Source organism: Delftia sp. WSY_16, from assembly GCF_043104415.1.
Classification (GTDB): domain Bacteria; phylum Pseudomonadota; class Gammaproteobacteria; order Burkholderiales; family Burkholderiaceae_C; genus Comamonas; species Comamonas tsuruhatensis.
The window spans coordinates 397,379-452,665 of record NZ_JBICKS010000040.1 but is presented as its reverse complement, the minus strand read 5'-3'; the positions used below and the strand labels follow the sequence as shown (position 1 = coordinate 452,665).

The following is a 55,287-nucleotide window of genomic DNA, read 5'->3' as shown; positions in this document are numbered from 1 at the left end:
CCACGCTGCTGATGAAACTGCGCGGCGGCTGGTGGATCACCGACCCGGTGTTTGCCGAGCGCGCCTCGCCCTTTTCCTTCATCGGCCCCAAGCGCTTTCATGCGCCGCCCATCGCCCTGCATGAACTGCCCGCGCTGCGCGGCGTGGTGCTCTCGCACGACCACTACGACCATCTGGACCGTGCCACCATCCGCGCCCTGGCGCCCCGGGTCGACTTCTTCCTGTGCACGCTGGGCGTGGGCGACCGGCTCATGGCCTGGGGCGTGGCCCCCGAGAAGGTGCGCCAGTTCGACTGGTGGCAGGACGTGCAGGTGGACGGCCTGCGCTTCACGGCCACGCCGGCCCAGCATTTCTCGGGCCGGGGCCTGCGCGACGGCAACCGCACGCTGTGGGCGTCCTGGGTCATCGAGGACCTGGCAAGCGCCGACACGCTGCGTGTCTTCTTCAGCGGCGACGGCGGCTATTTCGACGGCTTTGCGGAAATCGGCCGGCGCTTCGGCCCCTTCGACCTCACGCTGATGGAGACCGGCGCCTACGACCCGCACTGGCCCTATGTCCACATGCACCCGGCCCAGACCGTGCAGGCCCACCGCGACCTGGGCGGACGCTGGCTGCTGCCCATTCACAACGGCACCTTCAGCCTGGCCATGCATGCCTGGTGGGACCCCTTCGAGCGCGTGCTGGCCCTGGGCGCCGAGCACGGCATTGCCGTGGCCACGCCCATGATGGGCGAGCGCGTGGACCTGGCCGCCCCCCATGCAGGCGAGCGCTGGTGGCGCGCCCTGGTATCTGAGGTCACGCAGGACGGAGCCGCGCCGGCACCCCGGCCCCAGCCGCGATAAACGCGTTTTTGCTGCATTGCGTCATCGGCCTACGCGGACCGGCATGCATCTGGCTAAAGTGGAACCGGCAAGTGGATCTGGCAGGTAGATCCGGCAAATGGATCCAGAGCTTCAGGAGCGCACATGGCAAACCGCAAATCTTCCAAGGCCGCTTCGGTGGCCCGTCAGGCCACCGATCTGGCCATTGCCGCGCCGCAGGTGGTGGCGCACAGGCTCACCCGCATGGCGCTGGCCGGGGCCAATCCCTCCGCACGGGACCGGCGCGAATTCACGCGCATGGTGTCCGAGAAACAGACAGCCTTCCACCAATCCTGGGCCGCCATGGGCCTGCAGTCCATGGTCGCCAGCCAGGCCCTGATGCAGGCCTGGATGCGCATGTGGTGGATGCCCTGGAGCGCCTCCACCTGGAATGGGGGCGCACTGGCATCGCAGGCCTCGCAATGGAGCAACGCCATGTGGGGCGTGGTGGGCAAGGGCATGGCCCCCGTGCACCGCACCGCAGTGGCCAACGCCCGGCGCCTGGCGCGCGGCTGATCCACCCATATCAAACCCGCTTCATTGACTGGAGCGGCACGGCGCGGCAGGGCTGATGCGGGGCGAGGTTCAGGTATCCTCGCGGCCTTCGTTCCGTTTTGCTGCGCTGCCGCATTTCCAGGCATGGACTCCATGCAGAGACTGAAAACACGGCCGCGGCAGGCGGATTTCCCCCTTTCTGCCATCGCTTTGCCAGTCTTCCCCGGAGTTCTCTGATGACACACAAGGCCCCGCCTGCCGGCCAGGGCCTGCACGGTCAAGACGACCTGCAGCGCAATCTCACCAACCGCCACATCCAGCTCATCGCCATCGGCGGTGCCATCGGCACGGGCCTGTTCATGGGCTCGGGCAAGACCATCAGCCTGGCGGGTCCGTCCATCGTCTTCGTCTACGCCATCATCGGCGTGATGCTGTTCTTCGTGATGCGGGCCATGGGCGAGCTGCTGCTGTCCAACCTGCAGTACCGATCCTTCATCGATTTCTCGGCCGATCTGCTGGGGCCCTGGGCGGGCTTCTTCACGGGCTGGACGTACTGGTTCTGCTGGATCGTCACGGGCATTGCCGACGTGATCGCCATCTCGGCCTACTCGCAGTTCTGGTTCCCCGGCCTGCCCCAGTGGGCCCCGGCCATTGCCTGCGTGGGCCTGCTGCTGGGCCTGAACCTGCTGACGGTGAAGCTGTTCGGCGAGATCGAGTTCTGGTTCGCCATGATCAAGATCGTGGCCATCGTGGCCCTGGTGGCAACGGGGCTGTACATGGTGGGTGCCGCCTTCGTCTCGCCTGCGGGGCGTGCGGCCAGCCTGTCCAACCTCTGGAACGACGGCGGCATGTTCCCCAACGGGATGATGGGCTTTTTCGCGGGCTTCCAGATCGCGGTGTTCGCCTTCGTGGGCATCGAGCTGGTGGGCACCACGGCGGCCGAGGCCAAGGACCCCGAGCGCACGCTGCCGCGCGCCATCAATTCGATTCCCGTGCGCATCATCGTGTTCTACGTGCTGGCCCTGATCGCCATCATGGCCGTCACCCCCTGGCGCGACGTGGTGCCGGGCAAGAGCCCGTTCGTGGAGCTGTTCGTGCTCGCAGGCCTGCCGGCCGCTGCGGGCGTGATCAATTTCGTGGTGCTGACCTCGGCCGCCTCGTCGGCCAACAGCGGCGTGTTCTCCACCAGCCGCATGCTCTACGGCCTGGCGCTCAAGGGCGATGCGCCCAAGTCCTTCCACCGGCTGTCGCGCAGCAGCGTGCCCTCGCGCGGGCTGCTGTTTTCCTGCACCTGCCTGCTGGCCGGCGCCTTCCTGATGTGGGTGGTGCCCGATCTGGTGGAGGCCTTCACGCTGGTGACCACGGTATCGGCCATCCTGTTCATGTTCGTGTGGTCGCTGATCCTGCTGTCCTATATCGCCTACCGGCGCCAGCGCGCGGCCCTGCATGAGGCTTCGCGCTACAAGATGCCGGGCGGCGTGGCCATGTGCTGGGCCTGCCTGGCGTTCTTTGCGGCCATCCTGGGCCTGCTCACCCTGCAGGCCGACACGCGCCAGGCGCTGGTGGTGACGCCGGCCTGGTTTGCCCTGCTGGCCATTGCCTACCAGTTCGTGCGCCGCCGGGCATCGAGCCAACCCTCGGGCAGCTGCGCTGAGCCTTCCAGCGCCCTTCCGGGCGCCGTGGCCAAGCCGCGCTGAACTGGTTTCTGGCCGCCCCCTGCGCTCCGGGGCGGCCTTTGCACGGAGGCGCTGCACCCCGTGCTCCCTCTCAGCGCCCTGCCGACCCCCTTCATTTTTGTGCACCAGACTTGTGCACATCGCCTCAGGCGTGTCCAGCGATTAGATAACGCGTGAACAAAAAACAACTGTCTTTACGTGAAGGGAAAGATGTAGATACAAATCGTTATCATTCGCACCTTGATTTTTAACCAAACCGGAACTTTACAAAGATGGTCAGAATCTCGGTGCTCCGCCCGCTTCCTCTTTGCGCCGCCCTGGCATGCACAGCCATGGCCCATGCCCAGACGGCCGACAGCAAGGCCGACACGTCCTTGTCCACGGTGGTGGTGACCGCCTCGGGCACGGCCGTGGACATCAAGGAGGCGCCGGCCAGCATCAGCGTGATCACGCGGGAAGACATCGAGCGCAAGCCCGTCACCAGCATCGGCGAGCTGCTGTCCACCATTCCCGGCGTGACCGGCGGTCTGTCGGGCACGGGCGCCCAGTCCAAGATCAAGCTGCGCGGCCTGCCCGAGAAATACACGCTGATCCTGGTGGACGGCAAGCGCCAGGGCAACTCGGCCGGCATCAACTACCGTGACGACCTGGGCTCGCAGGATCTGGACTGGATCTCGCCCGAGATGATCGAGCGCATCGAGGTCGTGCGCGGCCCCATGTCCTCGCTGTACGGCTCCGACGCCATGGGCGGCGTGATCAACATCATCACGCGCAAGATCGGCAAACGCTGGAGTGGCTCGACCACGCTGAACTACAGCAAGCCCTCCGACGGCGACCGCGGCGACACGCGCCAGCTGGGCTTCAACATCAGCGGCCCGCTGTCCGACAAGTTCGGCCTGCGCCTGGGCGGCAACTACACGGACCGCGCTGCCGACGAGGGCACGGGCGGCTTCCCGGGCACCTACCAGTCCACGGCCGGCTCGCGCAAGCAAAACCTCAACGCCCTGCTCAACTGGCAGCTCACGCCCGACCAGGTGATCGGCATCGAGGCCGCGCAAGGCATCCAGCGCGCCACGGGCTCCGATCGGTTGGTGAATGGACGCCCCGTGGTATCGCAATGGGGCCTGAGCAAGCTGGAGCAGACCAAGTTCGGCCTCAGCCACGATGGCCGCTGGGGCGACATGACCTCCAAGCTCAACCTCGTGCACAACAGGTACGAGGACAAGGGCGACACCATCGGCAACAACTCCAAGGAAACCACGCTGGACGGCCGCATCGACAAGCCGTTGAAGCTGTGGGGCCTGGACCAGGCCATGACGCTGGGCATGCAGTGGCGCCGCGAGTCGCTGGACAACCGCGACACCATCGGCCTGGCGCCCATCGACTACGCGGGACGCCCGGTCTCGGGCTCGGGCCTGAGCGCCACCACCTGGGCGCTGTTCGGCGAGGACCAGATCTTCCTGCGAGAGAACCTGGCGCTGACGCTGGGCCTGCGCATGGACCACCACCAGAAATACGGCAACAACTGGAGCCCGCGCGCCTACCTGGTCTACCACCCGGCCTCGGAGTGGACAGTGCGCGGCGGCGTCTCGCGCGGCTTCCGTGCGCCCAACCTGAAGGAAAACTCGGCCAGCGCCGCCACGCAATCCGGGGGCAACGGCTGCCGCAGCCTGGCCGGCATGGGCTGGACCAGCACCAGCGTGAATGCCGACGGCACGCGCGGCTGCTACATGGCCGGCAACCCCGACCTGCAGCCCGAGACCAGCACCAACTTCGAGCTGGGCACGAGCTGGGACCGCAATGGCTGGGCCCTGGGCGCCACGTACTTCCACACCAACTTCAAGAACAAGATCGACTACCAGCCGCTGGGCTTGTACAACGGCTTCTGGTGGACCCGCATGGCCAACGCCCAGCGTGCCCGCACGCGCGGCCTGGAAGGCTTCGTGAACGTTCCCCTGGCCAAGGGCCTGACCTGGAACACCAACATCACCAAGATGTTCGAGTCCAAGAACCTGAGCACCGGCGCCTCGCTGCTGGCCGTGCCCGAGCTGTCCATCTACTCGTCGCTGCAGTGGCAGATCCGCCAGGGCTGGTCCGCCATGTTCAGCGCCCGCCACGTGGGCAAGGAAGTCGTGACCACGGGCACGGCCACCACCTTCGCCAAGGCCTACACGACGTTCGACGTGTCCATGAACTACAACGTCACCGACTCGATGACCCTGCGCGCCGGCATCATCAACCTGACCGACAAGGAAACCCGCACCATCGGCGCCAACTACGACAACGGCGGCCGTACCTACTTCGTGGGGATGACGGCCAGGTTCTGATGGCCTGTCACCAGCCCTTGCGCTGACCCAGACAAAGCGCCCGTTGTGACGGGCGCTTTTTTCATGGCGAAGAGCAAAGCCTCACTCCCAGACACCGCCCTGCGCAGGGGGCGTGCGCGTCAGCAATTCCTCGTCTGTCAAGGGCCGGCCTGTCCAGACATTCACCTTCGAGGCCCCGGCCGCGCTGCCCAGCTCGCGCAAGGCCCTCAGCTCCACCTGAGTGAATCCGCCCTCGGGGTCGCCGAGCGGATGGATGACGATGTGCGGGGAGGCCGCCAGCCAGGCACGCCGATGCATGCGCCTGAGCTGGTACTTCAGAAGCTGCTCGGCCAGGATGAAGTCCGATATCAGCGAACGCGGGTGGGCGAAGGGATTGACGACTTCGGCAGGCTCCGATGCAGCCGCGAGCCTGGCCTGCGGGCCGGCCGCGAGAATCCGGCGCCGGGGCGGCGGACTCAGGGCCAGCTCGGGAACCTCCGACAGGGTCTGCTTGGTCTTCGGATCCTTCAGCGTCAGACGCTCGGGAGAAATCTGTACGTAGATGAGTGATACGAAGGCAGAGAGCATGGACATCCATCAATCGATTTTCTGAACCACGGTCTGGCCCGGCAGCAAGGCCCGGCCATCACCACCGCGCGGCAGCATGGGCGCGACAGGCAGGCCGGTCTGGCGATCCAGCAGCAGCGAATGCGCCTCGCCCGGCGCGAACAGATGGCCTTCGCCCCACTGCCGCAACGCCACGACCACGGGGAACAGGTCCAGGCCCTGGGCCGTGAGCACGTATTCCAGGTAGGCCGAGCCTTCTGCGGCGGGGCGGGTTTCGAAGATGCCGGCCTCCACCAGACGCCGCAGCCGGTCGGCCAGGATATTGCGGGCCGCGCCCAGGCTGCGCTGGAAATCGCCAAAGCGGCTGATGCCATCGAAGGCATCGCGCACGATGAGCAGCGACCAGCGGTCGCCGATCACATCCAGGGAGCGGGCCACCGGACAGGGCTGCGGTGTGTCAGGACGGGTGTCTTCTTTCATGGCGTCATTTTGGTTGCATTTCAAAACTGGTTCAACTAGCATCCAACCAGTTTTGTTTTGCAACTGGATTCAACCCATGAACGCCTTCCCTGCCCCGGACACGGTCCGCATGCCGCGCAGCCTGGTGCTGCTGTTCGCCGCTGCCAGCGGCCTGAGCGTGGCCAATGTCTACTACGCCCAGCCGCTGCTGGAGGCGCTGGCGGCCGACTTCGGCATCAGCCATGCAGCCGTGGGCGGCGTGGTCACCGCCACGCAGGCCGGCTGCGCGCTGGCACTGCTGCTGCTGGTGCCGCTGGGCGACCGGCTGGAGCGGCGGCGGCTCATGCTTTTGCAGTTGCTGGGCCTGGTGCTGGCCCTGGCGGCAGTCAGCACCGCGCGTTCGGCCGTTCTGCTGCTGGCGGGCATGCTGGCCGTGGGCCTGCTGGGCACGGCCATGACGCAGGGGCTGATCGCCTATGCGGCCAGCGCCAGCCAGGCGCATGAGCGCGGGCGCGTGGTGGGCGCAGCCCAGGGCGGGGTTTTCATCGGCCTGCTTTTGGCGCGCGTGTTTGCCGGTGCCGTGGGTGACGTGGCTGGCTGGCGTGGCGTCTATGCCTGCTCGGCCCTGTTGATGTTGGCCCTGGCCTGGCCCCTGTGGCGGCAACTGCCCCGGCTGGCGGTGCCCTCCCCCGTGCCCGGGTACACGCAATTGCTGTCATCCATGCTCCAGCTGCTGCGCCAGGACCGCATGCTGCGCACGCGGGGCATGCTGGCCCTGCTGATGTTTGCCACCTTCAACATCTTCTGGAGCGCCCTGGTCCTGCCGCTGAGCGCGCCGCCCTACAGCCTGTCGCTCACGGCCATCGGCGCCTTTGGCCTGGCCGGCGTGGTGGGCGCACTGGCAGCAGCCCGTGCCGGACACTGGGCAGACCAGGGTTTCGCGCAGCGCACCAGCCTGGGCGCGCTGGTGATCCTGCTGCTGGCCTGGGTGCCGATTGCGCTGCTGGAGCAGTCGCTGTGCGCGTTGGTCGCCGGTATCGTGCTGCTGGACCTGGGCGGCCAGGCCCTGCATGTGACCAACCAGAGCCTGATCTTTCGCAGCAACCCGCAGGCGCACAGCCGGCTGGTGGGCCTGTACATGCTGTTCTATGCCGTGGGCAGCGGGCTGGGGGCGCTGATTGCCACCAACGCCTACGCGCGGTTTGGCTGGCACGGCGTCTGCGTTGCGGGGGCGGCGTTCAGCCTGGCGGCCCTGGTGTTCTGGGCCATGACACGGGAAACGGCTGCCCAGGCCAGCGTTCCCGCCTAGACCCGGCTCACCAGCTCCGAAGGCACCCGCCCCAGCGCCTTGCGGAACATGGTGGAAAACGCGCTGGGGCTGTCATAGCCCAGGTCCAGCGCCACCTGCGTGACCGATGAGCCCGCAGACAGCCGCGACACCGCTGCCAGCAGGCAGGCCTGCTGGCGCCAGGCGCCAAAGGCCATGCCTGTGTGCTGCTGGAAAAACCGGCTGAAGGTGCGCAGGCTCTTGTTCAGCGCCTGTGCCCAGTCCTGGGGCGTGGCGCGGATGCTGGGCTGGGCCAGGAACTGCTTGCACAGGGCGGCCAGCTTTTCGTCGCGGGGAATGGGCGCGAACAGCGGCAGGCTGCGGGCCGAGGCCAGCTCGTGCAGCACCAGCGTGACCAGGGCGCCGTCGCGGCCCGCTTCGTCGTACAGCGCCGGCAGGTCGGCGCAGGACAGCAGCAACTGGTGCAGCAGCGGGGTGACGACCAGGGCCTCGCAATGCACACCCGGGCGGGGCGCAGCAGCCGGTTCGATGTACAGGCTGCGCGTGCTCACGCCCTGCATGCGCACGCTGTGCGGCTTGCTGGCCGGAATCCACACGCCGCTGTAGGGCGGGATGGTCCAGGCACCGTCATCGGTTTCCACCTCCATCAGCCCGCTCATCCCGTAGAGAAACTGGGCACGCCGGTGGCTGTGCGTGGGCAGCAGCGTGCCAGGCGTGTAGTCGGTGCCGATGGCCAGCACATCGCGCGCTACGGCGTCCACGGAGTGCAGCGGGATGTTGAGCATGAGGATGTCCGGAAAACAGCCAACAGGCTTTGGCAGGAATTCAAGGATTATTGACCCATCCGCGAAAGCAGGCCAAACCGCGGCATCCTAAGGTTCAGTCCTTGCTCGTTTTTTCCAAAGGACTGTCTGTGTTCCCTCTTCTGCTGCTGGCTTTCGGTGTGCTTGCCGGCGTGACCACCGTGCTCTTCGGCTTTGGCGGCGGCTTCGTGGCCGTTCCGCTGCTTTATGCGCTGCTGACCTCCATCCACGGCGCGGACTCCGCCGTTGGCCAGGCTGCCATGCACATTGCCGTGGCCACCTCCACCTGCGTGATGATTTTTGGCGCCTCCATGGCCACGCTGCGCCAGCACCGCGCGGGCGCCCTGCCCTGGGATCAGGTGCGGCCGCTGGCCGGCTTCATCGCGGCCGGCGCCGTGGCAGGCGCGGCGGCCGCCACCTGGATCAGCGGGGAATGGGTGCGCTGGGCCTTCATCGCCTACCTGGCCCTGACCATCGCCGACGCGCTGCTGCGCCCGGGCTTCGTGCACGGCACCGCCGCCCAATTGCAGCCCATGGGCCGCAGGCCCGCCGCCATCGCAGGCTTGGCGATTGGCGCGATTGCAGCCTTCCTGGGCGTGGGCGGCAGCGTGATGACCGTACCGCTGATGCGCCGGCGCGGCGCCAGCATGGCGGCCGCCACGGCCATGGCCAGCCCGCTGTCCCTGCCCATGGCCGTGGCGGGCACCGCCGCCTACATGCTGGCATCGCAGGGCGCGGGGCTGGGCCCCTGGCATGTGGGCTATGTGGACCTGCAGGCCTTTGCGCTGCTGACGGTCGGATCGTGGACCGGCATCAGGCTGGCGGCACCGCTGATCGGCCGCATTCCCGATGCCCTGCATGCCAAGGCCTACCTGGCCCTGCTGGGCCTGGTGCTGCTGGTCATGATCGTGGCCTGAGCGCTGCGCTCAACCCTCCTGGAAGATCGCCTCGATCCGGGTCTCGAACACCCGGGCAATGGCGAATGCCAGCGGCAGGCTGGGGTCGTAGCGGCCCGTCTCGATCGCGTTCACGGTCTGGCGCGACACGCCCAGCAGGTCCGCCAGCGCAGCCTGGCTCCAGCCGCGCTCGGCGCGCAGTTCACGGATGATGTTTTTCATGGGCGGGGCACTTTGGCGGAACAGCTCATCGGCTGCGCAGCCAGTGGGCCACCGAAGCCGCCACCCAGAGCGCACCCATCAAGGGCCACACCATGAACATGCTGAGCTTGGGAAAACCTGCCATTTCCAGGAATCCGTAGGTGAAGGTGAGGCCCGCCGTACCCGCCGCCGCAATCGCCAACTGCTCCAGCATGGACTTGCGCAGGAACTCGTCGGTATCGCGCACCAGGCGCACGATGGCCCGCACGGCCAGCGCAAATGCCAGCATGGGGCTGAGCAGCAGGGCCGTGCGCAGGGCCCCGGCCCGCATGTCGGCGCTGAGCAAAAGCGCCCCCACAAGCAGCGCCATGTAGAGCAGCAGCGCAAATCCCAGCTCCTTCTGGTAGCGGCGGTTGGTGACCGTTGTTTGATTCATGGAAGTCTCTCGCAATGTGTAAAGGATGCTTGACATTGTGCGATGCCACCCGCGGGCATGTCAAGCAAGCTTTACATCGGCACTGAACGCCCCGCCGTACAATCGCCGCCGTTGGTGCCAGCAGCCCCAGGGGCTGCGGTTAAACGGGAAACATGGGGCGGCCAGATAAAGCCGCCCGCATGTACTGCCCCCGCAACAGTGAGTGAAACGCCGCGTGCATGGCACCGGCCCCCGCCAAACCCGTGCCACTGGGCGTACAGCCCGGGAAGGCCTTGGCGAGTGCGTCACCAGTCTGGATACCGGCCAACAGGCGGCCGGCCGCGCATGCAGCGCAGCCGGTCTTTGTGGTTTCCGTGCCGGCGGGGTCGCTGGCGCGCAACTGGCTCGCATCCATGCACACCCTCGCCCTCGCGCGCGCCCCTGGCGCCGCCCTTCGCTCGCCCTCGGCGTTCCCCGTACTGCGCACGTTGTCCGCCCTGGCTGCGGCCTCGCTGCTGGCCTGCCAGGCCCATGCACAGGCACAACAGGCACAACAGGCACAGCGCGCACAGACCTCCCAGCTCGATACCGTGGTCGTCACCGCCTCGCGCAGCGAACAGCCCCTGCGCACCGTCACGGCCGACATGACCGTGATCGACGCCGAGACCATTGCCCGCAGCGGCGCCACGGGCGTGGCCGACCTGCTGGTGCAGGTGCCGGGCGTGCAGATCAACCGCAACGGCGGGCCGGGCCAGGTCACCTCGGTCTACCTGCGCGGCACCAGCAACCAGCACACTGCCGTGTTCATCGACGGCGTGCGCTACAGCTCGCAGGAGCTGCAGGGTGGCGCGGTCTGGTCCACCCTGCCGCTGGCGCAGATCGAGCGCATCGAAGTGCTGCGCGGCCCGGCCGCAGCCATCTATGGCTCAGACGCCATGGGCGGCGTGATCCAGATCTTCACCAAGCGGGCGGACGGCCAGACCCGCGCCTATGCCGAGGCCGGCATAGGCAACCAGGGCACCAGCAAGCTGGCCACGGGATTTCAGGGCGGTGCCAACGGCTTCACCTACGGGCTGAACCTGGCTGACGAACGCAGTGACGGCTTCGACGTCTACCCCGGCAACACCTTCTCGCCCAACCCGGACAAGGATGGCTACAGCAACACCTCACTGGGCCTGAACGCGGGCTACAAAACGGGCATCCACCAGATCGATGCCAGCCTGCTGCACAGCCGCCTGCGCACCCACTACGACCAGAGCCCGCCGCCGTTCGACGACTACGACGTGGTCAAGAACACCACCGGCAGCCTGCGCTGGCAGGCCGGCTGGAACGCCATATACAAAAGCGTGGTCCAGATCTCCCATACCGACAGCCAAAGCGACCGCCACACCCAGTCGCCCGAAAGCGCCAAGGGCCGCTCCACCAACTACCTGCTGCAGAACCTGTTCACGCTGGGCCAGCACCGTTTCAACATCGACCTGGAGCGCCGCGAGGACAAGCTGGACACCCAATACGCCTGGACGCAGAACACCGACAGCCGGCGCGTGCAGAACTCCCTGTCGGCCGGCTGGCGCCTGACCGAGGGACGCCACCAGTTCGACGCCAACCTGCGCCACGACCAGGTGCGCGACCAGCAGAACAAGACCACGGGCGGCCTGGGCTACGGCCTGCAGATCGACGAGCGCTGGCGCTGGGTGGCATCGGCCGGCACGGCTTTCAGAACTCCCACGCTGTACGAACGCTTCACGGGCCAGGCGGCGGCCGACCTCAAGCCCGAAAGCAGCACCAACGTGGAAACCGGCCTGCACTATGCGGCCGGTGCCAACCGCCTCTCGGCCGTGGTCTACCGCAACAAGTTCAAGAACCTCATCACCTACGACTGGAACAGCGCCCTTCCCTGCAACTGCTACCGCAACTGGCAAAGCGTGGAGATCACCGGCCTGACGCTGTCTGGCGGCACGCGCCTGGGCAGCGCCAATCTGGGCGCCGCGCTGGACTTCATGAACCCCGAGAACCTGGAGACCGGCAAGCTGCTGCCCTACCGCTCCAAGCGCATGCTCAAGCTCAACGCCGACACCCAGGCGGCCGGCTGGACGCTGGGCGGCGAAGCGCAGCTGTACAGCGGCCGTTACGCCGACGAGGCGAACACCTTCAAGCTGGGTGGATACGGCGTGGTCAACCTTTACGCCCAGCGCCCGCTGACCAGGCAATGGACGCTGCTGGCCCGTGTCAACAACATCGCCGACCGCGACTACGCCCCCACGCGCGGCTATGCCAACGCAGGCCGCACCGTGTTCGTCAGCGTGCGCTGGACACCTCTGCCCTGACCCCATGCATCTGCTTCTGCGCCTGCTTTCGCGCCTGCCCCGCATCCTGCTGCTGACTGCCGCCCTGGCCTGCGCAGGCGGCGCGGGCAACGCCTTTGCGCAAAAGGCGGCGGATGCGGGAACGGGCGGGGCAACCACCACCTACACCGTCACCGACATGCGCGGCCGTCAGGTGCGCCTGGAGCGCGTGCCGCAGCGCATCGTCTCGCTGCTGCCCTCGCTGACCGAATCGCTGTGCGCGCTGGAGGCCTGTGAGCGCATCGTGGGCGTGGACGAGTTCTCCAACCACCCAGCCCGCGTGGCCGCCCTGCCCAAGCTGGGCCATACTTTTGCCCCGCTGGTCGAGGCCACCGTGCGGCTCAGGCCCGACGTGGTGCTGATGGCGTATTCCGCACCCGTCATCGCACAGCTGGAGCGCTTCGGCATTCCCGTGCTGGCGCTGGACGCCAACGACATGGCGCAGCTGGAGCAGGTGCTGCACAAGCTCGAACAGCTGCTGCAGGTGCAGCGCGCCAACGCCCTGCTGGCGCGCATGCAGGCCGAGGTGGACCAGCAGGCCAAGGCGCTGGCGGCGCTCACGCCCGCCGGGCAGAAGGTGTATTTCGAGGTGGACGCCACGCCTTATGCGGCGGGGCCGGACTCCTTCATAGGCCAGCTGCTGCAGCGCCTGGGCGCGCGCAATGTGCTGCCGCCCAACCTGGGGCCCTTCCCCCGCATCACGCCCGAATACGTGCTGCGCCAGCAGCCCGAACTCATCATCCACACGCCGCAGACGCCATCGGCCAGCTTTGCCACCCGCCCCGGCTGGAGCCGCATGCCCGCCGTGCGCTCGGGCCGCATCTGCGCGCTGGACCTGGTCGAGACGGACGTGGTCTCCCGCCCCGGCCCGCGCCTGGGCGAGGCGGCGCGGGCGCTGGCCCGCTGCCTGGAGATGCGGGGCACGGCGCCGCGTTGACTTCTCTGGCCTGATTGACCCGCTTGGCCTGCTTGGCCGATGACTTGCCTACTCCAGCACCACGGCCGTGCCGCTGGCAGACACCATCAACATGCCGTTGCCCTGGCCCAGCACTTCGTAATCCAGGTCCACCCCCACCACGGCATTCGCGCCCAGTTCCTGGGCGCGTTCCTCCAGCTCCTTGAGCGCAATCTCGCGCGCCCGCTGCAACTCGCGCTCATAGGTGGCCGACCGCCCACCCACGATGTCGCGCAGCCCGGCAAACAAGTCCTTGAACACATTGGCGCCCAAAATCGCCTCGCCCGCAACCACGCCGCAGTAGCGGGTGATGCGGCGGCCTTCGATCTGGGGGGTGGTGGTGATGATCATGAGAAATCCTCGGTGAAGATGTTGAAGATGGATTTTGGCCGCCCAGCCTGCGTAAGCCCAACGCAAGGCAGGCCTGCACGCTGCAGTCTGACATAGGCCTGCGCTATCATCTTTCGCCTTCAGATCTCGGAAGGTGGTTTCAAAAAATTCAATCGCGTGCAGGAGCCATTGGGACTCATCTCCATCTAGATAGCGAAAAAATCAATGCGAGACCCACCTATTCGGCTCCACCCGCGTCGCAGCGCCCCATGGCAGTGCAAGGCGCCGCAAGCCGCAACATCTTCCCCGCGCCCCAGGCTTGCACGATCGATCCGGCACGATAGGTTCGGCAAGCGCGCGCCCCATCAGCCCCATAATCTGGCTTCAAAAATTTCGCACCCCCTATGACACAGTCCCTCAAAGAACTCCTTGCGGCCAAGGCCGCGCTGGACATGGAAATTGCCAAGGCCCGCACCTCGGCGGCCGACGCAGCCCTGTCCAAGGTCCAGAAGCTGGTGACCGATTTCGGGTTCACCCAGCAGCAAGTGTTCCCCTACATCCCAGCAAAAACCAGCGCACCGGCGAAGTATCGCGATCCGTCTACAGGAGCAACGTGGACAGGTCGCGGCAAGCCTCCGAACTGGATCAAGGACCAGGATCGCGACGACTTCCTCATCGAACGCAAACCCGAGGCGGCCCAAGGCCCGTTCCTCGCCGAAATGGCGGCAGCAGCAGCTCGCAACTGAAAGCGCTGCACAAGGCGGCAGGCAGGATGCCGTGCGGTGCGGTGGAGTTCCGATGCGAAGGATCTGTGCCTTCCGAAAAAAAGCCCTCTGAGCATTCAGCGGGCTTTTTTTACGGCCTGGCGCCGGCAGCGTAGTCACTGCCGGCATCTTTCGAGGGCGTGCATCGCGCTCCGGCAGGGGGACCAGCCGGGCCTTTGCGGCACCGCCAGCCCTCAGGCGTGGCTGACGGGGCAGCTGCCTGCCTTGCCCATGATGCTGTCCGCAGGCGCCTGCGCGCGGTCATTCAGGCCGTAGTCGCGCAGCACCTGGGTGACGCGCACGCGGTAGTCCTTGAAGATCTTGTCGCGGCCGGCGCGCTGGGCGCTGAGGTGGGCTTCCACGTTGCGCCACTGGACGACGGCTTCCTCGTCGCGCCAGGTGGTGACGGACATGACTTTCTCGGGGTTGAGCGTGCTCTGGAAGCATTCCACGGAGATGAACCCCTCCATGGGCTTGAGCATGGGGGTGAGCTTGTTGACCAGGTCCACATAGGTCTGGTTCTGGCCGGGCAAGGCCTGCAGTTCGAACAGTACGACAACCATCTTCAACTCTCCTTTTTTCGGGAACAGAGATTCCGGCGCCGCGCAGCGGCGGCTCCGGCGTGGGGGAAATGGGTGAATGGGCGGCGCCGCAGGTTCAGCGGCTGCGCTCCAGGTGGGTCAGCCAGGCGGCCAGCACATCGCGCGCGGCCAGCGCCAGCAGGCCGCCGTATTTCTGGGCATCGGCACGCAGCGTGCGCGGGTCCACCTTGGCCATGCCGAGCTCACAGGCATGGCCGACCAGCCAGCGCTCCAGCCGGGCCGCGTCGGCCTCCAGATGGAATTGCAGGCCCAGCACCTGCGAGCCGACTGCGAAGGCCTGGTTGGCGCCGATGGCGGTGCCGGCCAGGTGCACGGCGCCTTCGGGAATGTCGAACTGGTCGCCATGCCAATGGAGCACGGGCACGCCGTCCAGTTTGGCGAGGGGCGAGGCAAGGCCGGCGTCGGTAAGCGTGAGCGGCGAAAAGCCGATTTCCTTGACGCCCAGCGGATAGACCCTGGCGCCCAGCGCGCGCGCAATGAGCTGGGCGCCCAGACAGATGCCCAGCAGCGGCTTGCCGCTGTCCAGCCAGCGGCGCACGGCCGCCAGCTCCTGGACGACGAAGGGATAAAGCGCCTCGTCATAGGCACCTATGGGGCCGCCCAGCACGACCAGCAGGTCGGCACGGCCCAGGTCCAGGGTGTCAAGCTCGCCGATGCTGGGATCGACGTACTGCACTTCGTAGCCGCGGCTGGCGAACTCGGCATGCAGGGTGCCCAGGTCTTCGAAGTGGATGTGGCGCAGCGCGATGGCTTTTTTCATGGGAGGAACTCAGGTGGATACAGGAGGTTGGCTTGGAACGTGCGGAGCCCGTCAGGCGCCGGGCTTGAGATCGACGTGGATATGGCCTGCCGAGGGGAAGGTGCAGCAGGCCAAGGCATAGCCGGCTTCCTTTTCCCTGTCGCTGAGGCAAAAGTCCGCCTCCAGCCGTGAACTGCCTCCCGTGATGCGGATGCGGCAGCTGCCGCAGATGCCGGCCCGGCACTGGCTGCGGATGGCAATGCCCACGCCTTCCAGGATCTCCAGCAGGCTTTTGCCGGACGCGGCTTCGACAATCTGCCCGCTGTGCGCGATCTGCAGCTGGCATGCCTGCGCGGTCTCGCCTGGCTGGGCGGTGGATGCGGCAGGCGGCGTGAAGGCCTCGATATGCTGTATGGCACCGGGAAAGCAGGCCCGCGCATGCTCGCGAAAGGTCTGCGCAAAGGCGTGGCCGCCACAGATGACGACCGCCTGGGGCTGGCCCAGCGCCAGCAGGGACTGCTGCGAGGGGCGGCCCGGCACGAAGGGCCCGTGGGCGGCAATGTCTTCACGCGTGATGTGGATACGCAGGTCGAACCAGGGGGCCGTTTCGCACAGCTGCTGCAGCTCCTGCAGGAACGGAATGTCGGCCATGCGCGCAAAGCACAGCAGCAGCGTGGTGCGGGGCACGCGCCGGCCCTGCTGGCGCAGCCGGTCCAGTTCGCGCAGCAGCGCCAGCGGCAAGGTCAGGCCGATGCCGCCGGCCAGCATGACCAGGGAGTCCAGGCCCAGCACCAGGTCGGCCGTGATGTCGCCGGCCACGCCGCCCAGCGGCAGCGTGGAGCCTGCGCGCAGCACCGCATGCATGTGGTCGGAGACGCTGCCCCGGCCCGAGCTTTTGACGGCAATGTCGAACTGGCCGGCGCCGTCGTGCTCGCTGCAGGGCTCGTAGCGGGTGATGGAGTACAGCCGCTGCTGCATGGTGCCACTGGCGTCGGCATGCTCGATGGCCACATGCCGGCCGGGCCGCAGGCCGCCGAGGAATTGCGCCGAGGCGCCCTGCACGCGCAGGGTGTAGACCATGACGCCGCCCGCCTCTGCCCGTGCAGCGGCGCAGCGCGCGAGCATGCTGCCTGCCTGGAGGGCGGCGCTCATGCCTGCATCTCCTCGAGGACCGAGGACACCAGCGCCACGCTGCCGCCCAGGTTGCGGCCCGCCAGGCCGATGCGGTCGATCAGGCTTTGCACCGAGTCGGTGTAGACGCCGATCTCGTTGCTGTCGCCCACGTCGTGCAGGATGTCGCGCGCATGCGGCATGCCGACCATGGTGAAGACGGTGGACCAGGCGCCCAGTTCGTTGTTGGCGAACATCTGCACGGTCTTGAGGATGATGGAGCGCAGGTAGCTGCGCTCGCGGTTGCTCAGGCCCTGGACGATGTCGGTGGCCACCGAGCTGAAGACGCTGGAGTGGCTCCATTCGTCCACGGCGTGGGTGCGCGTGACCTCGTGGCAGATGGGCTGGATGCTGCGGTCCTCGGCCATGGTCTTGAGGTAGTCGGTGATCAGGGTCTCGCTGGCGCAGGCAATGGCGAAGCGGGCCAGGCGGCGCTCCCATTCCGCGCCGCACTGCGCCAGCACGCCGTTGCGCCAGCCGACGAGGTTGAAGTCCGCGTAGTCCAGCGGCGCCAGGCCGCGCATCTCGTAGATGTAGTTGCAGGCCATGATGGACATGCGGGTGTGCAGGGCCTCGTCCAGCAGGGCCTGGGACATGACGTCCTGCAGCAGCGCCCGGTTGGCGCTGGGCGGCGGGGTCTTGATGATGTCCTCGCAGGCCGGCGTGACCACGTTGCACTCGATGTAGATGGTCTTGAGGTTGTAGATGCCCCAGGCGTAGGACAGGCATTGGTCGCGCAGGTGCTGTGGCGCCTCCACCCATGCCTGGTGATCGCGAAACGGCAGCAGCGAGGCGGTGAAGTCCTGCCGGGCGGGGTCGAACGCCAAGCCGCAGTAATCAGGCAGGTCCTGATTCACGGCCGCTCTTGACTTCCAGAGCAGGGACAGCTTTTTGAGCGCATCGCGCACGGCGTCATCTGTCCGAGAGATATCGAGATTCATTTTTCAACTCCGTGTGATTGAACTTGATTGATCTGAGTCAAATCGCCTATTCCCTCCCCCCGCTTTCTCCATCTGCCGCAATCACCAATGGTGCCGCAAATGGCACTGCAATTGACGCTGCAGATGGCAGATACGTTGTCATGGATTTCTTCACTCTGTCATATTCCACCTTGAATCAATCTCCCCGACTGCAGATTGCGGATGATTCCTGGCGGTATTGGATCTCATGACTTTCAACGTCTGGCGGCGAATTCTATGGAGAGAGCGTGGATTCAAACAGACCTATTTTCGCCAATGAACCAGACCGCTTTTTTCAACGGTTTACATTGGCATGCCACCTTAATTGGTCTGCTCACCCGCTGAAACATGGTCGGAATCAAGGCAGCTGCACTTTGTAGACTGCCCATTACCGATGCGCCCTGGTTTCCAAATCCTTCCATAACCCGGGCGCTGCCGATTCCCGTGCTTCAGCGCCTCCAAGACAGCCAATGCGACATGGACGATTTATCGCTCCCCAGAATCAATTCCCTGGAACTCCAACACGCGGACAGCGAGGCCTGGGACGCCATAGCGGCCGAGCGGACACGGCAGGCGCGTTCGATTGAATTGATTGCCTCTGAAAACTTCGTGAGCCGCGCGGTGATGGAGGCACAGGGCTCGGTGCTGACCAACAAATACGCCGAGGGCTATCCCGGCGTGCGCTACTACGGCGGCTGCGCCAATGCCGATGCCGTGGAGAACCTGGCCATTGCGCGTGCCAAGGCGCTGTTCGGCTGCGCGCACGCCAACGTGCAGCCGCACTCGGGCAGCCAGGCCAACCAGGGCGTGTACCTGGCGTTCCTGGAGCCCGGCGACAAGATCATGGGGCTGGACCTGCGCTCGGGCGGGCACCTGACGCACGGCTCCAGCGTGAGCGTGTCGGGCAAGTGGTTCCAGTCCATCAGCTACGAGGTGGACGCCCGCTCCCAACTCATCGACATGGACCAGGTGCGGCGCATTGCGCTGAAGGAGCGGCCCAGGCTCATCATTGCCGGAGGCTCGGCCTATTCACGGCAGATGGACTGGGCCGAGTTCCGGCGCATTGCCGACCGGGTGGGCGCCATCTTCATGGCCGACATCGCGCACGTGGCGGGGCTGGTGGCCGCGGGCGTGTTCCCCTCGCCCGTGGAGCACGCCCATGTGACCACGACCACCACGCACAAGACGCTGCGCGGGCCGCGCGGCGGCATGATCCTCTCGGCCGACGCCGAGATCGCCAGGCGCATAGACGCCGCCGTGTTTCCGGGCCTGCAGTCCGGGCCGCTGATGCATGTGGTGGCGGCCAAGGCGGTGGCGCTGGGCGAGGCGCTCAAGCCCGCCTTCCGTACCTATGCGCGGGCCGTGGTGGACAACGCCCGCGTGCTGTGCGACCGGCTGTCGCAGGGCGGGCTGTCCGTGGTGTCCGCAGGCACGGACTGCCATCTGGGCGTGATCGACCTGCGCCCCTGGGAGCTGACGGGCAAGGCCGCCGAAACGGCGCTGGAGCAGATCGGCATCACGGTCAACAAGAACGCCGTGCCCGGCGATGGCGCGCGGCCACTGGTGACCTCGGGCATCCGCGTGGGCAGCGCGGCCTGCACCACGCGCGGCATGGGCGCCGACGAGTTCCGCGAGATCGGCGACATGATTCTTGCCACGCTGGGCGGCATACGCAGCGGCACCATGAACGCGCGCACGCTCAAGTCCATCCACGAAGGCGTGTCCGACCTGACCGGGCGCTTTCCCCTGCCCTACTGAGGCATGCAGCGCCCGGCTTCTCCCAACCTGTCAGGGTTTTCGCAGCGCGTTGGCCAGGCGCAGCACGGCGGCCTCGATCTCGTAGGCCGTGAGCGAGGCATAGCCCAGCAGCCAGCCCGGCTGCCGCTGCTCGCCCGCGTACAGGCGGCTGAGCCCCTGCAGCAGCACGCCGGCCGCGGCGGCGCGGCGGATGGTGTCCTCCTCGGACCAGCCGGGCTCCAGCAGGCAGGGCACCTGCATGCCGCCCTGGGGCCGTGGCGCGGTGACGATGCCGGCCAGGTGCCTGCCTATGGATTCGAGGATGACCTCGCGCCGCCCCGCATACAGCTTGCGCATGGCCCGCACGTGGGAGTTGTAGTGGCCGTCCTCCATGAAGCGCGCCAGCGTCAGCTGCTGGATCTGGGGCGTGTGCCCGTCCATGATGCTGCGCGCCTGGACAAAGGCGCGCACCAGCTCCTGCGGCAAGGCCATGTAGCCCATGCGCAGGCCCGGGTACAGGGTCTTGCCGAAGGTGCCGATGTAGATGGTGCGCGCGTGCTTGTCCAGGCCTTGCACGCAGGCGGTGGGCATGCCGTCGTAGTGGAATTCGCTGTCGTAGTCGTCCTCGATGATCCAGCGCCCGCGCTCGAATGCCCAGCGGATCAGGTCCAGCCGCCGCTCCAGCTGCATGGTGACGCCCGTGGGGTACTGGTGCGATGGCGTGACATAGACGCAGGTGGCGCCGCTGCGGTCGGCATGCAGCAGGTCGGTGCGAATGCCTTGCGCGTCCACGTCGATGGGCAGGACCTTGGCCTCGGCCGACTCGAAGGCCTTGCGGGCGCCGAAGTAGCCCGGATTCTCCAGCAGGATGGGCCGGCCCGCATCCACCAGCAGCTGCGCGCACAGGAACAGCGCCTGCCGCGTGCTGCTGAGCACCAAGATCTGCCCGGCGTCCACCTTGGCGCCGCGCTCCAGATTGAGGTAGGTGGCAATGGCCTTGCGCAGCGGCTCGGCGCCCTGCGGGTCGCCGTGCAGCAGGACGCTGGCCCGGTAGTCCTTGAGCGCCTGCCGCTGCAGCCGCTCCCAGACATCGGTGGGAAAAGTGCGCGTCTCGGGCAGGCCGGTGGCAAAGGCCCGAATGGTCTGCTGGTCGGCGATGCCGCCGCCATCGACGATGGCCTGGCCGCGCCGGCTCAGGCCGGCACCGGCCCTTATGGCGCCGGCAGCACCGACAGCATGGGCGCTGCGCTCGTGCTCGGGCAAGCGGCCGCGGCGCGCCGCCCGGCCCCGCAGCTCGGTGCCGATGGTCTCGGAGACATAGCTGCCCGATCCCTGGCGCCGCACGATGAAGCCGTCGCGGTGCAGCTGGGTGTAGGCGTTCTCCACCGTGTCGCGGGCAATGCCCAGCGAGTCGGCCAGCGAGCGCGTGGCCGGCAGCTTCAGGCCCGGCAGCAGCGCCCCATCCAGGATCAGCGCACGCATGGCGCGCTGCACCCGCTGGTGCAGGTCCAGCTGGCGCAGGTCGGCATCTCCCATGCGGATCTTCAGGGTCTCAAGCTCGAAGGTCTTGCTCATGCGGTCTGCCGCCTTTCATCTCATTGCACCTCTTTGGCAGGCCATTGTACTGACGCAAATGCTGCGCGCCCATTGCAAAGTGGTCTGCAACAAGAGAGCGAAGTGTATGGATCATTCAGTCCACTTCGGCGCTCAAATACCCCTTTCCCCAGACAGCCAGGAATCCAACCCCCAAGGAAAACGAGAAGACCATGCCTTCATCAGACACACACTCACCCCTTCGCTTCAGCGACCTCATCCACCCCGTGGTGGCCGGGCTGATCTCGGTCATCGTCAACTACGGCGGCACCTTCATCCTGGTGTTCCAGGCAGCCAAGGTGGCCGGCCTGAGCCCGGAACTCACGGCTTCGTGGGTGTGGTCGATTTCGATTGGCGTGGGCGTCACCGGGCTGGTGCTCAGCTGGCTCTCGCGCGAGCCCATCATCACGGCCTGGTCCACGCCGGCCGCCGCCTTCCTGGTGACGGCCCTGGGCACCACGCCGTATGCCGAGGCTGTGGGCGCCTATGTGGTGTCGGCCGCGGCCTTCGTGGTGCTGGGACTGTCGGGCTGGTTCGAGCGCGTGATCCGGCTGATTCCGCCCGGCGTGGCCTCGGGCCTGCTGGCGGGCATCCTGCTGCAGTTCGGCATCAAGGCCTTTGGCGGCATGAGCGTGGACCCGGTGCTGGCCGGCCTGCTGATCGTGGCCTACGTTCTGCTCAAGCGGCTCACGGCACGCTATGCGGTGGTCGGCATCCTGGCGCTGGGCCTGGCGTTCCTGCTGGCGCAGGACCGTGTGGACCTGTCCGGGCTGCAGCTGCAATTCGCGGCGCCCGTGTTCACGCGGCCCGAGTTCACGCTCAACGCCCTGCTGAGCGTGGCCCTGCCGCTGTTCCTTATCACGCTGACCGGGCAGTACATGCCCGGCATGCTGGTGCTGCGCAACGACGGCTTCAAGACCAGCGCCAACCCCATCGTCACGCTGACGGGCCTGGGCTCGCTGCTGATGGCGCCGTTCGGCTCGCACGCCTTCAACATCGCCGCCATCACGGCCGCCATCTGCACGGGCAAGGAGGCGCATGAAGAGCCGTCCAGGCGCTGGATCGCAGGCATCGCTGCGGGCGTGTTCTACATCCTGGTGGGTGTGTTCGGCGTCACGCTGGCGGCCGTGTTCATGGCGTTCCCGGCCACCTTCATCACCACGCTGGCGGGCCTGGCGCTGCTGGGCACCATCGGCGGCAGCCTGGCCAATGCGCTGGCCGACGCCAAAACCCGCGAGGCCTCGCTGATCACCTTCCTGGCCGCCGCCGCCAACATTTCCATGCTGGGCATAGGCGGCGCCTTCTGGGGCCTGGTCATCGGTCTGGTGGCCCATGCCGTGCTCAACGGCCAGTGGCCGCGCCGGACCGCCCGCAGCGAGGCGGGCACCGGCAACGTGCCCGCCGCCGATGCCGCCATCAAAAGGAGCTGAAACCATGCTTGCGACACAAGACACCACCGGCGGCACCGCCCAAGCCGCCGACACCCTGACGCGCCACGACCAGCACGGCCGCTACCCCCAGGCCGAGACGGTGGACGATTTCCGGCACAACCTGGCCACCGTGCAGGCGCGCATGGCCGCTGCGTGCCGCCGCGCAGGGCGCGACCCGGCCAGCGTGCGCCTGCTGCCCGTGAGCAAGACCAAGCCCGAATCCAGCCTGCGCCTGGCACACGCGGCGGGCTGCCGCATGCTGGGCGAGAACAAGGTGCAGGAAGCCTTCGGCAAGTGGGAGGCCATGCAGGACCTGGCCGATCTGCAGTGGTCCGTCATCGGCCACCTGCAGACCAACAAGGCAAAGCTCGTGGCACGCTTTGCCAGCGAGTTCCAGGCGCTGGACAACCTGCGCGTGGCCGAGGCGCTGGACCGCCGCCTGCAGGCCGACGGCCGGGCGCTGGACGTGTTCGTGCAGGTCAACACCTCGGGCGAGGCCAGCAAGTACGGCCTGCCGCCCGACGAGGTGCAGGGATTCCTCCAGGCCCTGCCCGCCTTCAGTGCGCTGCGCGTGCGCGGCCTGATGACGCTGGCCCTGTTCTCCAGCGAGGCCGAGCGCGTGCGCCAGTGCTTCGTGCTGCTGCGCCGCCTGCGCGACCAGCTGCGCCAGAGCGCGCCGGCGGGCATCTCGCTGGACGAACTGTCCATGGGCATGTCCGGCGACTTCGAGATCGCCATCGAGGAAGGCGCCACCGTGGTGCGCGTGGGCCAGGCCATCTTCGGCGCCCGCGCCCAGCCGGACAGCTTCTACTGGCCCGTCGGCGGCCCTGATCCCACCGCCCTGGCGCTGCCCTGAACGCGCCCCCTCGCCACCCTTTTCGATTCAACCCTGACCCCGCTTGAGGACCTTGACATGCAAAAAGCCATGCAACCCCTTGATTCCCGCCTGATGAAGGCCTATGCCCGCCAGCCCGTGTCCTTCGTCCGCGGCTGTGGGGCCCGGCTCTGGGACGAGCACGGCACCGAATACCTGGACGCCATTGCGGGCGTGGCCGTGACCGCCCTGGGCCACGCGCACCCGGAGATCGCCGCCGTGATCGCCGAGCAGGCCGGCCTGCTGCTGCACACCTCCAACGTGTTCCGCATCGACTGGCAGGAACGCCTGGGCCAGCGCCTGTGCGCCCTGGCCGGCATGGAGACGGCCTTTTTCTGCAACTCCGGCGCCGAGGCCAACGAGGCCGCGCTCAAGCTGGCGCGCCTGCACGGCCACCGCAGGCAGGTGGCGCGGCCGCAGATCCTGGTGATGGACAACGGCTTTCATGGCCGCACGCTGGCCACGCTGTCGGCCACGGGCAACCCGGCCAAGCAGCGCGGCTTCGAGCCGCTGATGCCGGGCTTCGTGCGCGTGCCCTATGACGACATCGCGGCCGTGCACCACGCCGCCGCCCAGCATGGCGACATCGTGGCCGTGCTGATCGAGCCCGTGCAGGGCGAAGGCGGCATCCGCCTGGCAAGCCCCGACTACCTGCGCCAGCTGCGCAGCCTGTGCGACCGGCATGGCTGGCTGCTGATGCTCGACGAGATCCAGACCGGCCTGGGACGCACCGGCGCCTGGTTCGGCCACCAGCACGCGGGCATCGCCCCCGATGTGATGACCCTGGCCAAGGCCCTGGGCAACGGCATTCCGATCGGCGCCTGCCTGGCACGCGGGCCTGCGGCCGACCTGATCTCGCCCGGCCAGCATGGCTCCACCTTTGGCGGCAACCCGCTGGCCTGCCGCGTGGGCTGCACGGTGCTGGACATCATGGAGACCGAGGACATCCCCGGCCGCGCCAGGCAACTGGGCCGGCGCCTGCTCAACGGCCTGCAGCAGGCGCTGCACGGCCACCCCGACGTGCTGGCCGTGCGCGGCCAGGGCCTGATGGTGGGCATCGAGCTGAACCGCAACTGCCAGGACCTGGTGGGCCGCGCGCTGGCCCAGCAGCGCCTGCTGATCACGGTGACGCGCGAATCCACCATCCGCCTGCTGCCGCCGCTGATCTGCGACGAGCGCCAGATCGACGACATCGTCGCCCGCCTGGCCTGCCTGCTGGAGTCGGCCAGCGCCGCGCAGGCAGGCGCACCCGCCGCAGGCCAGCTGGCGGCTGCATGACCATCCCTTCCAACAGCCCTTGCCCCCATACAGGAACCATTCACCCATGTACGACGCATCCCTGACCCTGGCCGACTTCGACCTGCAGCTGGCCAAGGCCATCCAGAGCGAGAAACGCCGCCAGGAAGACCATGTGGAACTCATCGCCTCCGAAAACTACGCCAGCCCGCTGGTGATGGCGGTGCAGAACTCGGTCTTCACCAACAAGTACGCCGAGGGCTACCCCGGCAAGCGCTACTACAGCGGCTGCGAGAACGTGGACGTGGCCGAGCGCCTGGCCGTGGAACGCGCCATGGCGCTGTTCGACTGCGACTACGCCAACGTGCAGCCCCATGCCGGCGCCCAGGCCAATGCCGCCGTGTTCCTGGCGCTGGCCCAGCCCGGCGACACCGTCATGGGCATGAACCTGGCCCAGGGCGGCCACCTGACGCATGGCAACCCGTCCAACTTCTCGGGCCGCCACTACCGCATCGTCCCCTACGGCCTGGACCCCGCCACGGGCCTGATCGACTACGACGAGATGGAGCGCATCGCCCTGGAGCACCGGCCCCGCATGCTCATCGGCGGCTTCTCTGCCTACTCGCGCCACAAGGACTGGGCCCGCATGCGCGCCATTGCCGACAAGGTGGGGGCCGTGTTCTGGGTGGACATGGCCCATGTCGCAGGCCTGGTGGCTGCGGGCGAATACCCCAGCCCACTGCCCCACGCGCATGTGGTCACCAGCACCACGCACAAGACGCTGCGCGGCCCGCGCGGCGGCCTGATCCTGTCCAAGGGACAGGACGAAACCTTCAACCGCCGCCTGAGCTCGGCCGTGTTCCCCGGCGTGCAGGGTGGGCCGCTGATGCATGTGATCGCCGCCAAGGCCGTCGCCTTCAAGGAGGCGCTGCAGCCCGGCTTCAAGGCCTACCAGCGCCAGGTGCTGGCCAACGCCCGCGCCATGGCCGCCGTGATCCAGCAGCGCGGCTACCGCATCGTCTCGGGCGGCACGGACAACCACCTGATGCTGATCGACCTGTCCGACCGCAGCTACACCGGCAAGGATGCCGACGCCGCGCTCAGCGAGGCGCACATCACCACCAACAAGAACACCGTGCCCAACGACCCGCGCTCGCCCTTCGTGACCTCGGGCCTGCGCATAGGCACGCCCGCCGTCACCACGCGCGGCTTCGGCCAGGCGCAGTGCGAACAGCTGGCCGGCTGGCTGTGCGATGTGCTCGATGCGCTGGACGCGCAGGAAGGCGCCCGCTTTGCCAAGGTGGCGGCGCAGGTGCGCGATCAGGTGACGGAGCTGTGCGCCCGCTATCCGGTGTACGGATAGCCCGCGCTCAGCCGTGGTGGATCAGGGGTTGGCGTTGAGGTTGGGGTTGGCGCAGGCGCCATCCATACCCGCCATCTCCGCCAGCTTCTGCATGCGCGAGCGCTGGTCCAGGCAGGCCTGGTGCTGGGCTTCGGCCGCCTTTTGCTGCGCCAGCTTCGCGGCCTTGGCGCGCTCGGCCTGCAGCTGGGCGATGCGCTCGCGGATCTGGGGCATGGCGGCCACGGCGGCCTTTTCGCCCTCAAGAATGGCGCTGGCGCGCTGGGTGAAGTCGGCCGGGCCGATGTCCAGCACCTTGGGGCGGATGGTGATGTCGGCGCGGGCCAGCTCGGCCTGGCCCAGCTTCTGGCCCATGATCGCAATGGACTGGCCCAGGGCGCCCAGCATGTTCTCGGGCGCCTTGCCACGGGCCTTGTTGGAGATGTCCACGGCGATCACCAGATCGGCGCCCAGCTGGCGCGCGGCGTCCACGGGCACGGGGCTGGTGATGCCGCCATCGACGAAGTGGAACTTGCCGATGGCCACGGGCTGGAACACACCCGGAATGCTGCTGGAGGCACGCACCGCCTGCCCCGTATTGCCGCGCGCGAACACGGTGCGCTCGCCGTCTTCCAGCCGCGTGGACACCGCCACGAAGGGCTTGGCCAGTTGCTCCAGCGGCTTGCGGCCCACCTGTTCGTTCACATAGTCTTCCAGCTTCTGCCCCACCAGCAGGCCGCCCGAGGACAGCTGCAGGTCGCGGATTTTGGTCTCATCCAGCGCCACGGCCTTTTCCTGCAGCTCGAAGGCGTTCATGCCGCCCGCATACAGCGCCCCCACCACGCTGCCCGCGCTGGTGCCGGACACCACCGCAGGCGCAAGGCCATTGGCTTCCAGCATCTTGATGACGCCGATATGGGCAAAGCCCTTCACGGCCCCGCCGCCCAGGGCCAGACCGATCCTGATGGGCGCCACGGGTGTGCCCGGCGCGGTGGGCGTGGACTCGGGCGTGGCCGCCGAGGGGCTGGGCGGGTTGCTGCCGCAAGCGACCAGCCCCGCCAGGCTCAGGTACACCAGTGGACGCAAAAGGGCTTTCAGGCGCATGCCAGGGATCCTGCTGTCGGATGACGAGATTCGGGGCGGGCAGTATAGCGGCAGGGGCCTGACCGCCGCAGGCCCTCAGGCTCTGGGCTTCAGCAAGCCGCCCATGCCCTGCACAGCCTCCCGCAAAAACCCCCAGACCGCCTCGATGCGCTGAACCTGCCGGGCATCCGAGGGCATGCTCATCCAGAAGGTGCGGGTGAAGCAGGCCTCGGCGGGCAGCACGCGGCTGAGCACGGGGTCGCGGTCGGCGATGAAGGCGGGCAGCACGGCCAAGCCGGCGCCGGCGCGCACGGCCTCGTACTGGGCGGTGATGCTGGTGCTGCGAAAGGCAAAGCGCTCGGGCTGGAACAGGGTTGACAGCAGCTGCAGCTCGCGCGTGAACAGCAGGTCGTCCACATAGTGGATGAAGCTGTGGTGGCGCAGGTCCTCGGTGCGCGCCACCAGCGGACGGCGCGCAAGGTATTCGCGCTGGCCGTAGAGGAACAGCCGGTAGTCCGTGAGCTTGGTGACCACGGCCGAGCCGCGCGTGGGACGCTCCAGCGAGATGACGATGTCCGCCTCGCGCCGCGACAGGTGCAGCAGGCGCGGCAGGGCCAGCAGGTCGATGCTCAGCAGCGGATGGCGCTGCGTCAGCGCGGCCAGCTGCGGGGCCAGCAGCTGGGTGCCGAAGCCCTCCGTGGCGCCCACGCGCACCAGGCCGGACGGTCCCTGGCTGGTGGATTCGGCCGCCAGCGGCATGCGCTCCAGCCCGGCTGCGGCGCGCTGCATGGCGTCTGCCACACCCAGCAGCTGTCGGCCGGCCTCCGTGGGCCGCCATTGGCCCGCTTCGCGTTCGAAGAGCACGGCCCCCAGCTGCTTTTCCAGAGCCTGGATGCGGCGCGACACCGTGGTGTGCTCCACGCCCAGTTGCCGCGCGGCGGCGGCCATGCTGCCGCTGCGCGCCAGTTCGCCAAAGAATCTCAGGTGGTCCCAGTCCATGGGTCGAGGCCGCCTCAGTCGGCTGCGGCGCGGCGCGCGGCCAGCGTGCTGGGCGCGCGCGCCAGCTCGTCGTTTTGCCGCACCAGGACGGCCATCATGTCCATGAACAGGCCCCGCTGCTCCTGCGGCAGCGGCTCCAGCATGCGCTGCTGGGCCCGCAGCACCGAGGGCTCGGCAGCGGCCAGCAGCGCAGCGCCTTCTGCGGTGACCGACAGCAGGCGCACGCGCCGGTCGGCCGGGCTGGTGTTGCGCACCATGAGGCCGCGCGCCTCCAGCCGGTCGATGACGCTGCCAATGGTCGAGGTATCGAAGCCGATCATCCGCGCCAGCGTGCGCTGGTCCACGCCGGGCTGGCGCAGCACGGCAGACAGCGCCGCGTACTGCACGGGGGTCACGCCGAATTCCTGGGTCTCTTCCATGAAGACGGCCACCGCGATCTGCTGCAGGCGGCGGATGTGGTAGCCGGGGTAGTTTTCTAGTTCTGCGGGTTGGTAGTCCATGGCCATTGCGCTCTTTTCCGGGTCCCTGCGGGCAAGCGCAGATGTTCGCATGAACTGCGCCCTCCGTTGGCGTTGGCTGGCGGACAGGTGATTCACCCGGACATGCTGTCCACCACCGTTTGGCCTGCATCCAGGGAAACCCCAGGCTGGCCTGATGCAAATCAACACTACACTCATCGTCAGCATACTGTTTAATTAGTCGCGACGCAGCTGACCCGCAGGCTGGCGACACGCACCACGAAGCACAGGACATCCATGAGCACCAGCATTTCTTCCCGGGCGCTGCCCGTTCTTGTGGCAGGCGGCGGCATTGGCGGCGTGGCGGCCGCGCTGGCCCTGGCACGCCAGGGATTCGCCGTCAAGGTGCTGGAGCAGGCGCCGCAGCTGGGCGAGATCGGCGCCGGCATACAACTGGGGCCCAACGCATTCGCGGCCTTCGACGCGCTGGGCATTGGCGAGCTGGCCCGTGGCCGCGCCGTCTATACCGACGAGATGGTGATGCACGACGCGCTCGATGAGCGGCTGGTCGGCCGCATTCCCACGGGCGAGGCGTTTCGCGCCCGCTTCGGCAACCCGTATGCGGTGATCCACCGCGCCGACATCCACACCTCGCTGCTTGAAGGCGCGCGCACCCACGGCCAAATCGAGACGCTGACGGGCACGCGCATCGAAGCCGTGCAGCAGGAGGGTGACACCGTCACCGTGCGCGACCAGCACGGCCAGGTCCATGTGGGCCAGGCGCTGATCGGCGCCGATGGCGTGAAGTCCGTGGTACGCCAGCAGTACGTGGGCGATGCGGCGCGTGTCTCCGGCCACGTGGTGTACCGCGCCGTGGTGGAGAAGAACGACTTCCCCGAGGACCTGCGCTGGAACGCGGCCAGCATCTGGGTCGGCCCCAACTACCACCTGGTGCACTACCCGCTGCGCGGCGGCGAGCAGTACAACGTGGTCGTCACCTTCCACAGCCGCGAGCAGGAGGAATGGGGCGTGCGCGAAGGCAGCCGCCAAGAGGTGCAAAGCTACTACAGCGACTGCTGCCCGCGCGCACGCCAGCTCATAGACCTGCCCAAAAGCTGGAAGCGCTGGGCCACGGCCGACCGCGAGCCCATTGGCCAGTGGAGCTTCGGCCGCGCCACGCTGCTGGGCGATGCCGCACACCCCACGCTGCAATACATCGCCCAGGGCGCCTGCATGGCACTGGAAGACGCGGTGACGCTGGGCCAGGCGCTCAGGCACTGCGGCAACGACTGGCCGCAGGCGCTGCGGCTGTACGAGCGCTCGCGCATCGCCCGCACGGCGCGCGTGGTGCTGTCCGCGCGCGAGATGGGCCGCATCTTCCACGCCAGCGGCGTGGAGCGCCTGGTGCGCAACGACCTCTGGAAGGGCCGCACGCCCCAGCGTTTCTACGACGCCATGGAATGGCTGTACGGCTGGAAGGCCGAAACCTGCCTCGCCGAAGACTGAACACAAGGAGACCGCCATGCAAGAACTTGGCCGCCTGGAAGACCTGCCCCAGGACTACCGCGACGAACTCGCGCGCAACAACCTGGTGCCGCTGTGGCCCAGCCTGCGCAACGTGATGCCGCCGCACACGCCGCGCCCGCGCACCCAGCCGATTGCCTGGCCGTACCAGTCCATCCGCCCGCTGCTCATGCAGGCGGGCGAGCTGACGCCCATCGAAAAGGCCGAGCGCCGCGTGCTGGTGCTGGCCAACCCCGGCCATGGGCTGGAGAAGATGCAGGCCAGCTCCTCCATCTACCTGGGCATGCAGCTGCTGCTGCCCGGCGAGTGGGCGCCCTCGCACCGCCACACGCCCAATGCCGTGCGCATGGTGGTGGAAGGCCAGGGCGCCTGGAGCCTGGTCGACGGCGAGAAATGCCCTATGGAGCGCGGCGACCTGATCCTCACGCCCACGGGCCTGTGGCACGAGCATGGCCATGACGGCGACGAGCCCGTGGTCTGGCTCGATGTGCTGGACCTGCCCCTGGCCTACTACCTGGAAGTCACCTACCACGTGGACGGCCCGCGCCAGCCCGCCCTGCCCGGCCGTGGCGACCGGGCATATGCGCGCGGCGGCCTGGCACCCACGCAGGTGTTCGCCCGCAGCGCCAAGGCCTACCCCATGCTGCGCTACCCATGGAAGGATGCCCGCGCCGCGCTGCTGGAGCTGGCCGCCGACCGCCCCGATCTGGACTGCGTGCAGCTGGCCTACACCAACCCCGAGACCGGGACCGACTGCGAAAACATCCTGGGCTTCTACGCACTGATGCTGCGCCCGGGCCAGACGCTACAGCTGCCCGCGCGCTCGCCGGCCTGCGTGTTCCATGTCATCGAGGGCGGTGCCAGCGTGGCCGCCGTGGACCGCCATTTCGACCTGGCCCCGGCCGACACCTGCTGCGTGCCCGGCTGGGCGCCCGCCACGCTGGCCAATGCCAGCGCCAGCGAGCCCGCCTTCCTCTTCCTGGCCGACGAGGCGCCTTTGCACCGAAAGCTGGGCCTCTACGAAGTCCGGCCTTGAATCCTCCGATGTCTCTTTCCTCCCCCATCGCCAATACCATGACCGCCCCCCAATACCTCTGGACCCCGCCCCCCGTCCAATCCCTGCCCGTGCGCGGCAGCACGCAGCGCCTGCCCGTGAACCGCCTGTTCTTCGTGGGCCGCAACTACCACGCCCATGCCGTCGAGATGGGCCGCCCGGTGGACAAGAGCGTGGAGCGCCCCTTCTACTTCACCAAGGCCCCCTCCACCCTGACCGACTCGGGTGCCACCGTGGCCTACCCGCCCGAGACGAACAACTACCACTTCGAGATGGAACTGGTGGTGGCCATCGGCAAGGCGGGCTTTCGCATTGCGGCGGACCAGGCGCATGAACACATCTACGGCTACGCCTGCGGCCTGGACATGACGCGCCGCGACCTGCAGCTGGTGGCGCGCGACAAGGGCCGGCCCTGGGACCTGGGCAAGGATGTGGAGCAGTCCTCGGTAGCCAGCGAGATCGTGCCCATGCCGGGCCAGGTGATCGAATCCGGCGCCATTGCACTGGCCGTCAATGGCGAGACCAGGCAGCAGTCCGACGTGGACAAGCTGATCTGGAACATCCGCGAAATCATTGCCGACCTCTCGCTGTTCTATCACCTGCAACCCGGCGACCTCATCTACACGGGCACGCCTGAAGGCGTGGGTGCCGTGCTGCCGGGCGACCGCATCACCGGCCATGTGCAGGGCGTGGGCGAGATCGCGCTCACCGTGGGCCAGCCTGAATAAGACCGGGGAGACCACCACCATGAAGCTCTACAGCTTTTTCCGCAGCGGCACCTCGCACCGCCTGCGCATCGCGCTCAACCTCAAGGGCCTGCGCGCTGACTACTTCCCCGTGGACCTGCGCGTGGACGAGCAGGCCCAAGCGCCGTTCAAGCAGGTCAACCCGCAGGGCCTGGTGCCGGCGCTGACGCTGGACGATGGCCGCACGCTGATCCAGTCGCCGGCCATCATCGAATGGCTGGAAGAGCGCCACCCCGAGCCGCCGCTGCTGCCCGCCGACCCCGAGGACCGCGCCCAGGTGCGCGCGCTGGCCGCCATCGTGGGCTGCGACGTGCATCCCATCAACAACCGCCGCATCCTGCAGACCCTGCGCCGCCAGTTCGGTGCGGACGAAGCCGCCATCAATGCCTGGTGCGCCACCTGGATTGCCGACGGCTTCGACGCCATCGAGGCCCTGCTGGCGCAAGACACGCGGCGCGGCGACTTCTGCTTCGGCCACGCACCCACGCTGGCCGATGTCTACCTCGTGCCCCAGATCGAAAGCGCACGCCGCTTTGGCGTGGACCTGGACCGCTGGCCGCTGATCAGCGCAGTGGACAGGGCCTGCGCGGCCCTGCCCGCCTTTGCGCAGGCCGCGCCCCTGGCCCAGCCTGACGCCGGCTGAACTTCGCCTGAACCCCGCCGCACCTTTGCCGGCAGCCCTAACCCGCCCCGAGTCCTCGCCAGAAGGACCGGGGCATTGCAAGCAGTGAAAAAAGCAGATCCAACAGGAGACAGACTGTGAAAGCATCCCCATCCAGCCGCCTCGGCACCGCCCCCTCCCGCCGCAAGGCCCTCGCAGGCGCCGCCCTGCTGCTGGCCTCCATCGCCCCGCTGCATTGCGCCTGGGCGCAGGCAGGCTCCAGCAGCGCCGCCAGCTTTCCCACGCGCCCCGTCACCGTGATCACGGCCTTTGCCGTGGGCAGCGGCCCTGACGCCGTGCTGCGCATCGTGGGAGAAAAGCTTTCCGCGCGCTGGAAGCAGGGTGTGACCGTGGACAACCGCCCAGGCGGCGGCGGCTTTGTCGCCATCGAAGCCGCACGCCGCGCCAAGCCCGACGGCTACACCCTGCTGCAGCTCGACAGCGAACATGTCTCCGCCCTGCCCTACCTCTACAAGCAGCGCAACTTCCATCCGCTGCAGCACTTCGACCCCGTGGCGCCGCTGTTCCTCACGCCCTTCTTCGTCGCCGTGCCCACGAACTCGCCCTGGAAGAGCATGGGCGACCTGATCAAGGCGGCCAAGTCGGAGCCCGGCAAGGTCAGCTACGGCTCCTGGGGCGTGGGCAGCCCCGGCCACCTGGGCGGCGAATGGCTGGACTTCCTGACCGGCAGCAAGATGACCCATGTGCCCTACCGCGAGGTCAGCCAGCTCTACACCTCGGTGGCCAATGGCGATCCGGCCTGGAGCTTTGCCAGCCTTCCTTCCAGCCAGGGCATCTACAAATCCGGCAAGATCCGCTACCTGGCCGTGGCCGCGCCCCAGCGCATCGCCCAGATGCCCGACGTGCCCACCGTGGCCGAATCGGGCGGCCCCGCCGACCTGATCGTGAACTCCTTCGTCTCCCTGCTGGCGCCCAAGGGCGTGGACGCCACCCTGCGCGACAAGATCCACGCCGACGTGGTCGCCGTGCTGCAGGACCCGCAGGTGCGCGAGAAATTCGCCACCTTCGCCTTCCAGCCCATCACCTGGGAAGTGCCGGAAATGGAGAAATTCGCCAGGACCAAGGCGGACCAGTACAAGCTGCTGATCCAGAAGGCGAACATCAGCCTGGATTGAGACCGCCGCCTGCCTCAGCCCTGCGACTGCGGATTCACGAACCCCGCCACCTGCTCGTAATGGCGGGCAATGGCGCGCAGCTCGTCCTGGCTGATCAGCTCGTCGATATGGCCGAAGGGCTGGCCGCCGCTGAGCTCGTCGGCCTTCATGATGATGAAGTCGGGCGGCGTGGAGCGGTTGGTCAGCACCACCTGGCTGGTGGCGGGCAGGCGGCTGGCCTCATAGGCGGCCAGCAGCGCCAGCGGGTCGCCTTGCGGGTCGGCGGCCAGCAGGTCGGCCAGCACGCGCGCATCGCGCATGGCCTGGGCAGAACCGTTGGAGCCGCGCGGATACATGGGGTGGGCGGCATCGCCCAGCAGGGTCACGCGGCCGAAGCTCCACTGGTCCACGGGGTCCTTGTCCACCATGGGGTACTCGAAGATGGTCTCGGCCGAGCGGATCAGGGCCGGCACATCCAGCCAGTCGAAGGTCCAGCCGCCGAAAATCTCCAGCACATCCTCCATGCGCCCGGCGCGATTCCAGTCGTTCATGCGCATCTGCGGGTCGCGGATCTCGGCCACCCAGTTGATGCGCTGCATGCCCTGGCCGTCGACGTTGTCCTCGATGGGATAGATCACCATCTTGCCGGTATCGACCGAGCCGATGCGCAGATAGCTCTTGCCCGTGAGGATGGGCTTGAAGCGCGAGACGCCGCGCCAGGTGTTGATGCCGCCGAAGGCCAGCTCCTCCTGCGGATAGAACTGGCGCCGCACGGCGGAGTTGACGCCATCGCAGGCCACGACGATGTCGGCCGTGGCCGACGGCGGCACATGGCCCTGGGCATCCGGCGCGAAATGCACGGTGGCGCCATGGGCCGACTGGTCCACACGCACGCAGCGGTGGCCCGTGTGCACTGCGCCCGGGCCCAGGCGCTGCACGGCAGCCTCGAAGAGAACGCGGTGCAGGCGGCCACGGTGGATGCCCAGTTCGGGTAGCTCATAGCCGGCATGGCGGCCGCGCGGCTCGCGGTAGACGAACTGGCCATAGCGATTGAAGAACACGCTCTCCAGGTTCTCGATCGCCAGCGCCTCCAGCTGCGGCTGCAGGCCCAGGTCGCTGAGTTCGCGCATGGCATGCGGCAGCAGGGTAATGCCCGCGCCGATCTCGCGGACCTCGGGCACGGCCTCGAAGACTTCGCAGGCAATGCCTCTTTGATGCAGGGCCAATGCCAGGCACAGGCCTGCGATGCCGCCCCCCACGATCGCTACTTTCATCCGCTGACTCTCCATGCTTTCTCCAGGGGCGCTGTTGGCGCCCGCCCCGCCTACTCGGCGGTAATCCCCCGCGCCTTGACCAGATCGGCCCAGCGCCGGGCGTCCTTTTGCACCAGGGCCTTGAACTCGGCCGGCGTGCTGCCGGCCGGATCCATGCCCTGGGGCGCGAAGGCATGCCGGACTTCCTCCGACGCCAAAATCGCGCGGATCTCGCGATTGAGGGCATCGACCTGGTCCGCCGGCATGCCGGCCGGCGCAAACACGCCGTACCACATATCCACGTTCACATCGCCCGCCTTGGCCTCCTTGAGCGTGGGCACATCGGGCAGCAGCGGGTGGCGCCGCTGGCTGCCAATGCCCAGCGCGCGCAGCTTGCCGGCCTTCACATGCGTCAATGCCACATGAATGGGCAGGAACATGCATTCCACCTGGCCGCCCAGCAGGTCCGTCAGCGCCGGCCCTGTTCCGCGATAAGGGATGTGCGTGATCGATACGCCCGCCGTGCTCTTGAAAAGCTCCATCGCCATATGGTGCGGAGTGCCCACTCCCGGAGATGCGTAATTGATGCGGCCCGGCGAGGCCTTGGCCGCCTTCACCAGATCGGCCGCCGTCTGATAGGCGGAGGCCGTGGGCGTCACCAAAATCAGCTGTCCCCAGCTGGTCAGCGTTACAGGTTCGAGGTCCGTCAGCGGATTGAATGGCAATTTGGGATACAGCGATGCGTTCATCACCAGGGTATTCACTGTCACCAAAAGCGTCTGGCCATTGGCGGGCGAGCGCACAACGGCCTCGGTTCCGATATTTCCAGAGGCGCCCGGCTTGTTCTCCACCACCACGGGCCGGCCCTGGCGCTTGGCCAGCAAAGGCCCGATCGTTCGCGCAATCGTGTCGATTCCAGTCCCCGGAGTGAAAGGCACAATCAATTTCAGAGGCACACTCTCGGTGCTGGCGATGGCGCCTGCTACGGGTAAACCCAATACTCCCAATCCGCTTGTCTTCAAAAATTGCCGTCTGCCAACAAAATTTCGCATGTAGACCTCTTTTGTAGTTAGCATGCAAACGCATGGTAATCATGCACCAGAATGGGCACAATTGGTGGAAATCGAATGAATACTGGACATCTCTGCAAGAATACTAGACGCATATGGACACGATGACGCCTGCACCACTGCCGCTATATCAGCGCCCTGGCTTTTTGCTGCGGCGCGCCCACCAGATTTCGGTCGGCATTTTTGAAGAGCAATGCCGCCCCCTGGGACTGACGCCGCCACAGTACGGCGCCCTGGTCCTGATCGACGCCTCCCCCGGCTCCGACCAAAGCTCCCTGGCGCGCGCCATGGGCTTCGACAAGGTGACCACGCTGCGCCTGGTGCGCGGGCTGGAAGAGCGCGAGTACGTGCACCGCGCGCTGAGCACGCGTGACCGCCGCCAGCACCAGCTCACGCTCACCGAAAAGGGCCGGGCCCTGCTGGCCGCCAGCGTGCCGCTGGTGGACCAGGCCTACCACCGCCTGGTCTCTCCGCTGGAAGACGAGGAACTGCAGGAGCTTTTGCGCCTGCTGACCAAGCTGGAGTCCGGCCTGGGTGCCAGCGCCCGCGTGAAGCTGGAGCCGCTGCACAAGCCCGCCGCCCGCGCCGTACACCACTCCAGCCCCGCTGCAGACGACCGCCTGCCGGCCACCGGTACGGACTGAGCCTTCAAGCCCTGAACCCGCATGGCCTGCGAACACCGCAGGCCATGTTTTTTGGCGTGGCCGAGTTGGCATGCCGATGTGCAAAAACGCACATGCATACTGCAAACATCTCCATTGCTTGCGAAAAACCGCACAGCTACCATGCGATGAACGCCCGGCGCACGGCATGCCGGGCCGACACCACCGCAACAGGAGACAAGCCATGAATGCATCCACGTCCGCCAAGGTTTTGGCGCCCACGGTCAAGCTGCTGATCAACGGCAAGCTGGTCGAATCCCAAAGCACCCAATGGCGCGATGTGGTCAACCCGGCCACGCAGGAAGTGCTGGCCCGCGTGCCCTTTGCCACGCCCGACGAGGTCAACGCCGCCGTCGCCAACGCCAAGGAAGCCTTCAAGACCTGGCGCAAGACGCCCATCGGCCAGCGCGCCCGCATCTTCCTGAAGCTGCAGCAGCTGATCCGCGAGAACATGAAGGAGCTGGCCGCCCTGCTGACCGCCGAACAGGGCAAGACCCTGCCTGACGCGGAAGGCGATGTCTTCCGCGGCCTGGAAGTGGTGGAGCATGCGGCCAACATCGGCTCGCTGCAGTTGGGCGAGCTGGCCAACAACGTGGCCAACGGCGTGGACACCTATTCCGTGCTGCAGCCCCTGGGCGTGTGCGCGGGCATCACCCCCTTCAACTTCCCGGCCATGATTCCGCTGTGGATGTTCCCCATGGCCATTGCCACGGGCAACACCTTCGTGCTCAAGCCCTCCGAGCAGGACCCCATGGTCACCATGCGCCTGTGCGAACTGGCCCTGGAAGCCGGCATTCCGCCCGGCGTGCTCAACGTGGTGCACGGCGGCGAGGACGTGGTCAACGCCATCTGCGACCACCCCGACATCAAGGCCATCAGCTTCGTGGGTTCCACCAAGGTCGGCACCCATGTCTACAACCGCGCCAGCCTGGCCGGCAAGCGCGTGCAATGCATGATGGGCGCCAAGAACCACGCCATCGTCATGCCCGACGCCAACAAGGAGCAAACGCTCAACGCCCTGCTGGGCGCAGCTTTCGGTGCGGCAGGCCAGCGCTGCATGGCGCTGTCGGTGGCCGTGCTGGTGGGCGATGCGCAGAAGTGGATTCCCGAGCTGGTGGAAAAGTCCAAGACCCTCAAGGTCAGCGGCGGCACCGAGCCCGGCACCGACGTGGGCCCGCTGGTGTCCTGCGCGGCGCTGTCGCGTGTGGAAAGCCTGATCGAACGCGGACTGGCCGACGGCGCCAAGCTGGAACTGGACGGCCGCAAGCCCCAGGTGGCCGGCTACGACAAGGGCAACTTCGTCGGCCCCACCGTGTTCAGCGGCGTCAAGCCCGGCATGAGCGTCTATGACCAGGAAATCTTCGGCCCCGTGCTGTGCCTGGCGGCTGCCGACAGCCTGGACGAGGCCATCGAGTTCATCAACGCCAACCCCAACGGCAACGGCACGGCCATCTTCACGCAGTCGGGCGCCGCGGCGCGCAAGTTCCAGGAAGACATCGACGTGGGCCAGGTCGGCATCAACGTGCCGATTCCCGTGCCGGTTCCGCTGTTCTCCTTCACGGGCAGCCGCGCCTCCAAGCTGGGCGACCTGGGCCCCTACGGCAAGCAGGTCGTGCTGTTCTACACGCAGACCAAGACCGTCACGGCGCGCTGGTTCGACGACAGCACCACCAGCCAGGGCGTGAACACCACCATCAGCCTGCGCTGATGCACGGGTGGGCGGGCCTGGACTGATCCGGGGCAGGCCCCGGCTCTGGGATGATGGCGGCATGCGTTTTCCAATGACCGCCTCCCTCTCCCGGAGCCTGGGTGCCGCCTTGCTCACCGCCCTGGCCGCCCTGCCCCTGACCCTTCACGCGCAGGCCGGTGCAGCCTGCGACCCGGCCTCCACCACCGCCGCCAGCCGCAATGCCTGCGCGGTCCAGGCCTTCCAGGAGGCCGACACCGCGCTCAACATCCGCTACCTGGACGTCATGCAGCAACTGCCCCAGGGCAAGCGCACGGGACTGCGCCACGACCAGAACGGCTGGATCAAGGGCCGCACGGCACGCTGCAAGGCCGCCACGCGCGACAGCGAAACCCAGCCCGAAGGCCCGCGCCTGTACCACGACTGCCTCACGGCCGCGACACAGGAGCGCATGCAGGCGCTGGAGCGCTGGCTGCAGTACTGACCGCCGCAGCACCCACAGCCATCGAAAGCCCCCCCAGAACAACAAGGGCCCCAGAGCCCAACGCAGGAGACAAGCCAGCCATGGACTTCGAACTCAACGACGACCAGCGCGCCTTTGCCGAATCGGCCCGCGCCTTTGCCCAGGCCGAACTCGCGCCCCATGCCGCGCACTGGGACCGTGAATCCATCTTCCCGCGCGAGGCCATCGCCAAGGCGGGCGAACTGGGCTTTTGCGGCCTGTACGCGCCCGAGAACGCTGGCGGCCTGCAACTGCCGCGCCTGGATGCCACCATGGTCTTCGAGGAACTGGCCGCCGTCGATCCCTCCACCACCGCCTTCATCACCATCCACAACATGGCCACCTGGATGCTGGGCACCTGGGCCACCGACGCCGTGCGCGCCGAATGGGGCGAGGCCCTGACCAGCGGCCGCAAGCTGGCCAGCTACTGCCTGACCGAGCCCGGCGCGGGCTCGGACGCCGGCTCGCTCAAGACCCGGGCCGAACTGGCGGGGCATGAATACATCATCAACGGCGCCAAGGCCTTCATCAGCGGCGCGGGCAGCACCGACATGCTGGTGCTGATGGCCAGAACGGGCGACGCCGGCTCGGGCGCCAGCGGCATCTCCGCCTTTGCCGTGCCCGCCGACCTGCCCGGCATCAGCTACGGCAAGAAGGAAGAAAAAATGGGCTGGAACAGCCAGCCCACGCGCGTCATCAGCTTCGACAACGTGCGCATCCCCGCCCATAACCTGCTGGGCCGCGAGGGCGAAGGCTTCAAGATCGCCATGAAGGGCCTGGACGGCGGGCGCATCAACATCGCCACCTGCTCCGTGGGCGCCGCCCAGGGCGCGCTGACCCAGGCCCAGCAGTACATGCACGAGCGCAAGCAGTTCGGCAAGCCGATTGCCAGCTTCCAGGCCCTGCAGTTCAAGCTGGCCGACATGGCCACCGAACTCGTGGCCGCGCGCCAGATGGTGCGCCTGGCCGCCTCCAAGCTCGATGCCGGCGCGCGCGACGCCTCCACCTACTGCGCCATGGCCAAGCGCTTTGCCACCGATGCCGGCTTCATGGTCTGCAACGAAGCCCTGCAACTGCACGGTGGCTACGGCTACATCCGCGAATACCCGCTGGAGCGCCTCATGCGCGATGCCCGCGTGCACCAGATCCTCGAAGGCACGAACGAAATCATGCGCGTCATCATCGCGCGGCGCATGCTGGAAGGCGATGCGCCGGACATGATCCGCTGATTCATCCACATCCAGCCCGCGCCATGCCCGCCCGCCCGCTCTCCGACACCACGCTGCACCTCATAGACGCCGTGCGCGAAGCCCTGGCCGGCTGCGACGACGTGCAGGAAAAGCGCATGTTCGGCTGCCATGTCTTCATGGTCAACGGCAAGCTGTGCCTGGGCGTGGAAGACGACGAGCTGCTGGTGCGCCTGCCGCCCTCGCAGCACGCGGCCGTGGCCGAGACGCCGGGCCTGCGCCCGCTATCGTCCAAGGGCCAGATGGACGGCTACTTCTTCATCGGCCCCGCCGCCTACGCCACGCGCCAGCAGTGGCAGCACTGGATTGCCCAGGCCCTGGCCTTCAACCCCCACGCCAAGGCCACGCCCCCGAAAAAGCGCAAGGCCCAGGCCAGCGAACCCGCGCCCGCCGACGCAAAGACACCGCCAGCGGCGCCCGCCCCGGCCGGGCGCCGCACACGCAAGCACCCCATCTTCGGCGACGAATAAGCCCCCTTTGCAGGAGAGCCCCATGCCCATCCGCATCGTCCAGCTAGGCAGCCCCCGCCACGCCGATGAAGGCCTGCGCATAGGCACCGTGCGCCGCCCGCCGCGCGGCGTGCCCAAGGCCGAATTCGCCAGCCGCGACTACTACGACGTCTGGTACCCCGAACTCTCGCCCCAGCCCGACACCATGCACACCGCGCTCGAATCGCACCGGCTGCAGGACCACGGCCAGCAGGCCGAGGCCGACAAGCTCTGGCAGCAATTCGTGCGCAAATTCCGCAAGGAAATGGCCGAACCCGCCGCCAGCCGCACCCTGGACCTGCTGGCCGCCCTCTCGCAGCACAGCGCCTTTGCCATCGGCTGCTACTGCGAGCAGGAGGCGCGCTGCCACCGCGGCATCCTGCGCTCCCTGCTCAAGGAACGCGGCGCCGACATTGCGAACGGTGACAAGGACACCGGCGACATGGACCCCGGCGAAAACTACACCGACGACACGGTCCACTGAGAAACACCACAAGCTTCACAACACAGGAGACAAGCACATGCAGATCGCATTCATCGGACTCGGCAACATGGGCGGCCCCATGGCCATCAACCTGCACAAGGCCGGCCACACGGTCAAGGCCTTCGACCTCTCCAAGGACGCCTGCGCCAAGGTCGCTGCAGAGGGCGTGAGCATTGCCGCCAGCGCCGAAGACGCCGTGCAGGGCGCCGAAGCCGTGGTCTCCATGCTCCCCGCCAGCCAGCATGTGGAAGGCCTCTTCCTCGGCCGTGACGGCGCAGCCGGCCTGCTGCAGCGCATTGCCAAGGGCGCGCTCATCATCGACAGCTCCACCATCGCCGCCGCCACCAGCCAAAAGGTCGCCAAGGCCGCACAGGCCGCAGGCATTGCCTTCATCGACGCCCCCGTCTCCGGCGGCACGGGCGGTGCCATTGCAGGCACCCTCACCTTCATGGTGGGCGGCAGCGACGCCGACCTGGAGCGCGCCCGCCCCCTGCTCGAAAAAATGGGCGCCAACATCTTCCACGCCGGCGCCGTGGGCGCGGGCCAGACCGCCAAGATCTGCAACAACATGCTGCTGGGCATCCTCATGATCGGCACCAGCGAAGCCATCGCCCTGGGCGTGGCCAACGGCCTGGACCCCAAGGTCCTCAGCGAAATCATGCGCCGCAGCTCGGGCGGCAACTGGGCCCTGGAAAAATACAACCCCTTCCCCGGCGTCCACGAAAACGCCCCCGCCTCCAAGAGCTACGCAGGCGGCTTCGGCACCGACCTCATGCTCAAGGACCTGGGCCTGGCCCAGGAAAACGCCATGGCCGTCAAGGCCTCCACGCCACTGGGCGGCATGGCCCGCGCCATGTACGCCATGCACTCCATCGCCGGCAACGGCGCCCTGGACTTCTCCAGCGTCATCCGCTCCCTGCAAAAGAACGGCTGACCGCCAAGCTCAGGCCAGCGGACGGATGCCCATGCACCCGCACCCGCCCCCAATCCCGTATGCCCGCGCCTGCGTCGGGCCGCCTGCGGGGTTGCATGCCCGCGCCTGCGTCGGGCCGCCTGCGGGGTTGCAGTCCTGCCGCAGGACAGGACTGCTTCGTCAACTGACTCGCCGCAGTTGTCTGAACGGAGCGCGCAGCGCGCAGTGAGTTCTGCGGCGAACCCCGCAGGCGGCCCGACGCAGGTTGCCCCGCAGCGCAGCGAAGGGGTCGCGGGCATTCGGGTCGCCTTCTTTGATCTGACCTTTCTTGGCGAATCAAGAAAGGGCAGTCGGCTGCCGGGCCGAAACCCGGCCTCGAAAAACAACCACCCGGCAGGGCCAAGAACCAGAAACCCCGGTCAATCCAACCGGGGTTTTCTCTCTCGGCCACCCCCAACAGCCCTGCGTAAGCTGCCACGGCTACCCTGAATCGCCAGAGCGTCATCCATCACAACGAACACAAGCAACCATGACCACTACACCCCCCACCTTCTCCCCCATGCCCACAGCAGAAGGCTACTTCGGCCCCTACGGCGGCCAGTTGGTCCCGCCCCACCTCAAGCAGGCCATGGACGACATCAACACCGCCTACGCCGAAATCACCAAACGCCAAGACTTCCAGCAGGAACTGGCCCAGCTCTTCGCCGACTACGTGGGCCGCCCCAGCCCCATCTTCCACGCGCGGCGCCTGTCGGAGCAGCTCGGCGGCGCACAGATCCACCTCAAGCGCGAAGACCTCAACCACACCGGCGCCCACAAGATCAACCACTGCCTGGGCGAGGCCCTGCTGGCCAAGTTCATGGGCAAGAAGAAGGTCATCGCAGAAACCGGCGCCGGCCAGCACGGCGTGGCCCTGGCCACGGCCTGCGCGCTGGTGGGCATTCCCTGCGAGATCCACATGGGCCAGGTGGACATCGAGAAGGAACACCCCAACGTCACCAAGATGCGCATCCTGGGCTGCAAGCTCGTGCCGGTCACGCGCGGCGCGGCCACGCTCAAGGAAGCCGTGGACAGCGCCTTCGAGGAATACCTCACCAACCCCACCGACTACATCTACGCCATCGGCTCCGTGGTCGGCCCCCACCCGTTCCCGATGATGGTGCGCGACTTCCAGAGCATCATCGGCCGCGAGGCGCGCGAGCAATTCCAGGCCAAACACGGCAAGCTGCCCGACCACGTGGCCGCCTGCGTGGGCGGCGGCTCCAACGCCATGGGCATCTTCACGGCCTTCCTGGGCGATGCCTCGGTCAAGCTCGTCGGCGTGGAGCCCTCGGGCGAAGGCACGGACAAGCCCGGCCGCCATGCGGCCACGCTCAGCATGGGCAAGCCCGGTGAAATCCACGGCATGAAATGCTACGTGCTGGAAAACGCAGACGGCACGCCGGCTGCCGTTCACAGCATTGCCTCGGGCCTGGACTATCCGGGCGTGGGCCCGCAGCACAGCTACCTCAAGGACCTGGGCCGCGTGCAGTACGAATCCGTCACCGACAAGGAATGCCTGGACGCCTTCATGCAGCTGTCGCGCGTGGAAGGCATCATCCCCGCGCTGGAAAGCGCCCACGCCGTGGCCTGGGCCATGCGCGTGGCGCCCGGCCTGCCCAAGGACCAGCACATCCTCATCAACCTCTCGGGCCGGGGCGACAAGGACGCCGACTACGTGGCCAAGGTGCTGGGCCTCTGAACGCAGGGCTTGCGCGGGATCAAACCGCAGCACGCGGGAGGGGGCAAAGGGCGCCCTCTCCGACAACCGCTCTCCGGGACGGTGGAGACAATGGCCCCGACCGTTGTCTTGTCCAACCCCATTCCCGGAAGGAGCCACACCCATGAAGCCTGCCCCGTTCGCACGCACTGCCGCCCTCTCCATCGCCCTGGCCCTGACCTGCGCCACCGCCGCCCTGCCCGCCGCAGCCAAATCGGTGGCCGAATGGCAGACCATCACCAGCCAGGCCAAGATCCCGCTGGAGCAGGCCATCACCCGCGCCACCCAGGCCGTGCCCGGCAAGGCCATCGAAGCCCAGCTGGACGACGGCGACGGCACGGGCCCGCGCTACGAAATCGAAGTCATCACCCCGGCCGGCGACAGCGTGGAAGTCTGGGTCAACGCCATCACCGGCCAGGCCGCCCAGCACAAGAACGACGGCGCCGCCAAGCGCAAGGACCGCCAGCGCCTGGAAAAGGCCAAGTCCACCATTGAGCAGGCCATCCAGGCCGCCACCCGCCACACCCCGGGCACGCCCGTCAGCGCGGAACTGGACTCCCACTGGGGCCAGACCAGCTACCAGGTCGAAGTGCTGCAGGCCAACGGCACGCTCATGGAAGTCAAGATCGACGCCGTGGGCGGCGAAGTCATCCGGGCCAAGAAGGACTGACCCACGGCCCCAACCGGCAGCGCGCTTCAACATGAGGCGCGCTTTTTTTCGCCCATTTTTCGCCTTTTTGGTCTTTCTCCCCGCCATGTCCGCAGGCCATCCGCGCCTGCAGCGCCCTTCAGGCCAACGCTACCGACACCCCCTCATCCGCAAACCGCTTCGCCGCCCTGAGCAGATAGCTCACGGCATAAAGAATGGGGTCATCGGCCTCATCGCCATTGAGATGCTCCACCACCTCAATGGCATAGCCCAGGTTCACCGCCGTGTCGTGCAGCAGGCCCACCAGTTCCTTGTCCTGCGGCTCCAGCGACTGCGCCTGATCGGCCTTCACGTAGTAGATGCGCAGCAGATCGCGGCACACGCAATTGATGGCCGTGACCTTGTGGCGAGCGTGCAGGTCCAGCACATCCAACGCAGCGCCCATGTGCAGGACGGCGTCTATGGCGAGGTCTTCGAGTTTGGGTGGGGGTGTGGTGGCTAAGGCTTGCTGCTCCATCTGCGCTCCTGTCGAGAGTTGCTCAGCGCCCAAGATCACTGGGCAAATGCGACGCCCACCTGTTGGGAGTGTCGTCGTCGCTTTACAAAACTCCAACTATAGGTGGAAGACTGTCTGCACGCAAACCGGGAAGCTTTGCTCACTTTAGTGAGCAAATATGACAGAACTTGATAAAGCCTTTGGAAGCCTGTTGCGTGAGCTACGAAATGAGCGTGCACTGTCCCAGGAGACCCTTGCCGCCGAGGCCGGGCTGGCGCGCAACTACATCAGCCAGTTGGAGCTTGGTAGCAAATGTCCGAGCCTTCGGTCTGTTTTCAAGCTGTGCAAGGTGTTGGGGGTTGCCCCGGGGGATGTGGTGGGTGAGGTAGATAGGCGAGTAGAAAGAAGTGAAATCGGTATCTAGTGAAGGATTGTTGCCGGCCACGAACGGACTACGAGGCGATGAAGAAATGATGTTGCCCCCGTATTCCCGACCCCACCCTATTCGCAATAAAGCACTTGGTCAGCCCCTGCAGCCTGTTGCCGCCTGAACTCCCGAGGCGAACGCATTTTCAGCGAAGAATGCGGATGTACCTCGTTGAAGTGCTCGAAGGCTGCTGGCAATTGCGCCAGCACCCTCTGCGCGTCACGCAGGTCCATGCGCGCCACATAGTCGCGCTTGAAGGTGTTGACGAAGCTCTCGGCCATGCCGTTGCTCTGCGGGCTGCAGACGGGTGTGTTGATGGGCTTCAGGCCCAGCGCGCGTGCCAGTGCACTCGTTTCGGCGGCGATGTAGGCACCGCCGTTGTCACTGAGGAACTCCAACTCCTGGCCCTGCGGGACCGCTTCGACCGAGCCGAATCGGCGTTCGACGGCCTCGATGAGCATCTCGCGAACCGGCTCGCCTGGCAGTCCCTTGCCCTCCCATGCACGCCAAGCCAGCACCTCACGGTCGCAGCAGTCCTTGGCGAAGGCGGCTGTCACGGTCTGCCCTGAATCGCACTTGATTTCCAGACCATCGGAGCACCATCGAAGGTCGCTGCGCGAGACCGCAACACGGCCCTCATGCGTGCGTGCGGACTGGCGGCGGCGAGGCGCCTTGGGCAGCAGCAAAGCGGCTTGTGCCATGACGCGATAGACGCGTTTGGCGTTGACCCTCGGGGCGCCCCGTGCCGCACGCTGGCGGTTCACCAAGGCACAGGCACGTCGGTAGCCATAGCTGGGCAAGTCGGCAATTTCCTGGCGCAGTTCGGCGAGCAGCCCGGCATCGTCGCTGGGTGTGCGATGGCTGCGGCCATCGGTCCAGTCTTCACCGCGCCCAAGCAGCTCGCGCACATGCGAGCGCGCCAGCCCCATCGTCCTGCAGACCGTCTTCACTGGTCGTCCCCGGGCAACAAGGGCGAGCGCGCAATCCACTTTTTTTCTGCGGCGTACTCCACGGCTTCCTTGAGGATTTCGTTCTCCAAGGTTTTCTTGCCGAGCACGCGCTGCAGCTTGGCGATTTCCGCGCGGGCAGCCGCCAGTTCGGATGCGGGCACGACTGCCTCGCCAGCGGAGACGGCGGTCAAAGCCCCCTGGCGTTCGAGCTTGCGCCACTGGAACAGCAGTCCAGCCGAAACGCCTTCCTGCCGAGCGACCAATGACACGCTCATGCCTGGTTCGTAGGTTCGGCGCACCAGCGCCGCCTTCTCTGCGAGAGACCAGCGCCTGCGGCGCTGGTCCTTCACGACTACCTCGATTGACTCCGTATGCCTAGTCATATGCACAGTCCTGTTCCTATCTTCAAAGATAAGCGATAGGACGGGGCCGGGGAATCAGGGGGCTATTTCACTTGGAGGTAGATTCTGCCGATAAGGCGAGATATGCTGATCATCTAGCTAAGATTTACCAACTATTGTGGCAACATGCCGGCAGCAATCGATTACAAGTCTCGATAACGGGGGAGGCCAGCCATGCAGGTGGACATCGTCGGACGGATTCGCAACCTCCAGTTGCCCGTCACCCAGCCGCTCATCCCGCTGTTTGAGTGCTTGGTGAACTCAATTGAAGCCATCGAAGACGCTGGCATATCAGATGGCCGCATTGACGTCTACTTAGAGCGTGATGCACGGCAAGTGGCTTTGGCCGGCAACGAAGAGACGACACTGTCCGCTATTCGGGACGTCACCGTAGTCGATAACGGTGCCGGCTTCAACGACGGCAACGTCCGCGCCTTCTTCCTGTCCGACTCAACCCGAAAGGTTACTCGCGGCAATAAGGGCATCGGACGCTTCACTTGGCTGAAGGTGTTCCGCGAAGCTGCCATTGATAGCACCTATCCGCAAGACGACGGCAACTGGATGCGTCGGACTTTCCGGTTCGTCGTTACGACGGAGGGGGTTGAAGGCGAGGAAGTCAACGATGCCGAGAGCGAGGAACGCAAGACATCGGTGAAGCTGGCCGGCTTGCGGGCCGATTACGAGAAGCACTTTCCCAAGTCGTTGGAAACCATTGCTCACAAGGTGATTGACCACCTGCTTATTCACTTTGTAGGCGGCCAATGTCCTCAAATCACCCTTCACGACGCCGATGGCCAGTCATGCAGCTTGAATCATATCTTTGCCGAGGAAGCGAAGGAGCGGGCTCGAGAGGTGAGTTTCAAGCTTAAAGGACACGACTTCAAGGTGACCGTGCTGCGCTACCAATCGAGCGCGGTCAAAAATCACACCATCTCCTACTGCGCAAACCAGCGTGAGGTACTGGAGTGGAAGGCCAGCAAGGCAATCCCAGACCTGCAGGGTCGTCTGGTCGATGATCAGGGCGAGCAATTTGTCTTCCGAACTTACGTAGCCGGTGCATACCTTGATGCCAAGGTGAGTTCGGAACGAACAGCTTTCATGTTTATGCAAGAGTCGGATCTCAATTTTCCTGAGGAGATGACCCGCGAGGAACTCGATGGCGAAGTCGTCCAGGCGCTCAAGCAGGTTGCCGAGCCATACATGAACCAGTTGCGTGAGGAGAAGCGCCAAGTCATCGAGGACTTCATTCAGCAAGACGCGCCGCAGTACCGCTTCCAGCTCCAGGAGCGCTATCGTGAAAGGCTAGAACGCATCCCCGCCAACATCTCGCGGGATCAACTCGACGTTGAGCTCTACAAAGCCCAGAAGGACATAGAGCTTGAGCACCGGCAGCGGGCGGCTGAAATAAATAAGGTGCCGATCGACGCCGCGGCCGGATCGCCTGAATACACAGCCCTCTACAAGCAGTATCTAGACGAGGAGAACGAACTTGGCAAGGCAGCCCTTGCCAAGTACGTTGTGCATCGTCGCACCATACTTGAGATGCTGGATACCGCGTTGAAGGTGCAGGATTCCGGCGCCTACGCACGCGAGGACCTCGTGCACAGCCTCATCTATCCGATGCAGGCGGATTCAGAGGACGTCGAGTTTTCGCGACAGAACCTGTGGGTCGTTGACGAGCGACTCGCCTATCACTCCTACTTGGCGTCCGATCTACCGATGAGGAGTCTGAAGGCTGTAAATGCAACAGGCGGCGATGAGCCAGACTTGGCCGTCTTCAATACGGCACGGGCCTTCTCTGAGACCAAGAGCCCGTACCAGTCGGTGGTCATCGTCGAGTTCAAGAGGCCCGAGCGCAACGAATACCCGGTGAAGGATGAGAATCCAGTGGAGCAGGTTCTTCGCTACGTCCGCAAAATCAAAGAAGGTACGGCCAAAGACAAGGACGGCAAGACCATCAATGTCGGATCTATTCCGTTCTATGCCTACATTCTCTGCAGCCTGACGCCGCGAATCAAGGCTATAGCCGACAACCACGACTTCGTGAAGACACCTGACAACGAAGGTTACTTCAGATATCACCAGTCGGCGGGCTGCTACATAGAAATCGTGTCCTACGACAAGATCCTGAGCGACGCAAAGAAGCGCAACCGCGCATTCTTCGAACGACTACAGATACCGATGAGTTGACGTAATTTTTCGCCGCAGAGACAACCGCAATAAATCAATCGGCGACAGATTCTGTTCGCCGAGAGCGGCCAACCTTCATTTTCGGCAGTTCATTTTATTCAAAAATTTTCAGCATGACGCATTACGTCATATTACAGCAAATATCTCATGCTAGTTCAGCTACGACTTCAAAACTTCCGCTGTTTCAACGACCATATAGTTCCATTTCGTCCTTGCACCATAATTGTTGGTCGGAACAATGCAGGAAAATCCACATTGGTAGACGCGCTGCGATTGGTATCGATAGTCACCGCTAGGTATAGGACTCTAGCGTTTCGAAGCGCCCCTGATTGGGCAGACATCCCAGCCAGGGAGGTTGGTCTAAGTCCATCGATCGACGGAATGGAGTTCAATGTCCAAAATTTGTTCCACAGATATGGGGAACCCCCTGCTGTCGTAACCGCAACCTTTTCCAATGGTAGTTCGACAAAAATCTACATTGGACCGGCAGGCAAACTTCATGTGGTGCTTATCGATGCAGACGGGCGCATCATTCGCAATCGAGCTTCCGCACCTGAAGGTTTTCTGCCACGTGTCGAGATCATGCCTCAGGTTGCCCCGGTGCAGCGGAGTGAAATCATTCTTGATCCCGACTATGTAAGGCGTAATCTGTCGTCGGTTCTCTCTCCTGCGCACTTCCGAAACCAGTTAAACCTGCTGAGCGATCGCTTTCCCCGCCTTCAAGCTCTGGCAGAGCAAACGTGGAGAGGATTGCGAATTGAAGAACTCACCGGAGCAGGAGCGGCAAGAGGCAGAGAGCTCCAACTCCTTGTTAGAAATGAAGATTACGTCTCTGAGCTATCAACGATGGGACACGGGTTGCAGATGTGGCTCCAGACCATGTGGTTCCTAGCACGAGTAGAAGAATCCTCGACTGTCACTCTAGATGAACCTGATGTCTATATGCATCCTGATCTTCAAAGGCGGCTTATACGACATCTCAGAACATCACATCCACAGGTAATTGTGACGACTCACTCGGTGGAAATAATGTCAGAAACTGAGGCAGATGACCTACTCGTCATAGATAGATCGCAAGAGACATCCCGCTTCGCGACATCGATGCCTGCTGCGCAACGTGTGTTGGAGCAGCTTGGAAGCGCTCAGAATCTTCAACTTGCCAAACTCTGGCACGCTCGTCGATGTTTGCTTATCGAGGGCAAGGACTTCCGTTATCTGTCGGATTTCTATGACGCGCTCTTTCCACTAGATAGTGAAGGCTTGGCGGCCATACCAAGTCTGGCGATTGGCGGTTGGGGCGGATGGCAATACGCCGTTGGATCTGCGATGTTGCTGCAGAATGCAGGCGGCGAACATATTTCACTCTACTGTATACTGGACTCTGATTATCACACAGAATCGCAGAAAGCCAGCCGACGCACGCAAGCAGCACGCAACCAGATCAATCTTCACATCTGGGAAAAAAAGGAGATAGAAAACTATCTTTTGGTGCCAAGCGTTATTCAGCGATTAATCGCTAATAGGGGCGCACGCCGTATAGTCCCCCCCACCGAAGCAGAGATTGCGCAGAAAATTGATCTCCTTGCTCAGGAGAGATATGATGAAATATTCGATGGACTAGCCGCAGAAATTTTATCGGACGAGCGCGGGCTTGGTGGTGCTGGCGCAAATCGTGCAGCACGTGTTGTCATCGATACAAAATGGACGAGCGCGGAGGGACGACTGACCTTAGCATCCGGGAAGGCACTCTTGTCTGCTCTTTTTCGCTGGGTTCAAGACGAATTTGGAGTGTCGTTAACTTCTGCGGCGGTTATCCGTGAGATGCGTCCAGCGGAAGTGCATTCCGAAGTGAAGCGTTTCTTAGAATCTGTAATTGGTGGTCGCCCTATCCCTTGAGAAACGAAACAACGTTTTCGAAATTAGAAACTTAGATGTTCAATCCCACTGTGAGATGGTACGGATGAAGTCTAAAGCGGCTTGGATCTTTTTCCCATGCCTCGCAAATCGCCCGGAATGGTGTCTTCCACCTGAGCGCCTTCAAGTGTTTGCCGAAGTTGTAGCTTTGAACGGAGGCCTGGACATGCTCCCGTAGCTGCTCCAGCCCCTCGTACTCGTAGGCCTTGATCGTGGATTCCTTGGTGGTCCGGTTCATGCGCTCGACCATGCCGTTCGTCCAGGGGTGATATGGCTTGGTGTGCCTTTTATCGACGCCATTGAACTTGCAAATGCGTTCAAAGATGTGACCGATGCATGTGTCGGTGACGCCGCCTCTGAAGCGCTCTTGCTCTGTAAAGGCCATGCCGTTGTCCGTCAGGACGGTATGTATGCGGTACGGAAAGGCTACAAGCACCTGCCGAAGGAACTGCGCTGCGTTGGCTTTCGTGGCCCTGTCAAAGAACGCGACATGCGTGAATTTTGTGACGTGATCTAGGGCGACAAACATGTGCTGTCTGCCATTGGAGATCTTCATTTCGGCGCTGTCGATGTGCACGAAGCCCAGCGTCGTTTCTTCAAACTTTCCGTGCCTTCGTGGCAGGTGTGTTGCGGGTTGTCGGCTGATTCCGTGACGCTGCAGGCATCGATGCAAGGCGCTACGGCTGAGCTTGGGTGCTGTCTCCAGGAGTTGTCCCATGAGATCGTCCAGCGACAGATGCCCTTGCTTGCGCAACGCAATCGCCAAGTGCTCTTGCTCTTGCTGGCTTGCTCTGCCCCGAGGACCCATGGGCTCATTGAGCACCGAGGTGCGCGCACGCCACTTGGCCACGGTCTTGGGGTTGATGCCGTAGAGCTGGGCCAAGGACCGATGGGAACCGGTCGCTAGCTGGAGCTCTGCGCGGGTACGTGGCGTTGTGCGGGCGCTGCCATGCAGGCGGATTGCCATAGTGCTTTCTCCTGCTCCTGGCTGAAGAATGCACCATGACTTCCTGGGACCGCACATCTAAAGATTGGAGAATATCCAGTGCACTTCTCTTGGCAGATTACTATAGAAAGACCTTAAACGCTGTGGAAACGATGGTGTCACCTAGCTCCAATCGATCTGGTCATGTTCACGTATGAGAGTCAGCATGGCTTGGCACGACTACTCCCAGACGCCTGCGGTATTCCAGTCGCGCAAGCGCCGCCAACAAGTCTTGCCGCTGCCGTGCTCAAGGGATTGGGAAAAGTCTTCCCAGGGAATTCCTGTTTGCGGCACAAACAAGATGCCATTGCGGGGGACCTCATCGCTAACTGCGAGCTTGCGCGCTGCCTTTGACAGAAGGAACCAAGGCAGGGATCAGGGGTTGTAACTGTCGCCACAGTTCTTTGCCTACGGGACGTCGTGCCATGAGGGCAACGAGCACAACTGCTTTGCGGTGGGCTCTGACCAAGTGGTGTGAGTCACTTTACGCGGTAGCCAAGTATTCCTGATGCCTAGGATTTCACTCTAATTCTTGGGTGTGATTGGCGCCACAATTGGCACCAAAACACGCCACACTTTTTTGTTGTGCAATGTCGATTTACAGACGACTTGAACGCTTTTTCTGGCTAGTCCACCGTCCGATGGAGCCCAATCTGATTCAAGAGAAGTAGCGCATTGCTCAACTATTATCTTTGGATTGACACGCGCAGTAGTGAATTCCGTTTTTTGGCGTTTGTTTTCTTCTTTCAAAAATTCATCTGCGGATCTCTTTATTTCTTGCAAATCTTGAATTGGCGGCAAAGCATCTTCACCGGCAGACGTGATACCGGAAATCATCAATCCGACGAGTATGAATATAATTTTCATCATCATTTTTGCACCGTCAATTTACCCACATAGCGCCCGTCTGGCGTACGATGGCTAATCAAAGCCTTGTAGATCGCGTTCCACTTATTCAAATCCATGACCGTAACACATCCTTCTGATATATTTCCAAGGTGGATGAATCTGCTGTTATCCCCAAATTCGATCGGAAACCATACCTGATCTGAGCGCAGACTGGGTTCGACCTGTGTTCTATAGAATTCGGTCATATTCTTGTCGTGTGGATTTGGCGGCACAAGAATCTTATAGATCCCAGGGGGAATCGGTGTGAAGCCGCCCTCAATCGTAACTGCGCCAAGATCCGTGTTCAGTGTCACTAAAGCGCTGATGCCATCAACAATCAAGGTGCCAGTTTGCTGTTTGTATTTCTCACCTCTCGCTCTGGAATACACTTCATCAATGGCCCCATATTTAACTATGACCTGAGCACCAGCTTGCTTTGGCGCATTTGATCCGAGATATTCTTTCGCGTTATTTTCACCAAGGCTGGCTATTTTATTCTTCTGACCTCCATCCAGAATTTTGAAATAGACGCGGTTATGAGAAATATCTGTGATTTGCAGTCTTGTATATTCCAGCAATGGAACCCAGACGCCAGATGACTTCAATGCAACTGATAACCAACCAGATGCCGGCACCTTATTGACGTAGACAATTTTTCCAATAGTAAAACCCATACTTCCTCCCTCATGATTCGTTTTCGCAAAAAATTCTGAGATTGCCCTGCTTGCCACAGCATTGACTTTTTTCTGTAGTCTAGTTTGACGCAGTGGCCGCGCCAAATACGGATTCAATTTTTCACAGTTCGGCATGAATGATCAGCACTTCGCTGATGCAGTGCTCTATGGATTGATCTTGACTAGCACCCAAAGTATCCTCGACTCCGCTCCGAGTCACTTCATATCGAACCCCGTCATTCGACATGAATGACGCTAGTGGCCTACCCGTCTTGAGTAGCCGCATTTGGCTATCCAGATGGGCGCTGTCGCCCATTGCTCGAAATGCTGTCTTCCATCTGCGTGCCCCAAACGCTTGCTGGAGCTAAGGCTTTGAACGACTGCGTGGACTTGCTCCCGCATTTGCATCAAATCCTCGTACTCATACGCCTTGGTTGGAATCTTGGATAGTCGGCGCTGCGACTGAACCTGAGGGGCCTCGGCTGGACCAGTTGGGACAAGGACGAAACGGGAATAGTACACAGTTGGCATGGTTGCACCCGCACAACGCTGCGCATCCCTCAGAACACCGGCAGGCGAGCGGCCCACATCGGGCTTTGCCCAGGCTCCACAGCGTCAACCCTGCATACAGCCCCCTGACGCCCCTGCGCCGTATAACGTCTTGACACGCTTTTGGGCTGCAAGGTGGCTGCGCACCTCCGAAATCCTTGGAACACTCTGCGCCACGCGCCGAAAAGCGAGGCAGTTCGTTGCCACGCCCCGGCCTCTGCCTGAAAGCCCACAATGCACCCCACACCACAGGTTGCAGCCTCCACGCTGCAGCCGCCCGACCGCGCGCCCGCGGATTCCTTGCCTGCCTGCGCAGAGCCCGGCCACCTCGGCCACGAACCGAAGAGCTCCCTGATTCCTCCCGCCCTGGCCTCCTCCCTTGCGGCCGCGCTGCTGGTGGCCTGCGGGGGCGGTGGGGGCGATTCAGCCCCCGGCACCGGCACTGGCGGCACGGGCGCCGGCCCTGGTGGCGGAACCGGTACGGGCACCACGGCCCCCCCCGCCAGCGATGAAGAAGCCGCGCGTTTCCTGCTGCAGGCGCAGTTCTCGGCCACCGACGAGGAGATCGCAGCGCTGCGCGCCAAGGGCTACGGCCCCTGGCTGGCCGAGCAGTTCGCGCTGCCCGTGGACACCACGGGCACGGCCTGGCTGATGCAGCGCGGCTACGGCGTGGCAGAGGCCGGCACGCGCTACGACAACGTCTCGTATCCCTCCGACTTCATGCTCTGGAGCCAGCTTTTCACGGAGCGCGACGCCGTGCGCAAGCGTGTGGCATTGGCGCTGTCGGAGATCATGGTGGTCTCCACCACGGGGCTGGAGCAGCCCTGGAGCATCTTCCTGGCTTCCGGCTACTGGGATCTGCTGAACCAGCATGCCTTCGGCAACTTCCGCACGCTGCTGGAGGCCGTTACGCTCAGCCCGGCCATGGGCATCTACCTGAGCACGCGCGGCAACCAGAAGGAAGACGCCCGCAGCGGCCGCCAGCCCGACGAGAACTACGCCCGCGAGGTGATGCAGCTGTTCACCATCGGCCTCTACCGCCTCAACCCCGACGGCACCGAGCAGCGCGACGGCAACGGCAACCGCATCGACACCTATTCGGCAGCCGATGTGAGCAACCTGGCGCGCGTCTTCACCGGCTACGACTACGACACCAGCAAGAACCAGCCCACCAACCTGAGCGGCAGCACGGTGACGGGGCTGCAGCAGGCGCTGCTGCCCATGGCCTTCAACGCCGCGCGCCATTCCACGCTGGCCGCCACTTTCCTGGGCACCACCGTGGCTGCGGGCACGTCGGGGCCAGCGGCGCTGAAGGCGGCGCTGGACACGCTGTTCAACCACCCCAACGTGGGGCCCTTCATCGGGCGCCAGCTGATCCAGCGCCTGGTCACCAGCAACCCCAGCCCCGCCTATGTGGGGC

53 protein-coding genes, 2 pseudogenes and 1 riboswitch (2 of these 56 only partly in view) are annotated in these 55,287 nt (G+C 65.3%); of the genes and pseudogenes, 33 read left to right on the top strand and 22 right to left on the bottom strand.

All coding sequences use genetic code 11. From position 1 onward, the window contains the following. The 4 genes from ACF8O7_RS21755 to ACF8O7_RS21740 form a co-directional block, all read left to right on the top strand. Positions 1–842, top strand: the 3' portion of a protein-coding gene (locus tag ACF8O7_RS21755) for an MBL fold metallo-hydrolase (protein ID WP_047218652.1). The gene continues 250 nt to the left of window position 1, outside the view; 842 of the gene's 1,092 nt are visible here — the last part of the coding sequence; its start codon lies off the left edge, out of view; it ends in the stop codon at positions 840–842. 123 nt (positions 843–965) lie between these two features. Continuing rightward, a complete protein-coding gene (locus ACF8O7_RS21750; RefSeq protein WP_016453442.1) occupies positions 966–1,376 on the top strand; it encodes a polyhydroxyalkanoate granule-associated phasin in 411 nt (136 codons plus the stop codon). A 215-nt stretch (positions 1,377–1,591) separates the two neighbouring features. After that, positions 1,592–3,052, top strand: coding sequence for a D-serine/D-alanine/glycine transporter (cycA, locus tag ACF8O7_RS21745; RefSeq protein ID WP_047218651.1), 1,461 nt, complete (start codon positions 1,592–1,594; stop codon positions 3,050–3,052). A gap of 311 nt (positions 3,053–3,363) precedes the next feature. After that, the gene (locus ACF8O7_RS21740; RefSeq protein ID WP_392444259.1) at positions 3,364–5,358 is read left to right on the top strand and encodes a TonB-dependent receptor domain-containing protein; all 1,995 of its coding nucleotides are present in this window, start codon (positions 3,364–3,366) and stop codon (positions 5,356–5,358) included. A gap of 81 nt (positions 5,359–5,439) precedes the next feature. Here the strand turns inward: ACF8O7_RS21740 and ACF8O7_RS21735 are convergent, their stop codons facing one another. After that, the gene (locus ACF8O7_RS21735; RefSeq protein ID WP_126312314.1) at positions 5,440–5,925 is read right to left on the bottom strand and encodes a rod shape-determining protein; all 486 of its coding nucleotides are present in this window, start codon (positions 5,923–5,925) and stop codon (positions 5,440–5,442) included. Positions 5,926–5,934: 9 nt separating this feature from the next. Next, on the bottom strand, positions 5,935–6,384 hold the full coding sequence (locus tag ACF8O7_RS21730; protein ID WP_392444257.1) for a winged helix-turn-helix transcriptional regulator: 450 nt from the start codon (positions 6,382–6,384) through the stop codon (positions 5,935–5,937). A gap of 76 nt (positions 6,385–6,460) precedes the next feature. Here ACF8O7_RS21730 and ACF8O7_RS21725 point away from each other — a divergent pair, with 76 nt between their 5' ends. Next, on the top strand, positions 6,461–7,672 hold the full coding sequence (locus ACF8O7_RS21725; RefSeq protein WP_392444255.1) for an MFS transporter: 1,212 nt from the start codon (positions 6,461–6,463) through the stop codon (positions 7,670–7,672). Here ACF8O7_RS21725 and ACF8O7_RS21720 read toward each other — a convergent pair. Then, on the bottom strand, positions 7,669–8,436 hold the full coding sequence (locus ACF8O7_RS21720) for a helix-turn-helix domain-containing protein (protein WP_074922149.1): 768 nt from the start codon (positions 8,434–8,436) through the stop codon (positions 7,669–7,671). The genes ACF8O7_RS21725 and ACF8O7_RS21720 overlap by 4 nt on opposite strands. 128 nt (positions 8,437–8,564) lie before the next feature. Here ACF8O7_RS21720 and ACF8O7_RS21715 point away from each other — a divergent pair, with 128 nt between their 5' ends. Continuing rightward, positions 8,565–9,371, top strand: a complete 807-nt coding sequence (locus tag ACF8O7_RS21715) for a sulfite exporter TauE/SafE family protein (RefSeq protein ID WP_392444253.1) — start codon at positions 8,565–8,567, stop codon at positions 9,369–9,371. A gap of 9 nt (positions 9,372–9,380) precedes the next feature. On the opposite strand, the gene ACF8O7_RS21710 is transcribed toward ACF8O7_RS21715, so the two are convergent. Both ACF8O7_RS21710 and ACF8O7_RS21705 read right to left on the bottom strand, forming a co-directional pair. Then, positions 9,381–9,572 (bottom strand): helix-turn-helix transcriptional regulator, encoded by a 192-nt coding sequence (locus ACF8O7_RS21710; protein ID WP_016453450.1) that lies wholly within the window; start codon positions 9,570–9,572, stop codon positions 9,381–9,383. Between the two features lie 25 nt (positions 9,573–9,597). Continuing rightward, entirely contained in the window at positions 9,598–9,987 is a 390-nt protein-coding gene (locus ACF8O7_RS21705) for a hypothetical protein (RefSeq protein WP_016453451.1), read from the bottom strand. A 95-nt stretch (positions 9,988–10,082) separates the two neighbouring features. Beyond that, positions 10,083–10,310: riboswitch (cobalamin riboswitch) on the top strand. 69 nt (positions 10,311–10,379) lie between these two features. Here ACF8O7_RS21705 and ACF8O7_RS21700 point away from each other — a divergent pair. Both ACF8O7_RS21700 and ACF8O7_RS21695 read left to right on the top strand, forming a co-directional pair. Continuing rightward, the gene (locus ACF8O7_RS21700; RefSeq protein WP_392444251.1) at positions 10,380–12,293 is read left to right on the top strand and encodes a TonB-dependent receptor domain-containing protein; all 1,914 of its coding nucleotides are present in this window, start codon (positions 10,380–10,382) and stop codon (positions 12,291–12,293) included. Positions 12,294–12,297: 4 nt separating this feature from the next. After that, entirely contained in the window at positions 12,298–13,248 is a 951-nt protein-coding gene (locus ACF8O7_RS21695) for an ABC transporter substrate-binding protein (protein WP_392444249.1), read from the top strand. Between the two features lie 48 nt (positions 13,249–13,296). Here ACF8O7_RS21695 and ACF8O7_RS21690 read toward each other — a convergent pair whose 3' ends face one another. Next, entirely contained in the window at positions 13,297–13,617 is a 321-nt protein-coding gene (locus tag ACF8O7_RS21690) for a heavy metal-binding domain-containing protein (protein WP_012205554.1), read from the bottom strand. A gap of 383 nt (positions 13,618–14,000) precedes the next feature. On the opposite strand from ACF8O7_RS21690, the gene ACF8O7_RS21685 reads away from it, so the two are divergent. Then, entirely contained in the window at positions 14,001–14,342 is a 342-nt protein-coding gene (locus ACF8O7_RS21685; protein ID WP_016446025.1) for an H-NS family nucleoid-associated regulatory protein, read from the top strand. Between the two features lie 212 nt (positions 14,343–14,554). Here the strand turns inward: ACF8O7_RS21685 and ACF8O7_RS21680 are convergent, their stop codons facing one another. The 4 genes from ACF8O7_RS21680 to ACF8O7_RS21665 form a co-directional block, all read right to left on the bottom strand. Then, positions 14,555–14,923: an antibiotic biosynthesis monooxygenase gene (locus tag ACF8O7_RS21680; protein WP_012205544.1), complete on the bottom strand. Its 369-nt coding sequence runs from the start codon at positions 14,921–14,923 to the stop codon at positions 14,555–14,557. A gap of 94 nt (positions 14,924–15,017) precedes the next feature. Then, on the bottom strand, positions 15,018–15,722 hold the full coding sequence (locus ACF8O7_RS21675; RefSeq protein ID WP_126312273.1) for a glutamine amidotransferase: 705 nt from the start codon (positions 15,720–15,722) through the stop codon (positions 15,018–15,020). Between the two features lie 51 nt (positions 15,723–15,773). Continuing rightward, complete coding sequence (locus ACF8O7_RS21670) at positions 15,774–16,853, bottom strand: 2Fe-2S iron-sulfur cluster-binding protein (protein WP_061288733.1); 1,080 nt, start codon at positions 16,851–16,853, stop codon at positions 15,774–15,776. Beyond that, the gene (locus ACF8O7_RS21665; protein ID WP_012205541.1) at positions 16,850–17,812 is read right to left on the bottom strand and encodes a diiron oxygenase; all 963 of its coding nucleotides are present in this window, start codon (positions 17,810–17,812) and stop codon (positions 16,850–16,852) included. Before ACF8O7_RS21665 ends, ACF8O7_RS21670 begins: the two co-directional genes overlap by 4 nt. A 495-nt stretch (positions 17,813–18,307) precedes the next feature. Here ACF8O7_RS21665 and ACF8O7_RS21660 point away from each other — a divergent pair, with 495 nt between their 5' ends. Continuing rightward, a complete protein-coding gene (locus tag ACF8O7_RS21660) occupies positions 18,308–19,588 on the top strand; it encodes a serine hydroxymethyltransferase (RefSeq protein ID WP_174538920.1) in 1,281 nt (426 codons plus the stop codon). Between the two features lie 30 nt (positions 19,589–19,618). On the opposite strand, the gene ACF8O7_RS21655 is transcribed toward ACF8O7_RS21660, so the two are convergent. Continuing rightward, positions 19,619–21,142, bottom strand: coding sequence for a PLP-dependent aminotransferase family protein (locus tag ACF8O7_RS21655; RefSeq protein ID WP_392444246.1), 1,524 nt, complete (start codon positions 21,140–21,142; stop codon positions 19,619–19,621). Positions 21,143–21,333: 191 nt separating this feature from the next. Between ACF8O7_RS21655 and ACF8O7_RS21650 the strand changes: the two genes are divergently transcribed. The 4 genes from ACF8O7_RS21650 to glyA all read left to right on the top strand — a co-directional run bounded on the left by ACF8O7_RS21650 (position 21,334) and on the right by glyA (position 26,063). Next, positions 21,334–22,590 (top strand): benzoate/H(+) symporter BenE family transporter, encoded by a 1,257-nt coding sequence (locus tag ACF8O7_RS21650; RefSeq protein WP_392444244.1) that lies wholly within the window; start codon positions 21,334–21,336, stop codon positions 22,588–22,590. A 4-nt stretch (positions 22,591–22,594) separates the two neighbouring features. Continuing rightward, positions 22,595–23,446: a YggS family pyridoxal phosphate-dependent enzyme gene (locus ACF8O7_RS21645; protein WP_392444242.1), complete on the top strand. Its 852-nt coding sequence runs from the start codon at positions 22,595–22,597 to the stop codon at positions 23,444–23,446. Between the two features lie 69 nt (positions 23,447–23,515). Next, the gene (locus ACF8O7_RS21640; protein WP_392444240.1) at positions 23,516–24,742 is read left to right on the top strand and encodes an aspartate aminotransferase family protein; all 1,227 of its coding nucleotides are present in this window, start codon (positions 23,516–23,518) and stop codon (positions 24,740–24,742) included. A gap of 46 nt (positions 24,743–24,788) precedes the next feature. Then, positions 24,789–26,063 carry a serine hydroxymethyltransferase gene (glyA, locus tag ACF8O7_RS21635; RefSeq protein ID WP_016446016.1) on the top strand — a complete coding sequence of 425 codons (1,275 nt, stop codon included), beginning with the start codon at positions 24,789–24,791 and terminating at the stop codon, positions 26,061–26,063. 21 nt (positions 26,064–26,084) lie between these two features. On the opposite strand, the gene ACF8O7_RS21630 is transcribed toward glyA, so the two are convergent. The 3 genes from ACF8O7_RS21630 to ACF8O7_RS21620 form a co-directional block, all read right to left on the bottom strand. After that, positions 26,085–27,143: a patatin-like phospholipase family protein gene (locus ACF8O7_RS21630; protein WP_392444238.1), complete on the bottom strand. Its 1,059-nt coding sequence runs from the start codon at positions 27,141–27,143 to the stop codon at positions 26,085–26,087. A gap of 75 nt (positions 27,144–27,218) precedes the next feature. Then, on the bottom strand, positions 27,219–28,121 hold the full coding sequence (locus ACF8O7_RS21625) for a LysR family transcriptional regulator (RefSeq protein WP_016446014.1): 903 nt from the start codon (positions 28,119–28,121) through the stop codon (positions 27,219–27,221). A gap of 14 nt (positions 28,122–28,135) precedes the next feature. Next, on the bottom strand, positions 28,136–28,672 hold the full coding sequence (locus ACF8O7_RS21620; RefSeq protein ID WP_012205532.1) for a MarR family winged helix-turn-helix transcriptional regulator: 537 nt from the start codon (positions 28,670–28,672) through the stop codon (positions 28,136–28,138). Between the two features lie 204 nt (positions 28,673–28,876). On the opposite strand from ACF8O7_RS21620, the gene ACF8O7_RS21615 reads away from it, so the two are divergent. The 5 genes from ACF8O7_RS21615 (at position 28,877) to ACF8O7_RS21595 (ending at position 33,700) form a co-directional block, all read left to right on the top strand. Then, complete coding sequence (locus tag ACF8O7_RS21615; RefSeq protein ID WP_016446013.1) at positions 28,877–30,085, top strand: 3-hydroxybenzoate 6-monooxygenase; 1,209 nt, start codon at positions 28,877–28,879, stop codon at positions 30,083–30,085. 16 nt (positions 30,086–30,101) lie between these two features. Next, entirely contained in the window at positions 30,102–31,139 is a 1,038-nt protein-coding gene (locus ACF8O7_RS21610; protein WP_392444236.1) for a cupin domain-containing protein, read from the top strand. A 38-nt stretch (positions 31,140–31,177) separates the two neighbouring features. Then, positions 31,178–31,885, top strand: a complete 708-nt coding sequence (locus ACF8O7_RS21605; RefSeq protein ID WP_017407799.1) for a fumarylacetoacetate hydrolase family protein — start codon at positions 31,178–31,180, stop codon at positions 31,883–31,885. Positions 31,886–31,904: 19 nt separating this feature from the next. Beyond that, on the top strand, positions 31,905–32,546 hold the full coding sequence (gene maiA / locus ACF8O7_RS21600) for a maleylacetoacetate isomerase (protein ID WP_392444234.1): 642 nt from the start codon (positions 31,905–31,907) through the stop codon (positions 32,544–32,546). 116 nt (positions 32,547–32,662) lie between these two features. Then, the gene (locus ACF8O7_RS21595; protein WP_392444232.1) at positions 32,663–33,700 is read left to right on the top strand and encodes a Bug family tripartite tricarboxylate transporter substrate binding protein; all 1,038 of its coding nucleotides are present in this window, start codon (positions 32,663–32,665) and stop codon (positions 33,698–33,700) included. Between the two features lie 14 nt (positions 33,701–33,714). On the opposite strand, the gene ACF8O7_RS21590 is transcribed toward ACF8O7_RS21595, so the two are convergent. Beyond that, a complete protein-coding gene (locus tag ACF8O7_RS21590; RefSeq protein WP_392444230.1) occupies positions 33,715–34,953 on the bottom strand; it encodes a flavin-dependent oxidoreductase in 1,239 nt (412 codons plus the stop codon). Positions 34,954–35,003: 50 nt separating this feature from the next. Next, positions 35,004–35,984, bottom strand: coding sequence for a tripartite tricarboxylate transporter substrate binding protein (locus ACF8O7_RS21585; RefSeq protein ID WP_016446007.1), 981 nt, complete (start codon positions 35,982–35,984; stop codon positions 35,004–35,006). Between the two features lie 122 nt (positions 35,985–36,106). On the opposite strand from ACF8O7_RS21585, the gene ACF8O7_RS21580 reads away from it, so the two are divergent. The 9 genes from ACF8O7_RS21580 (at position 36,107) to ACF8O7_RS21540 (ending at position 44,414) form a co-directional block, all read left to right on the top strand. Next, on the top strand, positions 36,107–36,646 hold the full coding sequence (locus ACF8O7_RS21580) for a MarR family winged helix-turn-helix transcriptional regulator (protein ID WP_223275353.1): 540 nt from the start codon (positions 36,107–36,109) through the stop codon (positions 36,644–36,646). Between the two features lie 202 nt (positions 36,647–36,848). After that, positions 36,849–38,372, top strand: coding sequence for a CoA-acylating methylmalonate-semialdehyde dehydrogenase (locus ACF8O7_RS21575; RefSeq protein ID WP_012205523.1), 1,524 nt, complete (start codon positions 36,849–36,851; stop codon positions 38,370–38,372). Between the two features lie 61 nt (positions 38,373–38,433). After that, complete coding sequence (locus tag ACF8O7_RS21570) at positions 38,434–38,835, top strand: lysozyme inhibitor LprI family protein (RefSeq protein ID WP_392444228.1); 402 nt, start codon at positions 38,434–38,436, stop codon at positions 38,833–38,835. Between the two features lie 80 nt (positions 38,836–38,915). Further along, positions 38,916–40,082, top strand: a complete 1,167-nt coding sequence (locus tag ACF8O7_RS21565) for an acyl-CoA dehydrogenase family protein (RefSeq protein WP_065345865.1) — start codon at positions 38,916–38,918, stop codon at positions 40,080–40,082. A 23-nt stretch (positions 40,083–40,105) separates the two neighbouring features. Continuing rightward, entirely contained in the window at positions 40,106–40,570 is a 465-nt protein-coding gene (locus ACF8O7_RS21560; protein WP_016446003.1) for a TfoX/Sxy family protein, read from the top strand. A gap of 22 nt (positions 40,571–40,592) precedes the next feature. Further along, positions 40,593–41,072: a DUF488 domain-containing protein gene (locus tag ACF8O7_RS21555; protein WP_016446002.1), complete on the top strand. Its 480-nt coding sequence runs from the start codon at positions 40,593–40,595 to the stop codon at positions 41,070–41,072. Between the two features lie 37 nt (positions 41,073–41,109). Continuing rightward, entirely contained in the window at positions 41,110–42,006 is an 897-nt protein-coding gene (mmsB, locus tag ACF8O7_RS21550; RefSeq protein WP_392444225.1) for a 3-hydroxyisobutyrate dehydrogenase, read from the top strand. A 508-nt stretch (positions 42,007–42,514) separates the two neighbouring features. Continuing rightward, complete coding sequence (gene trpB / locus ACF8O7_RS21545) at positions 42,515–43,726, top strand: tryptophan synthase subunit beta (protein WP_047327801.1); 1,212 nt, start codon at positions 42,515–42,517, stop codon at positions 43,724–43,726. A gap of 142 nt (positions 43,727–43,868) precedes the next feature. Next, positions 43,869–44,414, top strand: coding sequence for a PepSY domain-containing protein (locus ACF8O7_RS21540; RefSeq protein ID WP_016454747.1), 546 nt, complete (start codon positions 43,869–43,871; stop codon positions 44,412–44,414). Positions 44,415–44,532: 118 nt separating this feature from the next. Here ACF8O7_RS21540 and ACF8O7_RS21535 read toward each other — a convergent pair whose 3' ends face one another. Further along, positions 44,533–44,910 carry a hypothetical protein gene (locus tag ACF8O7_RS21535; protein WP_126312258.1) on the bottom strand — a complete coding sequence of 126 codons (378 nt, stop codon included), beginning with the start codon at positions 44,908–44,910 and terminating at the stop codon, positions 44,533–44,535. Between the two features lie 157 nt (positions 44,911–45,067). On the opposite strand from ACF8O7_RS21535, the gene ACF8O7_RS21530 reads away from it, so the two are divergent. After that, complete coding sequence (locus ACF8O7_RS21530) at positions 45,068–45,313, top strand: helix-turn-helix domain-containing protein (protein WP_126312257.1); 246 nt, start codon at positions 45,068–45,070, stop codon at positions 45,311–45,313. Positions 45,314–45,390: 77 nt separating this feature from the next. Here the strand turns inward: ACF8O7_RS21530 and ACF8O7_RS21525 are convergent. Then, positions 45,391–46,649, bottom strand: a protein-coding gene (locus ACF8O7_RS21525; RefSeq protein WP_227472574.1) for an IS3 family transposase whose coding sequence is annotated in 2 segments (ribosomal slippage) — positions 45,391–46,319 and positions 46,319–46,649 — 1,260 coding nt in all. Because the reading frame shifts where the segments join, the coding sequence is not laid out codon by codon here. A 192-nt stretch (positions 46,650–46,841) separates the two neighbouring features. On the opposite strand from ACF8O7_RS21525, the gene ACF8O7_RS21520 reads away from it, so the two are divergent. The 3 genes and pseudogenes from ACF8O7_RS21520 to ACF8O7_RS21510 all read left to right on the top strand — a co-directional run bounded on the left by ACF8O7_RS21520 (position 46,842) and on the right by ACF8O7_RS21510 (position 50,753). Beyond that, the gene (locus ACF8O7_RS21520; protein WP_126312255.1) at positions 46,842–48,857 is read left to right on the top strand and encodes a hypothetical protein; all 2,016 of its coding nucleotides are present in this window, start codon (positions 46,842–46,844) and stop codon (positions 48,855–48,857) included. 147 nt (positions 48,858–49,004) lie between these two features. Further along, positions 49,005–49,127: pseudogene (locus tag ACF8O7_RS21515) on the top strand (AAA family ATPase); the annotation flags it as partial. Between the two features lie 111 nt (positions 49,128–49,238). After that, positions 49,239–50,753, top strand: a complete 1,515-nt coding sequence (locus ACF8O7_RS21510; protein WP_227472582.1) for an ATP-dependent endonuclease — start codon at positions 49,239–49,241, stop codon at positions 50,751–50,753. Positions 50,754–50,784: 31 nt separating this feature from the next. Here the strand turns inward: ACF8O7_RS21510 and ACF8O7_RS21505 are convergent, their stop codons facing one another. From ACF8O7_RS21505 to ACF8O7_RS21490, 4 genes and pseudogenes are all read right to left on the bottom strand, one after another. Beyond that, on the bottom strand, positions 50,785–51,738 hold the full coding sequence (locus ACF8O7_RS21505; protein ID WP_126312253.1) for an integrase core domain-containing protein: 954 nt from the start codon (positions 51,736–51,738) through the stop codon (positions 50,785–50,787). A 201-nt stretch (positions 51,739–51,939) separates the two neighbouring features. After that, positions 51,940–52,198, bottom strand: a pseudogene (locus ACF8O7_RS21500) (transposase); the annotation flags it as partial. Positions 52,199–52,281: 83 nt separating this feature from the next. Beyond that, entirely contained in the window at positions 52,282–52,623 is a 342-nt protein-coding gene (locus tag ACF8O7_RS21495) for a hypothetical protein (protein ID WP_126312252.1), read from the bottom strand. A gap of 2 nt (positions 52,624–52,625) precedes the next feature. Continuing rightward, complete coding sequence (locus ACF8O7_RS21490; RefSeq protein ID WP_126312251.1) at positions 52,626–53,453, bottom strand: hypothetical protein; 828 nt, start codon at positions 53,451–53,453, stop codon at positions 52,626–52,628. Between the two features lie 648 nt (positions 53,454–54,101). Between ACF8O7_RS21490 and ACF8O7_RS21485 the strand changes: the two genes are divergently transcribed. After that, on the top strand, positions 54,102–55,287 hold the 5' portion of the coding sequence (locus ACF8O7_RS21485) for a DUF1800 family protein (RefSeq protein WP_126312250.1). Its footprint extends 704 nt past the window's final position; 1,186 of the gene's 1,890 nt are visible here — the first part of the coding sequence; its start codon is at positions 54,102–54,104; its stop codon lies off the right edge, out of view.

What these genes read in the sequence shown, in the direction of transcription:
- ACF8O7_RS21710 (WP_016453450.1), bottom strand. Translation starts at nt 9,572, where the DNA reads ATGAAAAACATCATCCGTGAACTGCGCGCCGAGCGCGGCTGGAGCCAG.
- trpB (WP_047327801.1), top strand. Translation starts at nt 42,515, where the DNA reads ATGACCACTACACCCCCCACCTTCTCCCCCATGCCCACAGCAGAAGGC.
- ACF8O7_RS21680 (WP_012205544.1), bottom strand. Translation starts at nt 14,923, where the DNA reads ATGGTTGTCGTACTGTTCGAACTGCAGGCCTTGCCCGGCCAGAACCAG.
- ACF8O7_RS21620 (WP_012205532.1), bottom strand. Translation starts at nt 28,672, where the DNA reads ATGCGAACATCTGCGCTTGCCCGCAGGGACCCGGAAAAGAGCGCAATG.
- ACF8O7_RS21640 (WP_392444240.1), top strand. Translation starts at nt 23,516, where the DNA reads ATGCAACCCCTTGATTCCCGCCTGATGAAGGCCTATGCCCGCCAGCCC.
- ACF8O7_RS21535 (WP_126312258.1), bottom strand. Translation starts at nt 44,910, where the DNA reads ATGGAGCAGCAAGCCTTAGCCACCACACCCCCACCCAAACTCGAAGAC.
- ACF8O7_RS21520 (WP_126312255.1), top strand. Translation starts at nt 46,842, where the DNA reads ATGCAGGTGGACATCGTCGGACGGATTCGCAACCTCCAGTTGCCCGTC.
- ACF8O7_RS21625 (WP_016446014.1), bottom strand. Translation starts at nt 28,121, where the DNA reads ATGGACTGGGACCACCTGAGATTCTTTGGCGAACTGGCGCGCAGCGGC.
- ACF8O7_RS21565 (WP_065345865.1), top strand. Translation starts at nt 38,916, where the DNA reads ATGGACTTCGAACTCAACGACGACCAGCGCGCCTTTGCCGAATCGGCC.
- ACF8O7_RS21750 (WP_016453442.1), top strand. Translation starts at nt 966, where the DNA reads ATGGCAAACCGCAAATCTTCCAAGGCCGCTTCGGTGGCCCGTCAGGCC.
- ACF8O7_RS21735 (WP_126312314.1), bottom strand. Translation starts at nt 5,925, where the DNA reads ATGCTCTCTGCCTTCGTATCACTCATCTACGTACAGATTTCTCCCGAG.
- cycA (WP_047218651.1), top strand. Translation starts at nt 1,592, where the DNA reads ATGACACACAAGGCCCCGCCTGCCGGCCAGGGCCTGCACGGTCAAGAC.
- ACF8O7_RS21490 (WP_126312251.1), bottom strand. Translation starts at nt 53,453, where the DNA reads ATGCCGAACTGTGAAAAATTGAATCCGTATTTGGCGCGGCCACTGCGT.
- ACF8O7_RS21645 (WP_392444242.1), top strand. Translation starts at nt 22,595, where the DNA reads ATGCTTGCGACACAAGACACCACCGGCGGCACCGCCCAAGCCGCCGAC.
- ACF8O7_RS21580 (WP_223275353.1), top strand. Translation starts at nt 36,107, where the DNA reads ATGACGCCTGCACCACTGCCGCTATATCAGCGCCCTGGCTTTTTGCTG.
- ACF8O7_RS21605 (WP_017407799.1), top strand. Translation starts at nt 31,178, where the DNA reads ATGACCGCCCCCCAATACCTCTGGACCCCGCCCCCCGTCCAATCCCTG.
- ACF8O7_RS21725 (WP_392444255.1), top strand. Translation starts at nt 6,461, where the DNA reads ATGAACGCCTTCCCTGCCCCGGACACGGTCCGCATGCCGCGCAGCCTG.
- ACF8O7_RS21655 (WP_392444246.1), bottom strand. Translation starts at nt 21,142, where the DNA reads ATGAGCAAGACCTTCGAGCTTGAGACCCTGAAGATCCGCATGGGAGAT.
- mmsB (WP_392444225.1), top strand. Translation starts at nt 41,110, where the DNA reads ATGCAGATCGCATTCATCGGACTCGGCAACATGGGCGGCCCCATGGCC.
- ACF8O7_RS21590 (WP_392444230.1), bottom strand. Translation starts at nt 34,953, where the DNA reads ATGAAAGTAGCGATCGTGGGGGGCGGCATCGCAGGCCTGTGCCTGGCA.
- ACF8O7_RS21660 (WP_174538920.1), top strand. Translation starts at nt 18,308, where the DNA reads ATGGACGATTTATCGCTCCCCAGAATCAATTCCCTGGAACTCCAACAC.
- maiA (WP_392444234.1), top strand. Translation starts at nt 31,905, where the DNA reads ATGAAGCTCTACAGCTTTTTCCGCAGCGGCACCTCGCACCGCCTGCGC.
- ACF8O7_RS21610 (WP_392444236.1), top strand. Translation starts at nt 30,102, where the DNA reads ATGCAAGAACTTGGCCGCCTGGAAGACCTGCCCCAGGACTACCGCGAC.
- ACF8O7_RS21495 (WP_126312252.1), bottom strand. Translation starts at nt 52,623, where the DNA reads ATGAAAATTATATTCATACTCGTCGGATTGATGATTTCCGGTATCACG.
- ACF8O7_RS21730 (WP_392444257.1), bottom strand. Translation starts at nt 6,384, where the DNA reads ATGAAAGAAGACACCCGTCCTGACACACCGCAGCCCTGTCCGGTGGCC.
- ACF8O7_RS21585 (WP_016446007.1), bottom strand. Translation starts at nt 35,984, where the DNA reads ATGCGAAATTTTGTTGGCAGACGGCAATTTTTGAAGACAAGCGGATTG.
- ACF8O7_RS21540 (WP_016454747.1), top strand. Translation starts at nt 43,869, where the DNA reads ATGAAGCCTGCCCCGTTCGCACGCACTGCCGCCCTCTCCATCGCCCTG.
- ACF8O7_RS21720 (WP_074922149.1), bottom strand. Translation starts at nt 8,436, where the DNA reads ATGCTCAACATCCCGCTGCACTCCGTGGACGCCGTAGCGCGCGATGTG.
- ACF8O7_RS21570 (WP_392444228.1), top strand. Translation starts at nt 38,434, where the DNA reads ATGCGTTTTCCAATGACCGCCTCCCTCTCCCGGAGCCTGGGTGCCGCC.
- ACF8O7_RS21690 (WP_012205554.1), bottom strand. Translation starts at nt 13,617, where the DNA reads ATGATCATCACCACCACCCCCCAGATCGAAGGCCGCCGCATCACCCGC.
- ACF8O7_RS21630 (WP_392444238.1), bottom strand. Translation starts at nt 27,143, where the DNA reads ATGCGCCTGAAAGCCCTTTTGCGTCCACTGGTGTACCTGAGCCTGGCG.
- ACF8O7_RS21740 (WP_392444259.1), top strand. Translation starts at nt 3,364, where the DNA reads ATGGCCCATGCCCAGACGGCCGACAGCAAGGCCGACACGTCCTTGTCC.
- glyA (WP_016446016.1), top strand. Translation starts at nt 24,789, where the DNA reads ATGTACGACGCATCCCTGACCCTGGCCGACTTCGACCTGCAGCTGGCC.
- ACF8O7_RS21675 (WP_126312273.1), bottom strand. Translation starts at nt 15,722, where the DNA reads ATGAAAAAAGCCATCGCGCTGCGCCACATCCACTTCGAAGACCTGGGC.
- ACF8O7_RS21705 (WP_016453451.1), bottom strand. Translation starts at nt 9,987, where the DNA reads ATGAATCAAACAACGGTCACCAACCGCCGCTACCAGAAGGAGCTGGGA.
- ACF8O7_RS21505 (WP_126312253.1), bottom strand. Translation starts at nt 51,738, where the DNA reads ATGGCAATCCGCCTGCATGGCAGCGCCCGCACAACGCCACGTACCCGC.
- ACF8O7_RS21700 (WP_392444251.1), top strand. Translation starts at nt 10,380, where the DNA reads ATGCACACCCTCGCCCTCGCGCGCGCCCCTGGCGCCGCCCTTCGCTCG.
- ACF8O7_RS21530 (WP_126312257.1), top strand. Translation starts at nt 45,068, where the DNA reads ATGACAGAACTTGATAAAGCCTTTGGAAGCCTGTTGCGTGAGCTACGA.
- ACF8O7_RS21510 (WP_227472582.1), top strand. Translation starts at nt 49,239, where the DNA reads ATGGAGTTCAATGTCCAAAATTTGTTCCACAGATATGGGGAACCCCCT.
- ACF8O7_RS21555 (WP_016446002.1), top strand. Translation starts at nt 40,593, where the DNA reads ATGCCCATCCGCATCGTCCAGCTAGGCAGCCCCCGCCACGCCGATGAA.
- ACF8O7_RS21665 (WP_012205541.1), bottom strand. Translation starts at nt 17,812, where the DNA reads ATGAATCTCGATATCTCTCGGACAGATGACGCCGTGCGCGATGCGCTC.
- ACF8O7_RS21695 (WP_392444249.1), top strand. Translation starts at nt 12,298, where the DNA reads ATGCATCTGCTTCTGCGCCTGCTTTCGCGCCTGCCCCGCATCCTGCTG.
- ACF8O7_RS21650 (WP_392444244.1), top strand. Translation starts at nt 21,334, where the DNA reads ATGCCTTCATCAGACACACACTCACCCCTTCGCTTCAGCGACCTCATC.
- ACF8O7_RS21685 (WP_016446025.1), top strand. Translation starts at nt 14,001, where the DNA reads ATGACACAGTCCCTCAAAGAACTCCTTGCGGCCAAGGCCGCGCTGGAC.
- ACF8O7_RS21670 (WP_061288733.1), bottom strand. Translation starts at nt 16,853, where the DNA reads ATGAGCGCCGCCCTCCAGGCAGGCAGCATGCTCGCGCGCTGCGCCGCT.
- ACF8O7_RS21615 (WP_016446013.1), top strand. Translation starts at nt 28,877, where the DNA reads ATGAGCACCAGCATTTCTTCCCGGGCGCTGCCCGTTCTTGTGGCAGGC.
- ACF8O7_RS21560 (WP_016446003.1), top strand. Translation starts at nt 40,106, where the DNA reads ATGCCCGCCCGCCCGCTCTCCGACACCACGCTGCACCTCATAGACGCC.
- ACF8O7_RS21575 (WP_012205523.1), top strand. Translation starts at nt 36,849, where the DNA reads ATGAATGCATCCACGTCCGCCAAGGTTTTGGCGCCCACGGTCAAGCTG.